General features: G+C 36.1%; 55 protein-coding genes (1 of these 55 only partly in view). 28 read left to right on the forward strand and 27 right to left on the reverse strand.

Translation table 11 applies throughout. The annotated features are described in order from the left end of the window. Positions 1 to 289 precede the first annotated feature (289 nt). The gene (locus MM213_RS09115; protein WP_241411565.1) at positions 290 to 2,803 is read right to left on the reverse strand and encodes a TonB-dependent receptor; all 2,514 of its coding nucleotides are present in this window, start codon (positions 2,801 to 2,803) and stop codon (positions 290 to 292) included. 362 nt (positions 2,804 to 3,165) lie between these two features. Between MM213_RS09115 and MM213_RS09120 the strand changes: the two genes are divergently transcribed. The 8 genes from MM213_RS09120 to MM213_RS09155 all read left to right on the forward strand — a co-directional run bounded on the left by MM213_RS09120 (position 3,166) and on the right by MM213_RS09155 (position 11,040). Then, positions 3,166 to 4,236 carry a sensor histidine kinase gene (locus MM213_RS09120; protein WP_241411567.1) on the forward strand — a complete coding sequence of 357 codons (1,071 nt, stop codon included), beginning with the start codon at positions 3,166 to 3,168 and terminating at the stop codon, positions 4,234 to 4,236. Next, entirely contained in the window at positions 4,233 to 4,967 is a 735-nt protein-coding gene (locus tag MM213_RS09125; protein WP_241411569.1) for a LytR/AlgR family response regulator transcription factor, read from the forward strand. The genes MM213_RS09120 and MM213_RS09125 overlap by 4 nt, the downstream gene beginning before the upstream one ends. Positions 4,968 to 5,451: 484 nt before the next feature. Beyond that, positions 5,452 to 5,928 carry a nucleoside deaminase gene (locus MM213_RS09130; RefSeq protein WP_241411801.1) on the forward strand — a complete coding sequence of 159 codons (477 nt, stop codon included), beginning with the start codon at positions 5,452 to 5,454 and terminating at the stop codon, positions 5,926 to 5,928. Between the two features lie 17 nt (positions 5,929 to 5,945). Continuing rightward, positions 5,946 to 6,479: a hypothetical protein gene (locus tag MM213_RS09135; RefSeq protein ID WP_241411571.1), complete on the forward strand. Its 534-nt coding sequence runs from the start codon at positions 5,946 to 5,948 to the stop codon at positions 6,477 to 6,479. Positions 6,480 to 6,615: 136 nt separating this feature from the next. Then, positions 6,616 to 7,878, forward strand: a complete 1,263-nt coding sequence (locus MM213_RS09140; protein WP_241411573.1) for an NAD(P)/FAD-dependent oxidoreductase — start codon at positions 6,616 to 6,618, stop codon at positions 7,876 to 7,878. Between the two features lie 3 nt (positions 7,879 to 7,881). Next, the gene (locus tag MM213_RS09145; RefSeq protein WP_241411575.1) at positions 7,882 to 8,355 is read left to right on the forward strand and encodes a DsrE family protein; all 474 of its coding nucleotides are present in this window, start codon (positions 7,882 to 7,884) and stop codon (positions 8,353 to 8,355) included. A gap of 63 nt (positions 8,356 to 8,418) precedes the next feature. Continuing rightward, positions 8,419 to 9,246: a ZIP family metal transporter gene (locus MM213_RS09150; protein WP_241411577.1), complete on the forward strand. Its 828-nt coding sequence runs from the start codon at positions 8,419 to 8,421 to the stop codon at positions 9,244 to 9,246. 24 nt (positions 9,247 to 9,270) lie between these two features. Then, positions 9,271 to 11,040 (forward strand): SLC13 family permease, encoded by a 1,770-nt coding sequence (locus MM213_RS09155; RefSeq protein ID WP_241411579.1) that lies wholly within the window; start codon positions 9,271 to 9,273, stop codon positions 11,038 to 11,040. Between the two features lie 372 nt (positions 11,041 to 11,412). On the opposite strand, the gene MM213_RS09160 is transcribed toward MM213_RS09155, so the two are convergent. Beyond that, on the reverse strand, positions 11,413 to 12,339 hold the full coding sequence (locus tag MM213_RS09160) for an AraC family transcriptional regulator (protein ID WP_241411581.1): 927 nt from the start codon (positions 12,337 to 12,339) through the stop codon (positions 11,413 to 11,415). Between the two features lie 340 nt (positions 12,340 to 12,679). Between MM213_RS09160 and MM213_RS09165 the strand changes: the two genes are divergently transcribed. Both MM213_RS09165 and MM213_RS09170 read left to right on the forward strand, forming a co-directional pair. Continuing rightward, on the forward strand, positions 12,680 to 14,206 hold the full coding sequence (locus tag MM213_RS09165) for an aldehyde dehydrogenase family protein (RefSeq protein WP_241411583.1): 1,527 nt from the start codon (positions 12,680 to 12,682) through the stop codon (positions 14,204 to 14,206). A gap of 285 nt (positions 14,207 to 14,491) precedes the next feature. Next, positions 14,492 to 14,908, forward strand: a complete 417-nt coding sequence (locus tag MM213_RS09170) for a DUF779 domain-containing protein (RefSeq protein WP_241411585.1) — start codon at positions 14,492 to 14,494, stop codon at positions 14,906 to 14,908. Positions 14,909 to 15,045: 137 nt separating this feature from the next. On the opposite strand, the gene MM213_RS09175 is transcribed toward MM213_RS09170, so the two are convergent. Beyond that, positions 15,046 to 15,273, reverse strand: coding sequence for a hypothetical protein (locus MM213_RS09175; protein WP_241411587.1), 228 nt, complete (start codon positions 15,271 to 15,273; stop codon positions 15,046 to 15,048). A gap of 103 nt (positions 15,274 to 15,376) precedes the next feature. Between MM213_RS09175 and MM213_RS09180 the strand changes: the two genes are divergently transcribed. Genes MM213_RS09180 through MM213_RS09190 form a run of 3 tightly spaced genes read left to right on the forward strand, consistent with a single transcriptional unit; the run spans position 15,377 to position 17,293 of the window. Further along, the gene (locus tag MM213_RS09180) at positions 15,377 to 15,802 is read left to right on the forward strand and encodes a nuclear transport factor 2 family protein (RefSeq protein ID WP_241411588.1); all 426 of its coding nucleotides are present in this window, start codon (positions 15,377 to 15,379) and stop codon (positions 15,800 to 15,802) included. Between the two features lie 3 nt (positions 15,803 to 15,805). Then, positions 15,806 to 16,534, forward strand: coding sequence for a VIT1/CCC1 transporter family protein (locus tag MM213_RS09185; RefSeq protein ID WP_241411590.1), 729 nt, complete (start codon positions 15,806 to 15,808; stop codon positions 16,532 to 16,534). After that, the gene (locus MM213_RS09190) at positions 16,535 to 17,293 is read left to right on the forward strand and encodes a DUF5995 family protein (protein ID WP_241411592.1); all 759 of its coding nucleotides are present in this window, start codon (positions 16,535 to 16,537) and stop codon (positions 17,291 to 17,293) included. 17 nt (positions 17,294 to 17,310) lie between these two features. Here MM213_RS09190 and MM213_RS09195 read toward each other — a convergent pair whose 3' ends face one another. Continuing rightward, complete coding sequence (locus MM213_RS09195; protein ID WP_241411593.1) at positions 17,311 to 18,324, reverse strand: DUF4407 domain-containing protein; 1,014 nt, start codon at positions 18,322 to 18,324, stop codon at positions 17,311 to 17,313. A gap of 274 nt (positions 18,325 to 18,598) precedes the next feature. Here MM213_RS09195 and MM213_RS09200 point away from each other — a divergent pair, with 274 nt between their 5' ends. From MM213_RS09200 to MM213_RS09215, 4 genes are read left to right on the forward strand one after another with little or no spacing between them, the layout of a single operon-like run. Next, positions 18,599 to 19,264 (forward strand): GDSL-type esterase/lipase family protein, encoded by a 666-nt coding sequence (locus tag MM213_RS09200; RefSeq protein ID WP_241411595.1) that lies wholly within the window; start codon positions 18,599 to 18,601, stop codon positions 19,262 to 19,264. Continuing rightward, complete coding sequence (locus tag MM213_RS09205) at positions 19,261 to 19,557, forward strand: thiamine-binding protein (protein ID WP_241411597.1); 297 nt, start codon at positions 19,261 to 19,263, stop codon at positions 19,555 to 19,557. Before MM213_RS09200 ends, MM213_RS09205 begins: the two co-directional genes overlap by 4 nt. Before the next feature lie 39 nt (positions 19,558 to 19,596). Then, positions 19,597 to 20,757, forward strand: a complete 1,161-nt coding sequence (locus MM213_RS09210) for a hypothetical protein (RefSeq protein WP_241411599.1) — start codon at positions 19,597 to 19,599, stop codon at positions 20,755 to 20,757. A 4-nt stretch (positions 20,758 to 20,761) separates the two neighbouring features. Then, positions 20,762 to 23,383: an OmpA family protein gene (locus MM213_RS09215; RefSeq protein WP_241411601.1), complete on the forward strand. Its 2,622-nt coding sequence runs from the start codon at positions 20,762 to 20,764 to the stop codon at positions 23,381 to 23,383. A 131-nt stretch (positions 23,384 to 23,514) separates the two neighbouring features. On the opposite strand, the gene MM213_RS09220 is transcribed toward MM213_RS09215, so the two are convergent. Beyond that, positions 23,515 to 24,429, reverse strand: a complete 915-nt coding sequence (locus tag MM213_RS09220) for a glutaminase (protein ID WP_241411603.1) — start codon at positions 24,427 to 24,429, stop codon at positions 23,515 to 23,517. 152 nt (positions 24,430 to 24,581) lie between these two features. Here MM213_RS09220 and MM213_RS09225 point away from each other — a divergent pair, with 152 nt between their 5' ends. From MM213_RS09225 to dnaA, 3 genes are all read left to right on the forward strand, one after another. Next, positions 24,582 to 25,334: a 5'-nucleotidase C-terminal domain-containing protein gene (locus tag MM213_RS09225; RefSeq protein WP_241411605.1), complete on the forward strand. Its 753-nt coding sequence runs from the start codon at positions 24,582 to 24,584 to the stop codon at positions 25,332 to 25,334. Position 25,335: 1 nt separating this feature from the next. Further along, the gene (locus tag MM213_RS09230) at positions 25,336 to 26,250 is read left to right on the forward strand and encodes a bifunctional metallophosphatase/5'-nucleotidase (RefSeq protein ID WP_241411803.1); all 915 of its coding nucleotides are present in this window, start codon (positions 25,336 to 25,338) and stop codon (positions 26,248 to 26,250) included. 116 nt (positions 26,251 to 26,366) lie between these two features. Next, positions 26,367 to 27,791: a chromosomal replication initiator protein DnaA gene (gene dnaA / locus MM213_RS09235; protein ID WP_241411607.1), complete on the forward strand. Its 1,425-nt coding sequence runs from the start codon at positions 26,367 to 26,369 to the stop codon at positions 27,789 to 27,791. Positions 27,792 to 27,795: 4 nt separating this feature from the next. Here dnaA and meaB read toward each other — a convergent pair whose 3' ends face one another. Further along, complete coding sequence (gene meaB, locus MM213_RS09240; RefSeq protein WP_241411609.1) at positions 27,796 to 28,806, reverse strand: methylmalonyl Co-A mutase-associated GTPase MeaB; 1,011 nt, start codon at positions 28,804 to 28,806, stop codon at positions 27,796 to 27,798. A 33-nt stretch (positions 28,807 to 28,839) separates the two neighbouring features. Continuing rightward, a complete protein-coding gene (locus MM213_RS09245; protein ID WP_241411611.1) occupies positions 28,840 to 29,244 on the reverse strand; it encodes a hypothetical protein in 405 nt (134 codons plus the stop codon). A 52-nt stretch (positions 29,245 to 29,296) separates the two neighbouring features. On the opposite strand from MM213_RS09245, the gene MM213_RS09250 reads away from it, so the two are divergent. From MM213_RS09250 to MM213_RS09260, 3 genes are read left to right on the forward strand one after another with little or no spacing between them, the layout of a single operon-like run. Further along, positions 29,297 to 29,839, forward strand: coding sequence for a CopD family protein (locus tag MM213_RS09250; RefSeq protein ID WP_241411613.1), 543 nt, complete (start codon positions 29,297 to 29,299; stop codon positions 29,837 to 29,839). A 13-nt stretch (positions 29,840 to 29,852) separates the two neighbouring features. Further along, the gene (locus tag MM213_RS09255) at positions 29,853 to 30,512 is read left to right on the forward strand and encodes an SCO family protein (protein WP_241411615.1); all 660 of its coding nucleotides are present in this window, start codon (positions 29,853 to 29,855) and stop codon (positions 30,510 to 30,512) included. Positions 30,513 to 30,514: 2 nt separating this feature from the next. After that, a complete protein-coding gene (locus MM213_RS09260; RefSeq protein ID WP_241411617.1) occupies positions 30,515 to 30,958 on the forward strand; it encodes a c-type cytochrome in 444 nt (147 codons plus the stop codon). A gap of 66 nt (positions 30,959 to 31,024) precedes the next feature. Here MM213_RS09260 and MM213_RS09265 read toward each other — a convergent pair whose 3' ends face one another. Both MM213_RS09265 and MM213_RS09270 read right to left on the reverse strand, forming a co-directional pair. After that, complete coding sequence (locus tag MM213_RS09265; RefSeq protein WP_241411619.1) at positions 31,025 to 31,456, reverse strand: hypothetical protein; 432 nt, start codon at positions 31,454 to 31,456, stop codon at positions 31,025 to 31,027. Positions 31,457 to 31,512: 56 nt separating this feature from the next. Then, entirely contained in the window at positions 31,513 to 32,007 is a 495-nt protein-coding gene (locus MM213_RS09270; RefSeq protein WP_241411620.1) for a MerC domain-containing protein, read from the reverse strand. 40 nt (positions 32,008 to 32,047) lie between these two features. Between MM213_RS09270 and MM213_RS09275 the strand changes: the two genes are divergently transcribed. After that, positions 32,048 to 32,806, forward strand: coding sequence for an aminotransferase class IV (locus MM213_RS09275; protein WP_369413894.1), 759 nt, complete (start codon positions 32,048 to 32,050; stop codon positions 32,804 to 32,806). A gap of 326 nt (positions 32,807 to 33,132) precedes the next feature. Here the strand turns inward: MM213_RS09275 and MM213_RS09280 are convergent, their stop codons facing one another. From MM213_RS09280 to MM213_RS09300, 5 genes are read right to left on the reverse strand one after another with little or no spacing between them, the layout of a single operon-like run. Further along, the gene (locus MM213_RS09280; protein ID WP_241411624.1) at positions 33,133 to 33,570 is read right to left on the reverse strand and encodes a hypothetical protein; all 438 of its coding nucleotides are present in this window, start codon (positions 33,568 to 33,570) and stop codon (positions 33,133 to 33,135) included. 44 nt (positions 33,571 to 33,614) lie between these two features. Further along, positions 33,615 to 34,838 carry an ABC transporter permease gene (locus tag MM213_RS09285; protein WP_241411626.1) on the reverse strand — a complete coding sequence of 408 codons (1,224 nt, stop codon included), beginning with the start codon at positions 34,836 to 34,838 and terminating at the stop codon, positions 33,615 to 33,617. Further along, on the reverse strand, positions 34,835 to 35,467 hold the full coding sequence (locus tag MM213_RS09290) for an ABC transporter ATP-binding protein (RefSeq protein ID WP_241411628.1): 633 nt from the start codon (positions 35,465 to 35,467) through the stop codon (positions 34,835 to 34,837). Before MM213_RS09290 ends, MM213_RS09285 begins: the two co-directional genes overlap by 4 nt. Before the next feature lie 2 nt (positions 35,468 to 35,469). Further along, the gene (locus MM213_RS09295; RefSeq protein ID WP_241411630.1) at positions 35,470 to 36,648 is read right to left on the reverse strand and encodes a hybrid sensor histidine kinase/response regulator; all 1,179 of its coding nucleotides are present in this window, start codon (positions 36,646 to 36,648) and stop codon (positions 35,470 to 35,472) included. Between the two features lie 52 nt (positions 36,649 to 36,700). After that, positions 36,701 to 40,135: a sensor histidine kinase gene (locus MM213_RS09300; RefSeq protein ID WP_241411632.1), complete on the reverse strand. Its 3,435-nt coding sequence runs from the start codon at positions 40,133 to 40,135 to the stop codon at positions 36,701 to 36,703. 130 nt (positions 40,136 to 40,265) lie between these two features. Between MM213_RS09300 and sucD the strand changes: the two genes are divergently transcribed. Then, on the forward strand, positions 40,266 to 41,147 hold the full coding sequence (sucD, locus tag MM213_RS09305) for a succinate--CoA ligase subunit alpha (protein WP_241411634.1): 882 nt from the start codon (positions 40,266 to 40,268) through the stop codon (positions 41,145 to 41,147). Between the two features lie 316 nt (positions 41,148 to 41,463). Next, complete coding sequence (gene nhaA, locus MM213_RS09310; RefSeq protein ID WP_241411636.1) at positions 41,464 to 42,819, forward strand: Na+/H+ antiporter NhaA; 1,356 nt, start codon at positions 41,464 to 41,466, stop codon at positions 42,817 to 42,819. A gap of 269 nt (positions 42,820 to 43,088) precedes the next feature. Here the strand turns inward: nhaA and MM213_RS09315 are convergent, their stop codons facing one another. Continuing rightward, positions 43,089 to 43,358 (reverse strand): hypothetical protein, encoded by a 270-nt coding sequence (locus MM213_RS09315; protein ID WP_241411638.1) that lies wholly within the window; start codon positions 43,356 to 43,358, stop codon positions 43,089 to 43,091. A 194-nt stretch (positions 43,359 to 43,552) separates the two neighbouring features. Between MM213_RS09315 and MM213_RS09320 the strand changes: the two genes are divergently transcribed. Further along, on the forward strand, positions 43,553 to 45,187 hold the full coding sequence (locus MM213_RS09320; protein WP_241411640.1) for an ABC-F family ATP-binding cassette domain-containing protein: 1,635 nt from the start codon (positions 43,553 to 43,555) through the stop codon (positions 45,185 to 45,187). A 311-nt stretch (positions 45,188 to 45,498) separates the two neighbouring features. Here MM213_RS09320 and MM213_RS09325 read toward each other — a convergent pair whose 3' ends face one another. From MM213_RS09325 to rpsT, 9 genes are all read right to left on the reverse strand, one after another. Then, positions 45,499 to 46,293: a zinc-dependent peptidase gene (locus MM213_RS09325; protein WP_241411642.1), complete on the reverse strand. Its 795-nt coding sequence runs from the start codon at positions 46,291 to 46,293 to the stop codon at positions 45,499 to 45,501. A gap of 364 nt (positions 46,294 to 46,657) precedes the next feature. Next, entirely contained in the window at positions 46,658 to 48,241 is a 1,584-nt protein-coding gene (locus tag MM213_RS09330) for a hypothetical protein (RefSeq protein ID WP_241411643.1), read from the reverse strand. A gap of 523 nt (positions 48,242 to 48,764) precedes the next feature. Further along, positions 48,765 to 50,330 (reverse strand): ribonuclease Y, encoded by a 1,566-nt coding sequence (gene rny / locus MM213_RS09335; RefSeq protein WP_241411645.1) that lies wholly within the window; start codon positions 50,328 to 50,330, stop codon positions 48,765 to 48,767. 67 nt (positions 50,331 to 50,397) lie between these two features. Next, a complete protein-coding gene (locus MM213_RS09340; protein ID WP_241276332.1) occupies positions 50,398 to 50,682 on the reverse strand; it encodes a cell division protein ZapA in 285 nt (94 codons plus the stop codon). A 1-nt stretch (position 50,683) separates the two neighbouring features. After that, the gene (locus tag MM213_RS09345; RefSeq protein WP_241411647.1) at positions 50,684 to 50,968 is read right to left on the reverse strand and encodes a hypothetical protein; all 285 of its coding nucleotides are present in this window, start codon (positions 50,966 to 50,968) and stop codon (positions 50,684 to 50,686) included. A 3-nt stretch (positions 50,969 to 50,971) separates the two neighbouring features. Continuing rightward, positions 50,972 to 53,383: a phenylalanine--tRNA ligase subunit beta gene (gene pheT, locus MM213_RS09350; protein WP_241411649.1), complete on the reverse strand. Its 2,412-nt coding sequence runs from the start codon at positions 53,381 to 53,383 to the stop codon at positions 50,972 to 50,974. A 115-nt stretch (positions 53,384 to 53,498) separates the two neighbouring features. Beyond that, positions 53,499 to 54,125, reverse strand: a complete 627-nt coding sequence (locus MM213_RS09355) for a DUF1684 domain-containing protein (RefSeq protein WP_241411651.1) — start codon at positions 54,123 to 54,125, stop codon at positions 53,499 to 53,501. A 4-nt stretch (positions 54,126 to 54,129) separates the two neighbouring features. Next, positions 54,130 to 54,825, reverse strand: coding sequence for a RadC family protein (gene radC / locus MM213_RS09360; protein ID WP_241411654.1), 696 nt, complete (start codon positions 54,823 to 54,825; stop codon positions 54,130 to 54,132). 244 nt (positions 54,826 to 55,069) lie between these two features. Continuing rightward, positions 55,070 to 55,324, reverse strand: a complete 255-nt coding sequence (gene rpsT / locus MM213_RS09365) for a 30S ribosomal protein S20 (RefSeq protein ID WP_241276327.1) — start codon at positions 55,322 to 55,324, stop codon at positions 55,070 to 55,072. Between the two features lie 210 nt (positions 55,325 to 55,534). On the opposite strand from rpsT, the gene MM213_RS09370 reads away from it, so the two are divergent. Continuing rightward, positions 55,535 to 56,554 (forward strand): zinc dependent phospholipase C family protein, encoded by a 1,020-nt coding sequence (locus tag MM213_RS09370; protein ID WP_241411656.1) that lies wholly within the window; start codon positions 55,535 to 55,537, stop codon positions 56,552 to 56,554. A 113-nt stretch (positions 56,555 to 56,667) separates the two neighbouring features. On the opposite strand, the gene MM213_RS09375 is transcribed toward MM213_RS09370, so the two are convergent. The 3 genes from MM213_RS09375 to MM213_RS09385 all read right to left on the reverse strand — a co-directional run. Beyond that, positions 56,668 to 56,928, reverse strand: coding sequence for a type II toxin-antitoxin system RelE/ParE family toxin (locus MM213_RS09375; RefSeq protein WP_369413895.1), 261 nt, complete (start codon positions 56,926 to 56,928; stop codon positions 56,668 to 56,670). A gap of 41 nt (positions 56,929 to 56,969) precedes the next feature. Then, positions 56,970 to 57,197: a hypothetical protein gene (locus MM213_RS09380; RefSeq protein ID WP_241411660.1), complete on the reverse strand. Its 228-nt coding sequence runs from the start codon at positions 57,195 to 57,197 to the stop codon at positions 56,970 to 56,972. Positions 57,198 to 57,271: 74 nt separating this feature from the next. Further along, positions 57,272 to 57,671, reverse strand: the 3' portion of a protein-coding gene (locus tag MM213_RS09385) for a pyridoxal phosphate-dependent aminotransferase (protein ID WP_241411661.1). Its footprint extends 905 nt past the window's final position; the window shows 400 of its 1,305 coding nt (coding positions 906-1,305); the start codon falls outside the window, past its right edge; the stop codon is at positions 57,272 to 57,274.

Consider the following 57,671-nt stretch of genomic DNA (forward strand, 5'->3'; position numbering starts at 1 on the left):
AGTAATATTTGTTAATAAGTGAATTGCGTTTTAATTGCCTACACTGGCGTGTACAATTGTGATTTATTATTTACGAATGATAGGTCATTGATTATTAAAAAAAAATTAAAATCTCTTTATAAATTAAAGTGCAACTTCTTGGGTAATCCAAAAATCAATACCTGATCATCTTTCATTTTTAGTGAAAAATGAAAATTATGCAAATTGAAAACTAGCAATATCTAACTCTTTGAAATAAAAAAAACCACTCGGTCTGAGTGGTTTTTTGAATCTATCGTAAACCTAATTCTTAATTGCTATTCATAACTGCACCAGCACCACTATCGCCACCTTCTTTCATATCGTCATTGGTAACTCCTCTTTTCTTCCTCCTGCTTCCTTCTACACTTAGCTTACCAATTCTGTAAGAGAAGTTAATCTTGAAATTCATATTCCTCAATCCGACTGTACTCTGCTGCATAATGGTAGGAGTTATCAATTCATTTCTGATCTGGAATTCTCTAGTAAAGAAATTCTCCATTCCAAATCCAATACTTCCCCTCTTTTCATTGAATTGCTTATTTAGATTCAAACCATACACACCAAATCCACCTGCTGAACCTTGAAGCTGTACTGCCCTACCTCTCGCAAATGTGAATGCTTGTATCTGCCAGTTTTTTGGCAATGTATAATTTCCAAACAATCTACCACTCACTACAAATCCTTCGTTTGATGCTGCAAACATTGGATCTTCCATGCCGTTTGTCAACATAGCATAGTAGGAATCTATACTTCCATTTAGCGAGAACTTACCCGAGATGTTGATATTAGAAAAAACACTCAAACCTACAGCTCTTTCATTCCCTATATTCTCAAATGTCGTGAAGATCACATCATTATCACTTACAGTCCTTACAGGCTGAATAGATCCTGTAGTATTTCTAAAATAAGAAGTGAAATTCAAAGAGCTACCTCCAATAAAAGTACTGTAAGCCAATTCATAATTATCAGTCAATTCTGGGTCCAACAATGGATTCCCTTGCGATTGCTGAAGTGGGTTAGCGGCTTCGATATTTGGATTCAAAAACTGCAATGATGGACGCTGAATCCTTCTGTTGTAAGCAGCTTTGATCATATTTCCATTGGCTAATTTTCTACCGATGTTCACACTAGGCACAAAGGTTCCATAAGACGGTATATCTGCAGGAAGTTCTGAATTCTTGAAATCAGCATTAATATTGGTATATTCATACCTTAAACCAGCTTTTACGGTATAATTCTCCAAAAAGCCTAAAGTATACGATGCATAACCTGCGGTCACATTTTGGTCATAATTGAATTCATTTGAGAAAGTAACATTATCCACTTGCTGAAACTCCCCATCAGACCCATCTGCTGTGAAATACGCAAATTCACTGATCGCTTTTCTTAAAATATTCTTTGCACCATATTCTAAAATCTGGTTTCCAGAATTACCTATAGGAGTTACGTAATCCAATTGGATCGTGAATTCCTCGTTGATTCCAAGATTTTCATTCTTTATCCTACTCGCAACCTCTGTAAAAGTACCATTGTATAAGCTGTTGACAAAGTCGTTGTTGTTATTGCTTCTACTGTACAATCCTGAGACACTGAATTCTTTTTGGGGAGTTTCAAAAGTCTTTGTGTAGTTGAAATTCACATCGACATTATTAGACAAGTTATCTACATTTACATCTCTCAAAAGTGAATTTTGCAATACATCTTCAATAATCGTCTCAGTCAACAAGCCATCTTGGCGATTTCTCATATTTCTAACTCCTACACTTACTGATGCCGTTAGGAAATTATACTTATTCAATTCATAATCCCAACCCAAATTATATCTACCAAAAAGCATGTTGTTTCTAGTATCAGCAGTTTGGTTGATGACCGTATTTTGCCCATCTGGGCCCATCAATGTTTGGGTGTTGTCAAAAGAACCCAAAATATTATATCCGCTTCTGCCAAAGCCACCAAGCGTCCAGCCCATTTTCCCTCTTTTCAAGCTGGCATTTAATCCCAGATTGGAACCTCTAAGACCTGCACTTGAATTGATATTTAAAGAAGCACCTTGAAGGTTATTCTTTTTGGTGATGATATTCAAGACCCCACCTGTACCTTCAGCGTCATATTTTGCAGATGGAGACGTAATCACCTCCACAGACTTGATTTCTTCAGCTGGGATTTGCTTTAGCGCATCTGCAATATTATTTGCAACAATGGCCGATTGCTTTCCATCTATCAAGACTAAAATATTTGTACTTCCTCTCATGGAAACATTCCCATCCAAATCAACCGAAAGCATTGGCACTCTTCTCAACACATCACTTGCATCACCCCCTACTGTGGTTTTATCATTCTCAGCATTATATATTGTACGATCCACTTTTTCTTCAATGAGCGATCTTTGACCTTGGACAGTCACTTCTTGAAGACCAATAGCCTCCCCTTTCAACTTGATATCACCAAGGTTCACGTTGGTATTTCCTGTGGTGATTTCGATAACCTGAGTTTTGAAAGGCTCAAAACCTAAATTACTCAACTGAAGAATATATTTCCCGTTTTTGAAACCTGTGACTATAAATTCACCATCTAAGTCTGCTACTGCACCAGTAGTGTTTTGCATACTTTCAGCATCCAAAAGTGCAGCGGCTGCATAAGGAATCGGCTCGCCCGTTTCTCCATCTAAAATTTTACCGGTGATTCTATAAACAGGCTTTTCTCCTGTAGTAGTTTGTGCCTGCAGACCTTCAAAAGGCGCTATGAAAACTAAAAATGCTAAAATTAAGAGTTGGTACTTCATTTTCTTGTTATAAATTGAATTTCAGATTCTTACTCATGAAAAAGAGAAATAACTTTTGAGACATTTATAAAGTCCAAATGACTTTACAATGTTTAAATTATTTTCTCGGCTGTAGTAAATACAGTTTCCGACAACAAAGGAACATTGAGTTAGAATCAAAAAAAAATCAAATAGACTGAAAGGTCTTTTTCATCGACCAACTTGAAATTTAACCTGATGAATGAAAATCCAAGAGTACGACAAAAGTTTTATCTTTTGTTTTTGGTATTTCAGCGTGAGAATCACACTGTTCATAGATCGAATTAGGTTAAATTCAGAATTTTATTTTTGTTTACTTCCGCAAAACACAATATTCTAAGAATATGCCCTTAAACGACAAACAAAAAATTTCAATTCTTATTCACTTTCTTGGGTGGGCATTGTTTGGATTTGTAATATTTGTACTCTCTCCGCTATCCGCAGGAGTAGAGAGACCTATTGAATATTGGATCAAACAAGCCATTAACTTCTCCATGCTTTTGAGTATTTTTTATCTCAATTACTTTTACTTTATCCCAAAAATCCTTTTCAAAAACAGGATCCCGCTTTTCTTGCTTATAAACCTTATAGCTGGATTAGTTTATGTTGTTGCTCTGATTGCTTATGATGATTATACCAATTTGCAAGAATTGATGCATCGCGCATTTAGGCCAGATATTACCTATGTCCCAAGACCAAGGAACTATTATTGGGACATTTCTCAGCTTTTGATATTCTTAATGGCGGTGGGGATTAGTACCAGTATTGCTTCGGTACAAAAGTGGCAAGCTGATGAGAAATTGAGACTTGAGCAAAATCAGCAGCAAATCAATTCTGAACTGAATTACCTAAAGGCACAGATCAACCCACATTTTTTCTTCAATACGCTGAACAACATTTATTCATTGACAAACATTGATGTAGAGAAAGCAAAAACAGCACTTTTGAAACTCAGCAGGATGATGAGGTATGTACTCTATGAAACAGAAAAGACCCATACTTTATTAACCAAAGAGCTTGACTTTATACGTGATTTTATAGAATTGATGAAATTAAGAGTTTCTTCAAAAGTAAAACTGGAAATCCTAATTCCAGAAAAAATCGAAGAAGCAGTCATCGCTCCAATGCTCCTCTTGCCGTTCATCGAAAATTGCTTCAAACACGGCATAAGCTCTCAGCAAGAAAGTACTATTTTCATAGCTTTGGAATACGGCCAAAAGGAATTGATATTGACTACAAAAAACAAAATATTCAAATCCGGTGAAAATTCGCCAGAGTCAAAAGCTAGTGGAATAGGGTTACAAAACACAAAAAGAAGGTTAGATTTACTATATGATCAAAAATATGATCTTCAAATAGAAAACAATAACGAAGAAAACAACTATCAGGTAGTCCTAAAAATCAATCTGCGATGAAAATACCTTGTATAGCCATAGATGACGAACCATTAGCTTTGGATTTGGTGGAAAAATTCATCAAACAAACTTCATTTTTAGACCTTAAGGCTACTTTTGACAATGCAATAGAAGCTTTGACTTACATCAACAAAAATGAAATTGACTTGATTTTTTTGGATATCCAAATGCCAGATCTTTCGGGAATGGAGCTTGCCCGAATTATCGATGGCAAAAAAGGGGAAAATAAACCCCGCATTGTTTTTACCACCGCTTACAATCAATTTGCCATTGAAGGTTATAAAGTCGATGCATTAGACTATTTACTAAAACCTTTCAGTTATGAAGATTTCTTAAAATCAACTACCAAAGCTTATCAATACTTCGAAAATAAAATCGAGGTAGAAAAATCAACCTCGCCATCAAAAGCGGATTACATTTTTCTAAAAGTAGAGTACCAATTGGTGAAAGTTATGCTCAAAGACATCGCTTATGTAGAAGCCTACAAAGATTACGTCAAAGTACATCTGAGCGAAAAACCAAACCCTTTACTATCATTGACAAGCCTCAAGAGCATGGAAGAATTGTTGCCCTCAGAAAAATTTATGCGAATTCATAGATCCTTCATTATTGCGTTAGATCATATTGAATCTATTTCCAGGAACACGGTACAAATTGGGAACGCCACATTGACAATAAGCGAAAATTACAAAGATGGCTTTATGCAATTCTTGAACAAGTGGATTGCATAAAAAGGAACAAGGATATAGGAACTTTGCCACTAACTAAAAAAGCCTGATTTAGCTTAGATCGGATAATAACTGCTATTAGATACTCTTGGATATTGAAGATAAGTAAGCATTCAACCATGGAATTAAAACTATTGGCAAAGAAGCTAATGATCATAAAAAGAAATATGAATATCAGCAATACTATCAGTATTTGAATATTTCAAAATACATTAATGCGAACAATTGTCAACAACTTGTACTCCACAGTGTGGTCATCAGACCACAATTGATTGAAAGTTATTCCAAACAATAATATAAATGGCTGCTATAAAGAAAGGGGATAATCGCAAAATATATCACAAAAAACAGTAGATACAAAAACAAAATTTTATTCCATTTAATTTGAATTTACATTCAAAAAATGAAAAAATGGCTAAACTTTTTGAACAAAAGACCGTTATTTTGTCGTAGAATATTTTTCCAAAAAAAAATAACTCAAATTTCTATGACGGAACAACAAAGGATTTTTATGAAAATGGCTATAGATTTATCTCAAAGCGGGATGGATTCAGGCAAAGGCGGTCCTTTTGGCTGTATTATTGTGCATAATGGTAAGGTTGTAGGAAAAGGCTCAAATTCAGTCTCATCCACCAATGACCCTACAGCCCACGCAGAAGTGGTTGCTATCAGGGATGCCTGTCAAAACTTAGATAGCTTCCAACTTGAAGATTGTGAAATATACACTTCCTGCGAACCTTGTCCAATGTGCCTTGGTGCTATTTATTGGGCTCGTCCCAAAGCTGTGTTCTATGCCAACTCCAAAGAAGATGCAGCGAAAGCAGGTTTTGATGATCAATTCATATATGATGAATTGGATAAACCCATGGATAACCGAAAAATTAAATTCAAGCAATTTATGAAAGAGGACGCCAATGTAGTGTTCCAAAATTGGATTGAAAAAGAAAATAAAACTCTATATTAAACTAAAAAAAATTAAACATGAAAAAGCTATTGATTACAGTATTGAGTGCTTCATTACTAATCGCATGCAGCCAAGAAAAATCAGTTGAAGAGCGATACATTTATCAAGATGATAAAATCATTGATGTCGACACAGGTGATGAGTACTTATTAGAAGAGACGGATGAAGAGTTTGTATTAGTGCACAAAGATGGTTCTAAAGAAACTGTCGCAATAGATGAAACACCTTTTTTCGGAACAGCACTTACAGATGATTATGTCAGTGACTGGAAAAGTAAAATGGAAGAAAGACAGGAAAACCTTTTGATTGAGAAGAAAAATCAGCTTAAAGAAAAAAGAAAAGATAGATATTCTGAGCTTTCAGATGATGAGTTATTAGAGAAATTCCAAAAAAGCCATAAAGAAGGAGTGGATATGACTATGCAAATGGACATGATCGCAGAATTGGTTGAAAGAGGAAGAATATCAAATGAAGAAGCTCCTGAATTATTAGAGATTGAACCTGAACTTTTGAATCTTGAAATAGATATAGAAGCTCCAAGCGAACTTTGATTTAAAAAGTGAAATTTAAAAAAGAGTCAATTGCTGTGCAATTGACTCTTTTTTGCTTTATGTGACAAACATCACTAGAACCGATCCAGATTCTATCTAAGTTTAGTTATATAAAAATCACTAAACCCAAGAATCCATGAATCATTTTCAAGTAATCATCATTGGCGGAGGTACGGCAGGAATTACAGTAGCTGCTCAGCTTAGGAAAAAAGATAAGAAAATACAAATTGCTATCATTGAACCTAGCGAAAAGCATTACTATCAACCAGCATGGACACTCGTCGGAGCTGGTGCTTATGAATATAATGATACTGTAAGAGATGAGAAAAAATACATCCCGAAAGATGTCAAGTGGATAGTAGATTATGCAAAAGACATAAATCCTGACAACAATTCTTTGAATACCTTAAGTTCTGGAGAGTATACTTACGATTATTTAGTGATTGCACCAGGCTTGGTGATGGCTCCCGAATTACTACCCGGCCTGGAAGAAGCTTTAGAAAAAGACAATGTATGCAGTAATTATATTGACCCAAAAAAAACTTGGAATATTCTACAAAACTTTAAAGGGGGAAATGCAATTTTCACGCAACCAACCACACCAATAAAATGTGGCGGCGCCCCTCAAAAAATAATGTATTTGGCAGAAGAGTATTTCAGAAAATCAGGATTAAGAGAAAAAACTAATGTGATTTTCGCAACTCCAGGGACTGTGATTTTCGGAGTACCGGAATTCGCAAAAACTTTAAATAAAATAATTATAGATAGAGACATCATATTCAAAACATACTATGCCCCTATAAAAATCGACGGAGAGAAACAAGAAATCACATTTAATTATATAAACAGTGATCTACAAGAATGTGCACGAAACCTCAAGCCTTCTATTGGAGAAGAACTGTTTGGAAGTACTGAAATCAAGTTAAAATATGACATGCTTCATATTGCTCCCCCGCAAAGAGCTCCCGAATTTATCCGCAACTCAAAGGTTTCGATTCCTGAAGGCCCAAACAAAGGATGGATAGATGTTGACATCAATACCCTTCAACATTTGAGATATAAAAACATTTTCTCTCTTGGTGATGTAGCAGCATTACCTACAGCAAAGACAGGTGCTGCTATCAGAAAACAAGCTCCCGTAGTAAGTAGCAATCTCTATAGCCTAATTAAGACAGGCGAATTGGACAAAAAGTCTTATGAAGGATATTCTTCTTGCCCTTTGGTCACAGGATATAGTAAGATGGTTCTTGCTGAATTCAAATATAATAATGTAAGAGATAGTGACCCCATCATAAGTAAGGTAATTGATACAACAAAAGAACAATACAGCATGTGGCTTCTCAAAAAGTACGGTTTGCCATTTATGTATTGGGAAATGATGCTGAAAGGAAGAGCTTAAATTATGCTAGAAGAGATTACAATAAAAACTTACCAAGTAACACATAAACACCAAATGAAAAAATCCCTGTTGATCATTATATTTTCTGTTTTCTTATCAAACCTCTCAAGCGCACAAGTCATTTCAGAAAAACAACATAAAATCTTATTCCAATTGACAAATGCGAATGAATCTATTAATGAGAAATTCTTAAAACAATTGAATAATGTATTGGAGGCAGCGCCCAATTCAAAAATTGAAGTTGTGACTCATGGAATGGGAATAGATTTACTAAAAGAAGAAAGTAATCCATTGGAAGCAGAAATTAGAGCGTTAACTGAAAAAGGAGTCGAATTTGTTATTTGTGAAAACAGTCTAAAGCAGCGTAATCTAAAAAAGTCAAGCTTTCTTAATATTGCTAAATATACTCCCTCTGCAATTATCGAAATAATTCTTAAGCAAGAAGAAGGCTGGACCTATATCAAAGCTGGGCCTTAACTACTATTTTTTATTTTACAGAATATTTGAAAAAGTTAGATACTTTTGTATAAATCTATACTTATGTTAGAGTTATTAGAAGTATATGCCACAAAACTTGGTCCAGTCAAATCTGCATTCTTAGCTACAACTTTCACATGGCTAGTTACAGCCTTGGGAGCTTCTTTGGTGTTTTTTTTCAAGGAAATCAAGCGATCTGTTTTTGATACGCTCCTTGGCTTCACAGGCGGTGTCATGATCGCAGCTAGTTTTTGGTCCTTATTGGCACCAAGCATTAAGCATTCGGAAAATATTTTCCCAAATTACCCATGGATTCCCGCAGCAGTTGGTTTTTTGCTAGGGGGATTGTTCATTTTTGCTTTAGATAAATTTATGCCCCATTTACACATCAACTTCAACAAGAGTGAATCTGAGGGAGTTGCGACGAAATGGCATAAATCGACCCTACTTTTGCTAGCCATCACCTTGCATAATATACCTGAGGGGCTTGCTGTAGGCATACTTTTTGGAGCTGCATCCATGGGAATGGAAGGCGCAAGTATATCTGCAGCTATCGCCCTCGCGATAGGTATTGGGATTCAAAATTTCCCTGAAGGGATGGCTGTCTCCATGCCTTTGAGGAGACAAGGTGTCAGCAGAAGAAAAAGCTTCTGGTACGGGCAACTTTCTGCTGTAGTAGAGCCTGTAGCTGGAGTAATAGGTGCCGTAGCAGTTATTTATATGCAAAACATCCTTCCTTATGCGCTTTCTTTTGCTGCTGGAGCTATGATATTCGTGGTAGTGGAAGAAGTAATCCCAGAAACACAAAGAGATAAATACACTGATTTGGCAGTTTTAGGTTTCATGGCTGGCTTTACAGTCATGATGATACTAGATGTTGCATTGGGATAAAACTACCCTTACTTAGAATCAAAAATGGAAAAAGAAATAGTATTTGGTATTCTAGTTCTTGCAATTTTTCTTTTTTCATGGGGCAAACTTCGTCATGATCTAGTTGCTATCATTTGCTTATTGCTATTGGTTATCACCGGATTGATTCCTGCTGATGAGTCTTTCAATGGCTTTGCACACCCTGCCGTCATCACAGTCGCTATGATACTGGTTGTCAGTCATGGACTGGCAAAATCCGGCTTGATAGAATGGTTGGCCAAATTGCTAATGGAAAAAAACTTCCCTTTCACAGTCCAATTGGCAATACTATGCGGTATGGTCTGTATCGCATCAGCTTTTATGAATAATGTGGGTGCTTTGGCGATGACAATGCCATTGGCGATACATATAGCCAATAAAAATGGCGAGTCTCCATCATCCTATTTGATGCCTATCTCTTTTGCATCCCTCCTGGGAGGGATGACCACTTTGATAGGAACACCTCCAAATATTATCATTTCAACATTTATGGCGGAGCAAAGTGGGGAAAAATTTTCCATGTTTGATTTTGCACCAGTTGGGGTAGGACTTGCTATTGTAGGATTGCTTTTTATAGTTTTGATTGGCTGGAGACTTGTACCAAAGCGAGCTTCAAATGAAGATGAAAAAAACAAATTCAAAATCGATGATTACATCACCGAAGTACAGATAGTCGAAGACTCCAAATTGATAGATGAGCCCCACAGGTCAATTCATCAATTCACCAAAGGAAATATTCAAGTTCTTAATATTATTCGAGGTGGTCAGATGACGTATGCACCTGGCAGAAATTTTGTCTTTAGGGAAAATGACGTGATTACTATACAAGGTGATCCCGATGATATCAAGTCATTCATAGATGATTCCAAAACCTCATTGGTTGGAAAAGAAAAAGAAACCGGTGAAGATGTCAAGCCCGAAAACATTACACTGGTAGAGGCAGTAGTAATGTCAAATGCAAACATCATCAATACTACAGCTGCACAACTTTACCTAAGCTATCGGTATGGAATAAATCTATTGGCTATCTCCCGACAAAACCAAAAAATAAGTAAGCGTATAGATCATGTAAAGTTCCAAGTGGGCGACGTACTTTTGGTACAAGGTGACCAAGATAAAGTGGACGAGGCAATAGAAAGAATGGGGTGCTTACCACTTGCTGACAGGAAGCTCAATTTAGGCCAACCAAAAAAAATACTTTTATCTGTTGGGATTTTCACCTTATCGTTGGCTTTGATCATATCTGGCCTGCTACCTGTACAAATAGCCTTCACCATAGCAGCACTGTTAATGGTGATCTTTAAAATCTTTCCAATCAGGGAACTTTACAAATCTATAGACTGGCCAGTAATAATTTTATTGGGTGCGCTACTTCCGCTCGGAACTGCCCTCGAAACATCAGGTGGCGCCAGCTGGATAGCTGAGCAGCTATTGACCTTCAAAGACTCGATGCCTGCATGGACAATTTTAGCTTTGGTTTTGATTATTACCATGTTTCTTTCAGACGTTATCAACAATGCAGCAACAGTAGTACTGATGGCGCCAATTGCACTAAATATAGCATCTGGAATGCAAGTCAACATAGAGCCATTTTTGATGGCGGTAGCTGTTGGAGGTTCATGCGCATTTCTTACACCAATTGGCCACCAAAGCAATACTTTAGTGATGGGACCTGGAGGATATAAATTCACAGACTACTTAAGATTAGGAGCTCCTTTGGAAATCATCCTTATTTTGGTAGGCATCCCATTAATCCTACTTTTTTGGCCTTTATGATCTCCTAGGGTCAAATTTTCACCCAAAAATCATTATTCAGTTGGCTCAGAGGCCATTTTTTTGGTTTTTGAAAGCTTAAAAAATATTGAAAACAACAAAAAATCAAAAAGTGGTTTAAAATTAAACCACTTTTATTATTTTTTACATAAAATTTAAAAAATCAGGTTTATTTTTTAACCATAAAAAAAGGAGTCTCTGTAGAAGACTCCTTGAGTGGGTTTATTTGTAACTGACCTCAGCCATATTTCGTTTGGTAAATCCTTAACATTTATAGTTTTTTCACTACCAAATTTTTATAAACATAACAAAAACATAACAAATGGCAAAAAACTTCTACAATATTTTTTTGATAATTATCAAAGACCAATGAATCTACTGTATTTGAATAGAATTTTGAAAAACCTTGGGAGTAGTTCCAAATTCTGCTTTAAAAGCACGAATAAAATAGGTTATATTATTAAACCCTGCCATAAAACAAACTTCTTGGATCTGATAGTTTGCCATTCGAAGATAGTTTTTTGCCAAATTCAGACGCTCCTTAAGAATATACTCCATTGGAGAAATTCCCAGTTCATTTTTAAATGATCTCGAAAAATGCGCTTTACTCATGCATGCTTTAGCACTAAGTGTTTCCAGCGTGAGATTTTCTCTGATATTCTTTTTCATATAATCAACTACATGTGCCAATCTATTGTTAGAAGCCAACTGTTTATATGTTTTTTCAAGCATTTCCCTAGCTTGAGTTTGAGTGAGACGAATGAGTAACTCCTTCAATGCCAAGGTTGCTATTACATCTTTTTCCTTTGACCTTTCTTTTACACCAATTCTGATAAACCTGTTGATGATCTCCGAAAGATCCTGTGTATTGATCAGGTGAAAGTTAGACAAATCCAAACCCCAATCCTCAGAAAGCATTTTATCAGGAAATCTTTCATTGAGCAAGTTAAATGTGTTTTCAATCATCTCCTGAGAAATAGATAATGCTATACATTGCGTAGGATTATCGAACTTAGCTTCAGGAAAATCAATTTTCATCAACTCATTTGGTGGTACAATCACTGATTCCCCAGGCAAATAATCAAACCCAGCCTTATCGAAAAGATGCATTACCTTCTTGCCCTTCAGCATCGTGGTCAAAACCAAATCACCGAATACCAAATTGACATCTCTTGCTTCTTGATGTGTTTCAAAAATATTCAGCTCACAATTATCTAAAGTGTAAGTAGTTCGGTTTTCTACAAGAGTCTTTAGATCTCTATCAGATCTCCAGGGTACTCCAGCTATAAATTGCCTCGACATTGATTTATTGGGTTTTAGGTTATTGGGTATTTTTTAAAGTTATCAAATATGATAGTCATTAAAAAGCAAAATAATCAGAATTTTAAACTACTGACTTGTGCTTTTCCCCTCAAAACTAAACAAGAAGATTGTATTTCAAGTAAGGATGAATTTGATTCAATCTAAATTGGAAATCCTTCTGATAGTATCTAAAAAAACAATGCTTGCTGATTTGACAAAGCAAATCCAACCATTATTCTTTTTAAATGAAATGTCATTTCAGGTTGATCTTCTGAGATGATAGGTTGATTTTTTATTGGAATATTTGAAGAACTTTGAAAAACCCAAAATAAAAAATTATATGTCAACACTAACATTATCTCAATCAAAGCCTGTGGACAGGCCAAAAATCAAAGAAAAATACGATCATTTTATTGGAGGAAAGTGGGTTGCACCGTCCTCAGGTGAATATTTTGACAACATCTCTCCTATTGACGGAAAACCATTTGCAAAAGCTGCAAGAGGCAACAAGGCTGATGTTGATTTGGCTCTGGATGCAGCACATGCTGCTTTCCCTTCATGGTCCAAAACTTCCCCCGCCCAACGCAGTAAGCTTCTGAACAAAGTAGCTGATATCATAGAAGAAAACTTGGAAATGCTAGCTAGAGTAGAAACTATCGACAATGGTAAAGCATTACGAGAAACAAGGGCAGCTGATCTACCTTTGGTTATAGATCATTTTAGATATTTTGCTGGAGTAATCCGTGCAGATGAAAGCTCGATTTCGGAGCATGACGAACATACTGTAAGCATAGCATTGCATGAGCCATTGGGAGTAGTCGGGCAAATCATACCTTGGAACTTCCCTCTGCTAATGGCCACTTGGAAGATCGCACCTGCTTTGGCGGCTGGATGTTGTACTGTCGTAAAACCAGCAGAACAAACCCCAACAAGCATCATGGTGCTGATGGAACTGATTGCTGATGTTCTTCCTCCAGGAGTTTTGAATGTCGTCACAGGTTTTGGTCCAGAAGCAGGTAAACCACTTGCCTCTTCACCAAGAATTGCCAAAGTTTCATTTACTGGTGAGACTACAACAGGGAGATTGATTATGCAATATGCATCTGAAAACCTCATCCCTGTCACCATGGAACTTGGCGGTAAATCTCCGAATATTTTCATGAAATCTGTAGCCGATGCGGATGATGAGTTTTTCGACAAAGCTGTAGAAGGCGCGGTGATGTTTGCTTTGAATCAGGGAGAAATATGTACTTGTCCTTCCAGAATATTGGTTCATGAAGATATTTACGATGTATTTATGGAAAAAGTAATAGAGCGAACCAAAGCCATAAAAATGGGACACCCACTAGCTGAAGACACGATGATGGGAGCTCAAGCATCTAATGATCAATATGAAAAAATTCTTTCTTACATGGATATTGGAAAGCAAGAAGGAGCTGAGGTTCTCTGCGGCGGTGACAAAGCAAGCTTAAACTCAGGTTTGGAAACAGGATACTATATTCAACCAACAATCTTCAAAGGGAATAACAAAATGAGGATTTTCCAAGAAGAAATCTTTGGGCCGGTAGTATCTGTCACGACTTTCAAAACTACAGAAGAAGCAATAGAAATCGCAAACGACACCATGTATGGTCTTGGTGCTGGTTTGTGGTCAAGAGATGCACATGAACTGTATCAAGTACCGAGAGCTATTCAAGCAGGACGTGTCTGGGTAAATTGCTACCACAACTACCCTGCTCATGCGCCATTTGGTGGATATAAAAAATCTGGATTCGGAAGAGAAAACCACCTTATGATGCTTGATCATTATCGTCAGACCAAGAACATGTTGATTTCTTATGATAAGAATAAGCTTGGATTCTTTTAGGAAATCCTAAAATCCGTCAATCTTTCAGGTTTTATCAAAAGCCAAAGTTTTCAAGAAATGCGAGAGCGAAACCTGGAAGGTTAATCCTACAAACCAAAAGACAATGTAGGATAATCCGGAATTTAGGCACGAAGAAAATCTTTGAGGTCTTCAAAAGACAGCAAAGATTTTCCATTCCATATCAAGCATATTAGAAAATTGAAATTTTGCTAGACTTTAGAAACCTTCGAGGTCTGAAAAAGACCTCAAAGGTTTCTATTTTACAACCATGACAACCATATACAAATGTCTGATAACAAATATGTTCCTAGAGTACTCATTTCCGACGCAGCAAAAGAGACTATCGATACTTTGAAAAAAAGATTTGGGACAGACCTGATGTTCCACCAAAGTGGCGGTTGCTGTGACGGATCTTCTCCTATGTGCTTCGAAAAAGGAGATTTCAAAGTTGGTGCAAGTGATATATGGCTTGGCAGTGTCTATGGCTGTGATTTTTTTATGAATCAAGATCAATTTGAATATTGGAAACACACACAACTTACCCTAGACATTACAGCTGGTAGAGGAAGTAGCTTTTCAATAGAAATTCCAATGGGCATCAGGTTTATGATTCGATCTAGGCTTTTTACCACAGAAGAATTAGAAAATCTTATCCCTACCAAAACTGGAGAGGAAATACTTGAAGAAAATGAGTTAAAATGATTTTTCACCTTAATTCCTAAGCCTTTTTCGGCAAAAGCTATTGTTTTCAGTCGATTAGTAAAAGTGCAAAAACAATAATGATATAAGAATTACTAATAGTTACTTCCCAGAAAACTAAGAGCCACTAAAACATCACCTTAATCCATTTTTTGTGCATTTTCTCTTTTCTCCTGCTTCCATACATTATAATAAGCCAAAGCAATTGAGATTATCAGCCTTGTAAGCCACACTCTGAGGGTAGTAATGTAGGTTTTCCATACCACAAATTCAGTACCTCTAAAAAGTACTTCTATCACATAATCAATCAGGATGATCCCAAAAAATATCAAGAGGGTTCCTATAATTATTTTTTTTGCTTTTTCCATAATGTTATTATTTGCTGGATTTATTAGAATAAGACGTATTCCAAATTACAGCATTTTATTTTTCACATGGTAAAAAACCTGCATTTTTCATTAATTTAAAAGTATGAAAGCAACACTAATACTTATCGCATTCTTATCATTCGGTTTTTTTGCTTGTGCTCAATCAAAATCTGATAAAGAACTCATTACAGAGGCAGTTCATAATTACTTTGAAGGGATGATTGAGAGAGATCGGCACAAGCTTGATATGGCTTTTGATCCAAACGCAAGACTTATTGGATATAGGGGAAGTGTCTTCACTATTACGAATTATGAAGATTGGGCTACTGGAACTTCAAAAGGACAAGCTAGAGACCCTGAGCAATACAAAAATGAAATAAAGCAAATTGAGATAAAGGGCTATACAGCTATAGCAAAAACAGAATTATTTTGGCCGGGGATATACTATTTTGATTTTCTTACCTTGATCAAAATTGATAAACAATGGAAAATTGTACACAAAACATGGTACGAAGAAACTGTAGAATAAATTATGAAGGAGACAAAATTACATCAGGAGATTTCATTTATTGGCAACATCCAAGTATATCTGAGGGAGTTCGTTTATGGCGGCATTGATGGTGCGGTGACAACTTTTGCAGTGGTGGCTGGTGCTGTCGGTGCCAACCTTGACCCTTCGATCATTATCATCCTTGGGTTTGCCAACTTACTGGCAGATGGTTTTTCTATGTCTGTTGGGGCATTTCTTTCTTCCAAATCAGATCAAGAAAATTACGACAAACACAAGGCCATTGAATATTGGGAAGTGGACAACTTACCCCAAAAAGAACGAGAAGAGATCGAAGAAATATACCGAAACAAAGGGTTTGAAGGTGAATTGTTACAAAAAGTAGTGGATGTAATTACATCAGACAAAGACCGCTGGGTGAACGAAATGATGAAAGACGAGCTCAATATGATGGAAGAAACCAAAAGCCCATTCAAGATTGGTTTGGCAACCTTGATTTCATTCATAGTGGTTGGTTTTATCCCTTTGATGATCTATGTATATGATTACTTTCAGGAAACAAGTTTTGATGTATTCCTATGGACGAGTATATTTACAGGAATTGCCTTTGCCACAGTAGGTTGGCTCAAAAGCTTTGTCAATCAGACAAATATTTTCAAAAGTATTGGAGAAACATTGGCTTTAGGTTTTCTAGCTGCTTTGGTTGCATATTATGTAGGTGATTTTTTGGAATCTTTAATAATGAATAGCTAGATGAAAACGATAGATGATGTAATAGCACGAATGGATGAAATTGTAGCAGAATGTGCCGCAAAAGAATCCCGCCTAGGTTACTTTGCCATTCTCTACAGACAAGTCACGATCCGGGTCAAAGAAGGTATTTTAAAGGGTGAATTTGAAGACAATCCAAGAATGGAAAAGCTTGACGTGATCTTTGCAAAGAGATTTATCGATGCTTACGAAGCTTATCAAAACGGGAAGAGTCTGACTGATTGTTGGAAAATCAGTTTTGATGCTGCCAAAAACTCAAAACACATTGTCCTCCAACACTTGCTTTTAGGCATCAATGCACATATCAATTTGGATTTGGGTATCGCTGCTGTGGAAACTGTGGGTGAGAAAGATTTGATCAGTATCCAAAATGATTTTGTTATTATCAACAACGTGCTTTCAGAGTTGGTAGATGGTGTGAAAAACAATATTGGAGCCATTTCTCCACTATTCAAATTACTCATTCGCTTTGCCAAAGGAAGGGACGAGATTTTAGTGAATTTCAGTATCAAACTTGCGAGAGAAGGCGCTTGGAGATTTGCAAATGAGTACTTTTCGCATCAAGATAGACATTCATGCATAGCCCTGAGAGATCAGGTGATCGCAGGGTTAGCAGAAGGCATGGTGAACCCCGGGACGAGGCTTAGCAGGATCATAGCGATTATCAGTTTGAGCGAATGGAGATCAGTGAGCAAAACCATGAACAGACTTGATCAAGTAGCCCAAAATGCAGTTTCTTGAATCTTTTGACTTTTCTTTCACCCAGAAAAAGCCCTTTGTCGCCACTCGCTTTGCTTTACCAATTTTACAGTTTGCTCATTTGCATATACCTCCACACCCTTTTCTGCCAAATCCAATAAATCGTCATAAGGACCTCGGAGCGAAATCAATTTGACAAAAATCGGAGCTGTTTCTACCGCTACGAAAAGCAAAATAATCATCAAGTTTGCCATTTTCATCGCTTGACTTTCTTGTGTCAAAACTGACAATGCATCAATTCTTGCAGCCATCCCATCAAAACCATCAATATTTGGCTGAATCTTAGTGAATTCAGCTTCCCTCAAAGCTACATATCTCTGAATCTCTTGTTCTAACAAATCGATTTTTTCTTGGTACGTTTGATTCAATAAATCCAAATTTTGCTGTGCAGCATCGAGTTGTTGTTCTTTCTTCTTCGCATTTGAACCCAAACCAATGATACCACTAGTCCCGTCAGTTTTTGTCCCAAACCTTTCGTAGTCGTATTCTTGCTGCAATCTATCTCGATAACCCACAGCATTTCGCAGTTCGGATCTCAAGCTGTCTTTTTGTCCTTCAAGCGCATCGATTTCTGTAAATCCATTCTTCAAGGACTCTTTGCTTTGGGCGATCATTTCGGATTTTTTTTCATCCAGCTTCCTATTGATTTCTCTTTCAAAAATCTTCAATTCCAATGGTTTGGAAATAACCAAAGCCAAAATAATAGCCATTATCAATCTAGGGATTGCCATTTTCCATTCAGACCAAGATTTTGCTCTTTTACGCATGCTAGACACAATAAATCTATCAAGATTGAAGATCATCAAACCCCAAATAATCCCAAATCCTATTGCATACCAAATCGATTGAAAAACAGTCATCAAAGCGTAGCCTGCTGAGATGGTTGCAAGCAAACCAGTAAAGAAAATTGTACCTCCAATTCCAAAGTATTTATTCCCATCTGTTGGGGCTTTTTTCAACAAATTGAAATTGGCTCCGCTACAAAACCAAAAGAATTGAGTGACTTTTTTCATAAATGTGTTTCTAAAATAAGAGAATTATATATTCAAAAAACGAACTAAACCAGTTCAAAAATATCCGAATAGCTTTCATAGGGTAAAAAATGTGTCATAAACCCACTATTTAGCTTTGAAAGCTGTAATTTATGTGATAAATAAATTATTCAACACGGATACCACCTAAATAATGAGTACCTTATAGTGGGATAAATTTTCAAAAACGAACACTTAGAGTTCATTATTGAAACAATAATCATCCAAAATCACCAGCAAAAACCAACTATTAAAAATGAAAATCAAAAACAATGTCAAGTGTTTATCTCTTGTACTTTTCCTTTTCCTAGGTTTCTATCCGAATTGTCAAGCACAAAATAGGCCTTTTGAAAATGAAATTAAACACATAATTGAAAAGTATCCTGAAAATGCTTTTGAAAAAGGAGGCATTGTGTTTACAGGCAGTTCAAGTATTCGACTTTGGGAAAATTTGGTAGAGGATATTCCAAACAATAAAATTATAAATACTGGATTTGGCGGATCACAGACACATGAACTGCTACTTTATATTGAAGAGACGATACTTCGCTATTCGCCTTCCAAGGTATTTATATATGTAGGGGAAAATGATATTCAAGAAGGAAAAGCTGTTAAACAAATTTTGCAAGAATATAAAGAGCTTTACAAGAAAATCATTTCCCATAACCCTAAGACTGAATTGTTTTTCATCAGTGCCAAACCAAGCCCTAGCAGATGGGAAAAGCAGAAGCAATTCGAACAATTGAATGAAAAAACATTAGCCTTAAGCCAGCAGTTAGGAAATATGACTTTTATCAATGTTTGGGACGAAATGCTAGACGACAATGGGAGTCCCAAAGCAAGTCTATTTGTTCAAGACAAGTTACATATGAACGAAAAAGGATATGCCATTTGGGCAAACAAAATAACACCACACCTATGAAAAAAAATATTGTTAATCTCGGAATTCAAATCATACCAAAAAGCAAATCCATTGACAGTTATGAACTCGTAGATAAAGCTATTGAAGTGATCCAAAATTCGGGTATCCCTCATGTAGTCACTCCATTCGAAACCGTAATGGAAGGTGAGCAAGATGAATTAATGAAAATCGCCAAAAATGCTCAAGAAGCTGTTTTTAACGCTGGAGCTGAAGAGGTTTTGGTTTATTACAGAATTCAAATCAGAAAAAACGAAGATGTTTTAATCTCAGACAAAATTGAAAAGTACAAGTAAATTTAAACTTTCAACCTAATTTTTAAATCAAATATAGTTATGAAAAAAATATTTATAATCTTATTAGTATTTGCGGTTTGCAGCCATTCTTTTGCACAAATCAAATCCGTAGAATATGATGTAGTATCAAATCAAGTAAACTCAGGTGTACCACTACCTGCTGAAGAGCCTTTCTATATTAGAGGAACATTGCCAAGGAATATTGAATTTGTGAAAGTCAAGATAAATAGACCTGGCAGAAACGAAAACCAAACGGAAGAATATAGCTGGAAGACTGCTTTTGATTTTCAAATCAATCAATATGAAATCTATGTCGGAAATCCTCTAAAAAGTAATACAGATTATAATCTTGAATTTTATTTTTATGAAAGGGCAGAGGAATCCCAAATGGACGCTGTGAAAAATGCTCTTCACAAAAACCTTGAATCCTACATCAATGCCAATCTTGAAGTAGCCTCTGGAGGAATAAAATCATACAATAATGATCAAGTAATGATGTCTCAGATGAATCAAATCGTCGAGAATGGACTGATCGACTATAGACTTTTTTTGGGGAGGGATTTTCCTGGATTTAGTGATTTGGTAAGGCAAAAGTTAGCACAAAAAAACAAACTAAAACTCAGGAGAGCTCGATTCAATATCCTTGGAAATAAGGATGGTGAAAATGAAAAAGCTGTCTATGCTGATCAATATGTAAATGAATTAATAGCAACTGTTCAGAATGAACTGGATCAATTTCTTTCAAGAAGTTTAATGTCTTTGGTAGATATCAGAGAAGTAAATGCTTACCCAACAGAAAAGAAACCAAATACACTCCCGCTGAACTTTGGGTATGGCGCATTTGCTGTAAAAAGGAGTTTTGGCTCTACAGAATACTTTAATGGCCCAAATATTGGATTATCTCTTCCTCTTGGCAATAGAACTTTTCGAAAATTCTTAGGAAACGCTTCGTTTTCTACTGGAGTATTTATCCAAAATTTTGAATCTGAAAATGGCACCAAAATCTCAGGACCATTGGTCAACCTTCCTATCTATGCAGGATTGGGATATAAATTATTCAATGTCATGAGATTCAACGCTGGAGCAGTAATGATCAACATGGATGATACAAATTCAGGCAGTAAAACAAATTACATCCAACCTTATGCAGGTTTAAGCCTTGAATTCAACTTATGGGTTGGGCTAAACAACAGGAGGTAATCTGATGAAAAAGCTAATATTCACAATATTCGTATGTACACTCTCAATATCAACTCTTTTTGGTCAGCAAAAAGAGTTTGATTGGAGGTTGGGAGTAAGTGGCGGCTATTCTAATTATTATGGAGATCTAACTCCACACAGAATAAGAGGCCTATCCAATACCGATGCAATCCATCATCTCTTTTACTTTAATGATAATTACTTCGATCAATACTCGTTCAAAATCTCATTAGAAAAAAGCTTGAGCCCTACAGTCGGCTTGCAGTTTAGCTACGGTCAATATCAGTATTCAATGAGTGATCGATACATCCAAAGAAACGGAGAGCTTTTGACTACATCTAGGAACTTCGACCGGGCATTGAATTTCCAAAACAAAACAAGAGATATGGGTGTGTCATTTGTTTTCAAAACAGATAATGACAAATTCCTTTCTTCCAAATCTCTCCTAGCACCCTACTTCACTTTAGGATTTGGGTTTTTGGATTTTGACATCAGTGGAGATCTACTTGATGATGACGGAAATCAATACAATTACCTCAATCCAAACACCGTAAATAATGGTATTTACGAAACGGAACTAAGTTCCATTAGAACCGAATTGGAAAATGGCTATGACTTAGGTACGTTTTATGCAAACTTTGGTCTTGGAATTAGATTGCGACTAGGAAATAGATTTGAAGTATTTGCCCAAAGTGATTTTATCCATTCATTTTCAGATTATTTGGATGATGTCAGCGGGACTTATAGAACAACTTACGATAATAGTTTCCAAGCATATGCAGCCAAACCAGGTCCCAATGTAGTGGATCCAACCGAGCCCAACAGAGGCAAAAATAACGGGTTAAATGATTGGGTGATTTACCATGGAGTAGGTATTAAGTTTAATTTTGGAGCAAGTAAAACATCTTTCCGTGCACCAAGAATAAGTACTTCATATCCTACTTATAGTCAAAACCAGATCATATCTCCCAAGAAAAAAGAAGCTTTGAAATCGGATACTACAGCTATTGAAGAACCTCAAAAGTCTGATTCTGTCCAAGCTGAAAAACTAGGTAATACTTATAACTATTATACCAATATTCAAATGGTAGATCAAGGCTGGAGAGATAGTCTCGATTACAAAACAAAAGTATTGACTTGGGATCAACAGATTGCGAACAGACGTGAACAGATTTTGAATGGGAGAATTGAAGAAAAATCTCTTCTTGAAATTCAACAAAAAATGACTGGTTATCAAGCTTTATTAGCCAATGACACCATACTGAATGCTTCAGAAAAAGATTCTCTTCAAAGAGCGACTGAGAAAAGTTTATTTGGTGTGAGATATAGTCTCGATAGTATTCAAAATCGCAAAGTGCAATACGAAGCAGAAATTGACAGTATTTCCAAGCTTAAAAGTGATTACCAAATTCAGTCTCAAGTAAGATCATTTTTACCATACAATTACGATTTGCCATTTGATCAAGCTGATACTACTTTAATAGACAAAGATTCATTAGGTAATACCTACGCTATCCAAAACCAAATGCTTGGAGAGCTTGCTGAAGATAAAAGTACAAATACAACATTTGCTAAACGAGACTCAATTGCAACATTTGGTGATACAAACAGTCGGCTAATCACTCAGGTTACTAGGCAGAATCAGGAACCTGATTCTGCCATTCAATTATCCCCTGAAAGAGATCTGGAAAATCAAAAAAAAAAATCAGACCAAACTGATAGAATCCAAGAATTGGAGGCTGAATCTAGGAAGCTGAAAGCAGAAAGAGATAGCCTAAATGCCTTACCAAGAGAGGTGATTTATATGGGTAGCAGAGGTATTTCCCCTACTAATTTAACAACCCAAAAATCAGAGCCAGAAAGAATAACTACCAATAACCAAACTGTAATCAGAGAAAGGGTAAGACAAGAACCCGCCCCAAGAAGAAGGCGAGATAGAGAAGGTGGGGGATTTTGGAAGACAATAGCAGCATTCTTTGGTGGTGCGGCAGTAGGAAATGCTGCTGCTTCAAACAATCAGGAACCTTCCGGTTCGGGCAATGCTGAAAATGAAATCAAATCACTTGACCTTGAAGAAATAGACAGAGTGAATAGAGCTGCTACCACATGGAGTTTTATTGCACTTGGAATTGATCAAGCGGAACTTAGTAGATTAGCCAGAATTTCTGCAGAAGAAAAATCAGCAATGGCAAAAACTATAACTTCCCAAAATAAAACAGCAGAAAGAATTCCTGAGACTATAACAGTAAGAGATACTGTCTTTATTGAAAATGATCCAGTGATAAAGCTTTTAAAATCTAAAGAAATCATTTACTTTAAAATAAACCAGAGAATACCCGAAATGGAAGAGATCCAAAAACTCGAAAGTCTGATTGAGTTTGTGAAGAATAATGAAGGGTACAATCTTTTGCTAACAGGCTATGCTGACAATACAGGAAATGTTGCGTACAACTTGAAACTGGCCGATGAAAGAATGAAAGCTGTCGCTGAAATTATTGAAGAGAAATATGAAATCAACTCTTCAAGAATAACTTTTGAATCTGGTGGACAAGTGATCAGAGGGGCACAAAAATACAGCAACGAAATGGATCGTAAAGTAGAAGTCCGTATTGAAGCAGCAAACTAAAAATGAGCTCTTCTCAGAAGTACTGATCACCAAAATTTCTGAAAAAGTCTTCTAAGAGCCATTTTTAAAAAGGACAAGAAGGTAAGAGGTAATTGGAAAAATTCCAATCACCTCCTACCTTTATTTTTTTTCTAAAACAAAGAAAAGGACAATTTGTCGGTCAGCAGCTCCAATGCTTTGACTGATTTTACTGAATTACCTTTTTCATTCAGTTCAGGACTCCATACAGCCACACTAAACTTATGAGGCATCACAGCTGCAACCCCTCCTCCTACTCCACTTTTCCCAGGCAATCCTACTCTGAACGCAAATTCTCCTGATTCATCATAGAATCCACAGGTCAACATCAACGCATTGATTCTTCTTGCGTGACTTTCAGAAACTATTTCTCGATTTGCAAAAATTGAATATCCATCATTTGCCAAAAAGGAAAAAGATTTTGCCAGATCTACACAAGACATTTCCATTGCACAATGTGAAAAATAAACATCTAGAACTTCCGCTATTTCATTGTCAAAGTTTTTGTATGCTTTAAGAAAGTATGCCATTGCAGTATTTCTTTCGCCATGGTTTTTTTCTGAATTTTTGACTTGATGGTCAATGTTCACACAGTTTTGACCTGAGATTTCATTGATGAAATCTGATATTTGCTTGATAGGTTCTTCAAATTTGCTACACAAGGCATCAGTAATCACCAAAGCTCCTGCATTGATAAACGGATTTCTAGGAATTCCCTTTTCAAACTCAAGCTGGGCTATAGAATTGAAAGGATTGCCACTTGGCTCTACATTTACCCTAGACCATAGTTTGGATTTGAAAACATGAAAGACCATCGTTAGTGTATGCACTTTGCTGATACTTTGAATAGAAAAGGGTACTTCACAATCTCCGACCCCATAAACTTTCCCATTCAAATCCACCAAAGCTATTCCAAATCTATCAGGATCTACATGTGCTAGCTCTGGAATATAATCCGCTACTTTTCCCCGAGGATTTTCCTCCAAGACCTCATTATATACTTCTTCTATTACTTTTTGATAGTCCATCCCTAAAGTTGTCCTTTATTTTAGTTAGAAAAAAGGATTACATCGAGTTTGTGTAATGAAAAATAAGATCATCTAAAAAGTCATTAGGGTATAAACAATTAAAACTTTTATCTTTGGGATAATCATAATTTGCAGCTTAAAGGATAATTCCAATGAACAAAATATCACTGACAAAGCAATTGTTTTTTGCCAGCATGATCTCTTTACTTTTTCTAAATTGTAGCCCGCAGCTAGGGTTTCAGTTTCAGGGTAATTATAAAGCTGCTGATGAAACAATCAACCAAGAAGAAAACTTCGTTCAATTTGTTTCTCCTTACAAAGAAGCTATGGAAGAGAAAATGGGGACTGTTATTGGTATCTCGGACAAGGCTTTGACGAAAGAAGGCAGGGAAAATTTGTTAGGGAATTTTGTTACTGATATACAAAAAGAATATGCGGAAAAAAAATTCGGACTTACAATTGATATCTCTATCATCAACAATGGCGGAATGAGAAACGAATTGCCAATTGGACAAATTTCTTTGGGTAATCTTTATGAACTTTCTCCTTTTGACAATTACCTTGTTATCTTAGAATTACAATCCAGTGATGTCATAAAACTAGCTGAATTCATGACAGAAAGAAAAAACATGTCTGTGAGTGGTATGAGAATACTTGGGCAAGACAATCAGCTAAAAGAATTTTCTGTAAATGGAAAACCCGTAGAGACAGGAAAAACCTATCTTTTAGCTATTAATGATTACTTAGCCAATGGTGGTGACAATATGGATTTTTTGATCGGATTACCCCTCAAAGAAAACTCAAATATATTGCTAAGGGACATGTTGATCGAAATGATTCAGGGAAAAACAAGTGAAGGAAAAAACCTCAATGCTGAAATCGAAGGCAGACAAATTTACAGATAAGATGCAAAGAAGATCGTTTCTTAAAAAGAGTATATTGACAGGCTTAGGTTTAAGTCTTGGTGATTCTGTGATGGCTTTATCCAGCCTACATCCTAATTCAAAAAGCATCACAATCATTCACACCAATGACATGCATTCTAGGATAGAACCTTTTCCAAATGATGGAGGTAGAAATGCAAATCAAGGAGGAATGACAAAACTAGCATCACTTGTCAAAAAAGTAAGGTCTGATTCTGACAATGTTCTCTTGTTGGATTCCGGAGATTTTTTCCAGGGAACACCGTATTTCAATCTTTATGGAGGGGAATTAGAGCTCAAACTTATGAGCCAAATGGGTTATGATGCGAGCACATTAGGAAATCACGAGTTTGACAATGGCTTGGAAGGAATCAAAAAGCAAATAGAACACGCTAATTTTAATATTTTATCCTCAAATTATGAATTCACAGATACTATTCTGAAAGACGCCTTCCTTCCGTACAAGATCTTTAACAAAAGTGGAATAAAAATTGGAGTGTTTGCGTTAGGTATTTCTTTGGACGGATTAGTGGGATCCAAAAATTATGGGAAGACCAAGTATTTGGACCCTGTAGCTATTGCTGAAGAAATGGTAGAGGAACTGAAGCGTAAAAAATGTAATTTGATTGTCTGCCTATCCCATTTGGGTTATTCATATCGATCGGAAAAAATCGATGACCTCAAATTGGCAAGTCAAATTTCAGGAATAGATTTAATTTTGGGTGGACATACCCATACTTTCTTAGATGAGCCTACGCTGGTAAAAAATGCTGAGGGTCATACAACAATTGTAAATCAAGTAGGCACGGGAGCTCTTAGATTAGGGAAATTAGATTTTGAATTTTCAAACAGTAACAAAATAACCTATACAAGTTCCAGAAATCTAACAATTTATTAGAAAATCAAGCTGAATTTGATTTTTTATTTAAATTAATTTTCCCCAAATTTGATGCCCTTCAATTAAGGCAAGGAGTTTATTCAATCTTTTCAAAATACAGTATTTCAATAAAATAAATGAGTTCAGAGGCTAATGCAGTATGGAAGGAATGCTTACGTGTGATCGAGCAACACGTGAGTGAACAAAGTTTCTCTACTTGGTTCAAACCCATCAATCCTGTAAGATTAGAAGGAAGTAGCCTTACGATTCAGGTCCCGAGTCAATTTTTTTACGAGTGGCTGGAAGACAATTATGTAGAAGTCCTCAAACTAGCAATCAAAACTACCTTAGGTCAAAATGGACGGCTTGAATATGCCGTAGTGGTGGACAGGGGCAATTCCCAAAATCAACCATATATGGTAAGCTATCCTCAAGGAAATGCAGCTGCCAACAATCCCAAAAAACCAAAGCCACTAGAAGAAAGTAAAAGTCCATTTGAAATGCAGTCATTGAATAGTGACATGCTACTTCAATCAAACCTTAACCCAAATTACTCCTTCAACTCCTACATTGAGGGAGATTGTAATAGACTTGCTAGGTCCGCAGGATTTGCAGTTGCTACCAAGCCAGGCATCACCTCTTTCAATCCATTGATGGTATATGGAGGAGTAGGTCTTGGCAAAACTCACTTGGTGCAAGCTATAGGAAACGAAATCAAAAATGGTCCGGAAGAGAAGTTTGTACTATATGTATCATCTGAAAAGTTCGTAAACCAGTTTATGGATTCCATCAAAGATGGTAATGTAAAAAGCTTTACAAACTTCTATATGCAAGTAGATGTCCTAATTATTGACGACATTCAGTTTTTGGCAGGAAAAGATAGAACCCAGGAGATGTTTTTCCATATTTTCAATCACCTGCACCAAAACAAAAAACAAATAATCATGACTTCCGACTGTCCTCCTAGAGATCTAAAAGGATTGGAAGAACGTTTGCTTTCCAGATTCAAATGGGGCCTGACAGCAGATTTGCAAATGCCTGATTTTGAAACAAGAGTTGCGATCATCAGAAGAAAAATGCAATCTGAAGGTATCTATATACCTGATGATGTAATAGAATATTTAGCTTATACTGTAGATACCAATGTAAGGGAACTCGAAGGTGTCATGATCTCCCTAATTGCCCATGCATCGCTCAACAGAGTAGAGATAGATCTTACTTTGGCAAAACAGATCATGAAAAACATTGTCAAAGATATAGAAACAGAGGTAGGGATAGACTTTATCCAAAAAACAGTTTCTGATTATTTTGACATAAAACTTGATGATCTAAAAGCGAAAACCAGAAAAAAAGAAATCGTAACTGCCAGACAAGTGGCAATGTATTTCTCTAAAGAATTTACAAATCATTCTTTGAAATCTATTGGGTACCACTTTGGTGGTAGAGATCACAGTACCGTGATTCACGCTGTACAGACGGTGAATGATTTGATGGAAACAGATACAGCTTTCAGAAATTCTGTCAACGAATTAAAAAAGAAATTCAAAATGCGTTCTTACTAAAGAGCTACTTATCATCCATTTTGATTTGATGGATAAAAATCTCAACCAATTCTCTGGCTTTTTTGATAGCTGATACATTTCCTGATTTGATGTCAGTCAAAGAATCATTGATGCTTTTTTCTATTGTAGGATTTTGGTAAAAAGAGGATTCAAGAAGGTATTTAATGTGGTCATTCATCCAATTTAACCTTTGATCAGCTCTGTTTTTTTCGAAATATCCATTGTTGATCATCTTTTCCTTGTAAGATTGTATCATCTCCCAGATGGATTGTAATCCATCACCATTCAATCCTGAGCAAGTCATAACTTTTGGAAGCCATGTGTTTTCTTTTATTGGGAACAAATGCAAGGCATTGGCATATTCTCTTTTGGCTCTTTTGGCGGCTTCTATGTTTTCACCATCAGCTTTATTGATTATCAAAGCATCACACATCTCAATGATCCCTTTCTTGATCCCCTGCAATTCATCACCAGCACCAGCAAGCATGAGTAATAGGAAGAAGTCAACCATACCTTTGACAGCAATCTCTGACTGCCCTACCCCTACTGTCTCTATAAATACAACATCAAACCCAGCAGCTTCACAAAGCAACATTGCTTCCCTAGTCCTAGCACTGACACCTCCCAAAGCTGTACCCGAAGGACTTGGTCGGATATAGGCTCTCTTGTCCATAGATAGTGTCTCCATCCTTGTTTTGTCACCAAGAATACTTCCCCTTCCCGACTGACTACTTGGATCTACCGCCAACACAGCCAACTTCAAGCCTTCTTCAACCACCAAGTGTCCAAAACGCTCGATAAACGTACTTTTCCCAACACCAGGCACTCCCGTAATTCCTATTCGAATAGATTTTCCAGTATATGGCAAAACCGCTGACATCACCTGCTCAGCAATCAATTGATCTGAAGGCAGCGCACTCTCTACCAAAGTGATCGCCTGACTCAAAGTCACCCGATCTCCAGACAACACCCCATCAATATACTCTTGCTCAGAAAGTCTTTTTCTTTTTTTCAAAATCCGAATCTTTTAACTTTATGAATATGATTGTTACCTAAATGGAAATTTTACAAATTTCACATCTCCCATACTTGATTTTTCATATTTAGCGATGCAGTGTTTGTAATACTTCTGGTCAAAATATGGCTCCTCAGGAAAAGTAGTCTTAGGACTATTCTCCTTTGAATCAAAAAAGAAAACTTTCGTATTCCCATATTTGGTATGAGGCATAAATGAGCCATAATCTTCCAAAATATTCCAAAGCGTATCTGCCACATATACTGAATAAACCCGAATGACAGGCCCTGTGTTGTTTTCATTTCGGTAAAATGCCATTTCTTCAAATTCCAAGTCAAGATCATTTACTCCAGGTTGTGTAAAAGACTCCTTGCCTATCCAAATAATCAGAAAAACAACAATCAAAATGATTACATAAAACAAATATCTAGTTGGCATGTTCTTAAGGATGTTTAGATTTAAAGCCTTAATTTAGCAGAAAAAAAGTACAATGGCCTTCGAATATATCAAAGCTCTTCATATCATTTTCATAGTTACATGGTTTGCAGGCTTATTCTATATCGTCAGACTGTTTATTTATCAAGCTGAAGCTTGGCAAAAACCAGAAAACGAAAGGAAAATACTAGTACCACAACTCAATTTAATGGCCAATCGCTTGTGGTATATCATCACTTGGCCTTCTGCCATACTCACACTTGTATTTGGTTTCTGGGTTTTATCTTACCGCTGGGGATATTTGCAACAAGGGTTTATGCATGCCAAATTAGGTTTTGTTTTCCTTTTGTACATATATCACTTTTATTGTCAAAAGATCTATACTGATTTGCAAAATGGCAATTCCAAGTTGACCTCGACACAATTGAGGATCTGGAACGAAGTAGCTACCGTTTTGCTCTTTGCAATAGTGTTCCTAATTGTATTAAAAAGTCTGATCAGTGTAGTATGGGGCATCGTTGGAATATTTGTCTTGGGTATTACGATGATGTTGGGGATTAAATTTTACAAGAAAATTAGAGAGAAAAATCAAGGTTAAAAAAAACAATGTTATGTTGAAAAAATTCAAAAGCATCCTTTTGCTTACATCGATACTATATATTTCTTTTGGCTGTAATTCAAAAGAAACTGATTCGAACGAACCACTTCCAATCTTAGGTAACTGGCACGTAAATGAATTTGAAATGGAAGGGAAAACAGTAATAGATACTGTGCGACATAAAATCGCTGACTTTTCTTTCACAAATCAAGAAGGCAAACAGGTCACGAATTACAGTACCAATGGGAAGGTTTATGTGGCAGATTTCTTTTTCACCACCTGCCCGACGATATGTCCAATTATGAAAACGCAAATGCTTAGGGTTTATGAAAAATTCAAAGACAATCCTGATTTCATGATTTTGAGCCATACATTGGATCCAGAGCATGATACGGAAGAATTATTGAAAGAATTTGCTTCAAGAATTGGCGTTGAAGATGACAAAACTTGGCATTTCCTCACTGGCGATCAAGAGAAGATTTTTGAAATTGGCCAAACAAGCTATCTAACCACTGCAATGGAAGATAAAAATGAACCTGGAGGAATCCTTCATTCTGGTGCATTTGTATTGGTGGATCAAAATGGAAATATCAGAGGCGTATATGACGGCACAAAAGAAGATCAAGTCGATAGAATGATTAAAGATATCCCAAAAATATTACCTAATAACTAAAAGTGAAAAACCTTACTATCATTCCTCTTATACTCATATTCATTTTGTCCTGTGCTCCTGAAAAAGATAAACTTGATAGAGGATTGTCTGATATCAAGGATGCAAAAGTCTTACAATACGCTATTGAGGGGAAAATCCTTTACGAGAACTATTGTGGTAACTGCCATCAAAATAATGGTACAGGTCTTGGCAAACTAATCCCTCCACTAAAAGGGTCAGATTATATAGGAAATAATCCTAAAAGGACTGCTCGAATCATAAAATATGGACTGGCAGGACCTATAGTGGTCAATGGTGTGACTTACAATCAACCCATGCCAGCAAATCCAAATTTAACAAATATGGAGATTGCCCATATCGTTACATATATTTTCAATATATGGGGAAATGAAGAAGGGGTCATTGATGGTAAAAAGGTAGCTGAATATTTAAATTCCGATGAATGATCATAATACCCATCTATCGAATAACTAACCTTCAAAAAAATGTTATAGTAAAATCAAGAGAAAAGCTTACTCATTTTGCAATTCATTTTTAGCTCTTGCCATGCTATTATTTATATCATCATTTACTTTTGTGACCATGATTTTTTGTTCATTCAGATATGAATTTAGCTCTTCATCTGTCATACCTTCATTTGAGCTTTTGAACTGTCTCATCCAAACAAACATTCCATCAAAAGCATCATCCAGATCTTTGGCAAGAAGTCTCAATTCAAGTATTTTCTCTGAATTTGCTACAGTATCTTCCTCTTCAAGCGAATTTGCTTTGGAATCGATTTTTTTTCTAAGTGACTTAAGCTCCCCCATATGAGGCATTACCTCATCATGTATGGTTATTACTTCATCACGTAGCATTTGATTTTGATCCACTTTATCACTTCCACATGAAATTGTGGTGAAAACAAGACAAGCAAATAGAATAAATTTCAAAAATAATCTCATAATTCTTTGTCATAAAATCAATAACAAAGTAATATGAAATTTACTTAAAAAAGAAATTACTCAACAATAACCTTACAATTTCTATGATATTTCCAATTAATAATATGAATAATCACTAAAAAAACCGAGGCTACCAATGAAACATAAATCATCCAACTGTAAACATCATGTAAAAGCACACCTACTGAAAAGATAGAAACTGCTACCCAAAGTGCTATTTTTATAACTTTGGATTGCGTATTTTTAACCGCGTTTATGACTGCCCAGACTGCAAGAAAAACGAACAAAAAGTCCATCCAATGCCAATGAATATGCGCATGATCGTGATCATGATGATGTTCTTCGGTATTGAATACAAAACCCATAGAAATCAAAACAGGGAATGCCAGACAGTGAATCAAGCACATAACCGAGGCCGATATACCCATGATATCGGCAGATTGCGCGGATATTCTTTTTATAATTTGCAACATAATTGCAAATATACATATTAAACTAAACAACAACCATAAAACAAAAATAAATTTTATGAAATCATTTTGCTTTGCCAAAAACGAAATAATCGATTCTAATTTGGCCCAAATACACCCAATGGACATTACGTTAATCAGAGGTTATGGGATTTTTGATTTTTTTAGAACTTCAAATTATATCCCTTTATTTTTGTCTGACTACTTAGATAGATTTATCAGATCCGCTGAAAAAACACACCTCAAACTGAAATATACCAAAACTGAACTGAGGGAAATCATACTTGATTTGATACAAAAAAATGACCTTCAAAATGGAGGTGTGAGGATGCTACTCACTGGTGGGGTTTCTGCAAACCACTTCTCGCCTGCTGATGGAGACCTATTTATTTTTTGTGAAGAATTACTTTTTCCGGAAAAAGAAAAATACGAAAAAGGAGTAAAACTACTCAGTGCAGAACATGTAAGAATGATCGCCGACATCAAAACCACCAACTATGCCTTTCCAGTATGGTTGAGCCCTTCTTGGAAGGAAAATGGTGCGGAGGATGTCATTTATCATTTTAATGGTGTGGTTTCTGAAAGTTCAAGAAGTAATATTTTCATGGTAAAAAATGGAAGCATCAGCACACCCAACAACCATATTTTGCATGGCATCACAAGAAAGAGAGTTTTAGAATTAGCTCCTGAATGCAATATAAGGTCTATTACTTTTGAAGAATTGCTTGACGCAGATGAATTATTCATCACGAGCACTACAAAGAAAATCCTACCTATTACCGTAATTGACAAGCAAAAGATTGGGGATGGAAAAGTAGGAGAAATCACCAAAAAATTGATGGCTGATTTTGTGGATATGGAGGTAAAACACACTTCTTGAAATATGAGTATTCGTACTATTGCACATTAGGTAAGAAATAGCTTTGTAAGCTACGGAACTCGTTAACAGTCCACAATCATCCGACCATAGCTAATTGAAATGAACTTCAAATGTTATTATAAATTGCTATTGGCGTAAATACGGATAGTCATATCTGAAAAAATAGTCATCGTTTAAACTTCAAGTTTGATTTAGAAATGATTGTTGCTACAATGTTAAACTTCCTAGAATCAGATATTCTTGAAACAATTCAGATAAAACATAAAAGGTCAGCGAAGAATTTCGCTGACCTTTTATGTTTTAAATCAATTCAAATGAACCTGATATTAATCCAAGAGCACTGCATCAACAAGAATGTACATTAATTTCTCTGGATCTTTGTCGTTCAATGTCAATTTACCTCTTACCTTCACTCTTTTTGAGGTGTATTTTATGGGGCTTTTCAGCATTACTTCCATTACAGTCTCGGGGCCACCTGATCCACAGAAAAAACATTCTGCTAAAGGTAAAGATGATAGAATAATATGCTCAGGCTTAAACATTCCCTCAAAAGGTATGATATATCCATCTGCCTCCACCACTTTGCCTTCTATACCTTTGATCTTGGAACTGAATACTGGGATGTACAATTCCCCAAAATCATCTTCTCCAATCTTATATGTCACTTCAGACAAGTCTCTCCACACATTGGGCGAAGACTGCGCCCAAGCTATTGAAGTACTGAAAAGCAAAGTCAATACTAATAATGTTTGTTTTAATTTCATTCTCTTTTGTTCTCTTTGGGTTGACAAATTTATACTATTTTCATCTAAGACTTTGTAAGTTGCTTCGCAATATCTGTTTGATATGCAGTCCAGGCAGGAATCAATGAAGCAACAAAACCTACAATCACTGCAAAGGCAACAATCCACAATTCTTCTTGCAAGAATACTGCCGCACTCAATCCACTGATGGCACCTTGTTCATTTTGCATTACCAACACAGCCAAGAAACCGTGCCCAATAACAATCCCCAAAACAGCTCCCAACAATGTCAATATAATTCCTTCCAAGACGATGTGCAAAAATAATTGAATACTTGAGGCCCCTAAAGTCCTCATCACTGCAAGGTCATATTTTCTTTCTTTCAGGGAATTGAACAAGGCAATAAATATCCCTAGACCCGCAATGATAATAATTGCAATTGCCAGACCTTGAATCAATTTAACTCCTACCCCGAGAAGCTCAAACAACCTTGAGATCTCAAATGATGGAGAAGCTGCTTGTAATGCGCTTTTACTATTGATAAACCTAGGTAACTGAACAGCTGCTATCGGGTTTCTGTACTGCAAAAGCAAAGAGGTAACTTCCCTATCCTCATCTGTCTCCGGAAAGCCAGAGATGCTTACATCTGCTTCAAACTTATCATGGTCATGACCTTCGTCATGCGAATACCATACGGATTCTATACTTGTCAAAATTAGTTTATCCAAAACGTTGTCTTTTTGAGACAAAATGCCTGAGACAATATATGGATGCTCATCATGCTCATGGCTACTACTCCCTATACCATGAGAACCAATAAAGGAATCCCCTACTTTCAAATTCAGTTTCTTAGCGACCTCAAAACCCAAAACTACTTCAAAAGGCTTTATCCATTCTTTTCCTGCATCAAAACCGGCATTGTATAACTGTAAATAGTCATGGTTAGTACCTACAATTCTATATCCTTGATAGTTATCCCCCATTCCCAATGGAATGATCTTTTTAACCAGTCTGTTTTTTTCTAGCGCTTTAGCATCTTTCATATCGATGTTCCCTGTTGGGTAATCAATATGGTAAACACTAGAAAGAATTAGTTGAAGAGGGCTTCCTTTAGCTCCCACGACCAAATCTATTCCTTCAGCATCCTTTGTCATCTTATTCTCAAACTGATCTTGGATCAAAATCAGAACAGTGATAATCGATAACCCAAGTGCCAACAAAAGAATATTCAAGCCTGTATTCAATGGCTTTGCAATCAAATATTTCCAGCTTAATTTCAACATATTCATGATAGACCTCCCATGATTAAATGGTTCGAAATATGATCTTTCACTCGCTGATCATGTGTAACAATGATCAAAGCAGCACTATACTTTTTCGCTTGCTCTTGGAGTAGTTTTATGACAGCCTGAGCATTCTCGTCATCAAGACTTGCGGTAGGCTCATCAGCCAGAATCAGTTTCGGATGATTGGCTAAAGCTCTTGCTATAGATACCCTTTGAGCTTCACCTTCGCTCAAAGTATTAACCTTTGATTTTCTCTTGTCCAATATCCCGAGTTCTTTCAGCAAATTCAGATTTTGATCCTCTTTTCTTCCAACAAAGTAATTGGCCAATTTAAGATTTTCTTCAACTGTCAATGGTGCTAGAATATGTGGTTTTTGAAATACGATCCCTATATTTTTACCTCTAAACTTATCGAGTTCAGCTCCTTTGAGAAGGTTGATTTTTGTGTCATTTAGGATGATTTCTCCTGATTGTGGTTTAAGAAGTCCGCCAAGTATATTTAGTATGGTGGTCTTTCCACTTCCTGATTTACCCAAGATCAAAAGCTCATCTCCAGCAGACATAGAAATGTCCGGAATCTGAAACTTTAAGTCTGGGCTATATTGAAATTGAATATTTCTTACTGATAGCATACTTATTTATTTACAGGAATTGAGACAAAAAACGATGTCCCTTTTCCAGGTTCACTAGTGAAATTAATCTCTCCTTTTAGTACATCCACACATTTTTTGACGATTGATAGACCCAATCCAGACCCTTCTATGATCCCTACATTTTTTGCCCTGAAAAACCTATCAAACATTTGATCTTGTTCCTCTTTTGGAATACCTATACCATGATCTCGCACCTCAGATTTTATCAATCCATTTTCTCCCCAAATTGAAAACTCCACTTCCTGACCATCTTTGGAATATTTGACTGCATTGGAAAGTAGGTTTTCAAAAATTTGATATAATAGCTCTACATCTGAAGTAATTGTTTTTGGTATTTCCCCAACTTGAAGGTTAATTTTCACTTTGTTCTCAGAACTAGCTTTTACCACATCTATTACTTCATTGATAAAGGCAGCGGTAAACATTTTTTTCGGATTATAATCTATCTTATTTGCATCTGCTTTACCAAAGAAAAGTACAGAAGTCAAAAGGTTATTTAAACTTCTAACGGAGTTTTCTATTTTCTTTGCGTGTTTACCTATTTTTTGTTTGAATGGATGGTCTTTTTCTGCATAGATTTGCAAGAGCTGTGCTGAACTAAGGATTGATGTCAATGGTGTTTTGAATCCATGGGAAACATTCAGTACGATCCTTGATTTTAATTCGCCAATCTCCCTTTCTTTTTCCAACGCACGTATCAATTCTTTGTTTGCATTGTGAAGGTCTGCTGTTCTCTGTTTTACTTTTTCTTCTAGCTCATTGTTGAGTTTTTGAAGTTCCTTTTCCTTTCTGTCTTTGAAAATTGCCAACTCGATCACCATATTCAGTTCTCGGATATTAAATGGCTTAATGACATAGGCACTAGGGTTAGTTCCTACCACTTTGGTAAGTGTTTCAGAATCGGAACTTGCACTCAAATAAACAACTGGGATATCATATTTTTCATTGATAATCTCAGTTGTTTTGATCCCATCAAGCTCACCTGAAAGATTGATATCCATCATGACAATATCAGCTTGATGTTCTTCCAGAATCTCTAAGGCTTTTTCACCAGAATCTGAAATCCCTATAATTCGATGATTATTTTTCTCAAGTGCCTTTTTTAACAAGAGAGCTGACACATGATCATCTTCAGTAATTAATATCCTTAATGGAAACATGGGCGTTTTTTAATAATGGCTGCAAATTACGAGTTTAAATCATTTACTAAAATCAAATGTTGCCCAAAGGTAAAATGACTTTTACATAGGTACCATTTCCTTTCAAACTTTCAATTTTAATTTCACCATTAAGTATATCTATAAGATTTTTCGTTATGGTCAAACCAAGGCCTGTACCTTCATATTTTCTACCATAACCCTCACTTTCTTGTTCGAAAGGTCTAAATAGTTTTTTCATAAAATCTTCTGTCATCCCTATTCCATTATCCGAAACTTCAAACACTAAGCTAGAATTGACTTTTCCGACTTTTATAGATATTAGACCTTCATCGGTATATTTGATAGCGTTTCCAACTAGATTGTTAATAATAATTCCAAAATATCGTTGGTCAATAATTCCTATAAATGGTTTTGTTTCAAATTTTGTAGACAATAGAAGCCCTTTTTTAATTGCCAAAGTTTTGAGTGGCAATAATACCTTTCCTACAAAATCATTTACATTAGTCTCCTGATATACTACTTCAAATTTATTGGCTTCAATTTTTGCCATATCCAAAATACTATTGATCGTACTTAATAGTCTTTCTCCTGATTCATAAATGATATCAAGCTGAGAAACCAATTCGGCATCATCCCCCCATTGTTCAATGATGTTCTCTGTACTTCCCAATATTCCATTCAATGGTGTTCTGACTTCATGGCTCATGTTTGACAAGATATTTGACTTCAATTTGTTGGCTTCTTCTGCTTTTACTTTTGCTGACTCTAAGCCTTTCTCGTAGTCTTTTTTATCCGTAACATCCCTGAAAACTGAAAGCATAATGGGTTTTTCATCAAATTCGGTGTTCAATCGGGTTATATACATCTCGATATACCTTAAGCCGTTTTTCAATGGCATCTCCATTTCAAAAGTAGCTCCCTCTCCAAGGTTACTATCCAAAACACTTATTACTTTTTGTTTTTGATCATGATAGTAATTTGGGTCTGAATATAAATCTTTAATATTGGACCCACTTAAATCTTCTATATCAAATCCTACCAACTTTGCGAAACTTGGATTCACTTCCAATATCTTCCCTCCTTCTATAGAAAGCATCAATCCATCAGCAGAGCTATTCCATACATTTTTAAATTGGTTTTCTGATACTACCGCTTGTTTTGTTTTCTCATCTATAGTTTGCTTTAAGATACTTTGCTTTCTCCACTGATTCATAAACGCATTTAATAAAAAACCTATTCCAAAAAACAGAAGTAAGATAAAAATCACAAACCAAGTTTGAAGATAAATTGGCTTAAGAATCGTAAATGGCTGACTTGAAATGATATCACCATCATAAATACCTCTTAAACTTGCTTCCATTTTGAATACATAATCACCCGGAGGCAAATTATTGAATACCAAAACATTTGATCTAGGGTTTACAATTTCTTGCCATGAATCATGATATCCTTCAAGTTTGTACCTTACAGTCAGATTGGAGTTTTGTAGAAAACTAACAGCCCTATATTTCACCTCTATTGAGTTGTTTTCAAATTGGATTTTATTGGAACTTGGAAAGGGAATTCCTTTATTAAGGAGGTTTAATTCCAAAATCTCCGTAATCGGCTGCAAAATCTTTCTATCATCTTCATCAGGATAATAAATAGATAAACCACGTTGCGTTCCAATGAATATCTCACCATTATCACCATCGATCAAAGCCCCTCGATTGATCTCAGAACCCACCAATCCACTTTTTTCATCATACTTTACTATTCCAGACTTACCTATGAGGTAAACCCCTTGGTCTGTCCCTGCCCAAATATTTTGATCTTTATCGACATGTAATGCATAAACAGGCCTTGTTATCTTTTGACCATTTAGCTCAAGTTCTTTGACTTCACCATCTTTATAAATTTTCAGCCCATTTTCTGTACCCAAATATATCTCATCATTTAATTCCAAATAATCAAAGCCAATTACATTTATAAACTGGGAAGTCTCTAGGATAACATTTTGTAAAAAAGTATTTCCTCCTTGCATAAATATCATTCGCCCATCTTTCAACAGACCTACTTTTCTTAGAAAGACTTCATCTTGATTAAAACTTCCTAGAATTAAATTAGTGATATCATTCGAAAAATGACCTGATAGTTTGTTATTAATATTTGAAAGATAAATTTTATCTCTACTTACGATAATCAAACTGTCGCCAATTGCTCGGACTGCAGTCACAAACTTCCCAACAGGACTTTCTTCAAAACCCAAGGAATTTGTCTTTTCATCATATCTTCCCACCCCAGCAAGGTTAGATGAAAACCAAATTATTCCATTTTTATCTCTTGAAAAATTAGTAATCCTGTTTCTAGGTTGACTTGCATGGACTTTGTCATGCAGGAGTGTCTGCAAACTGCTACCATCAAGTAACTGTAAACCATTATTGTAGCCAATCAAATACTTATTCTCTTTTAATCTAATCAAAGCTGTCACTTCATCATCCAAAAGTATACGTGAATCAAAATTCAAAAACCTGATTGAGTTGATATTCACTAACCCTCTGTGCGTCCCGATCCAAATAATCCCTTCCCTATCCACAAAAGCTGAATAAATACTTATGGATTTAATTGCATCAGCAGCGCTAATTTCCTGAATTTGATTTAGTGCAGGTGAATATTTATACAGCTGGGAATTGAAAAAATAATAGATCTTCCCTTGTGAAATTTGCAAATCGGCATAGTCAACTGCACTATATATATCATTTATAAATCCTTGATGGATGATTTCGTCTACTTCTAAAAATCCCACACCTGACGCAAGAAAACCTTTCCCTAAATAGTAGTACTTATTGTGCTCCTCAGAATAGGAAATATGAGTGATCTTCGAAGGCAATTCAAGTCCCTTATATTCTATCTCAGTAACAGTAACCCCGTCCATAAAAAAAGTAGCTAACTCAAAAAAGAGATACGTTTTACCATCTTTTTCATAAATTGACCTTAACCATCCTTCGCTATAAAAATTATGCTCTATACGAATCCAAGATTTTGAATCACCTACAGAGTAATAGGCTTCATTTGCAAAAAAAAGAAAAACTTTTTTATCCTTTCCTTTACCTGTCACAGCAAACTCAAGGTATGTTAAACCTTCTTTTTCACTCAAAGCTTCAGGCAAGACCTTTTCCTGCCATAATCCGTCTTTAAAATAAAAAGCTTTAGCATCCTTAATCTGATTTGCTACCCAGACATACCCATCTTCATCTTTAAACAATTTCACCTTATTTGTCAACTGACTGGAAATCTCGTCAGGAATAGTATAAGTAAATATCCCATCAGAGTAAAAAACACCATCATTGGTATTGAACCACATCAAACCTTTATCGTCTTGAATAACACCACTTACATTATCAGTGGGTAATTCAACACCTTTGATCTGTCTATTAAACTGAAATGATTGTGATAAGACAAAACCGTAAGTAAGAAAGCAAGTAATAAATAAGATGATTTTTCTCATAATAGCCTTAAAGCACCCTCTAAATTATAAAAAGTTAACCACAGTGTAAATTAAATTGATATTGTTTCCAAATTCTTTTTATGTAAGGGCATATTCCTTTATTTTTGTGACAAACTTTAAAAATCGCAACATGAGTGTATTAGTCAATAAAAATTCAAAAGTGATTGTGCAAGGGTTTACGGGATCTGAAGGATCTTTCCATGCACAGCAAATGATAGAGTATGGAACCAACGTCGTTGGAGGAGTAACTCCAGGGAAAGGCGGTTCTACACACTTAGAGAAGCCTGTTTTCAATTCCGTTGAAGATGCTGTAGCTAAGACTGGTGCAGACACTTCAATCATTTTCGTACCACCGGCATTTGCTGCTGATGCGATCATGGAAGCTGCTGATGCCGGCATCAAAGTAATCATTGCAATCACCGAAGGAATTCCAGTGGCTGATATGATGAAAGCAAAACCATATATTAAAGAAAGAGGAGCAACCCTGATTGGCCCTAACTGTCCTGGTGTAATCACTCCAGGAGAAGCCAAAGTAGGTATCATGCCTGGTTTTGTGTTCAAAAAAGGTAGAATCGGTATTGTTTCCAAATCTGGCACTTTGACTTATGAAGCTGCTGATCAAGTAGCAAAAGCTGGACTAGGTGTATCTACAGCTATCGGTATCGGTGGTGACCCTATAATTGGAACATCTACTAAAGATGCTGTTCAACTATTAATGGAAGACCCTGAGACTGATGCTATTGTAATGATTGGTGAAATCGGAGGGAATTATGAAGCTGATGCTGCAAGATGGATCAGAGAAACTGGCAACAAAAAGCCTGTGGTAGGTTTTATCGCTGGACAAACTGCGCCTCCTGGTAGAAGAATGGGACATGCTGGCGCGATCGTAGGTGGTGCTGATGATACCGCTGAAGCAAAAATGAGAATTATGAGAGAAAATGGAATACATGTAGCTGAATCACCAGCTGAGATTGGTGCCGTAATGGCTAAGGCTCTTGGTGTAGAAGCTTAATTATGATTTCCATAAAAACAATTAATAGATTATTTTTATAGTCTATAATCAAATCGCTCTGAATATCCTCAGAGCGATTTTTTTTTGCTGTAAACTGTTCTGTTTTCTTCATTTTTTACCATTTAAAGCAATTATTTAGGTTATTCTTGGGTATTGCTAGAAACAAAATTTTTTATCTACTAAAATTTGAATGGTATCAAAATCATAGCTGAATTATCAATATACCACTCCATTCAGGCCAACCTTTTTAGTGTTTAGTACCGTATAGTTTTTTTCAAATGATTATCTCATTGTTTCATATCTAAAAAAATATAAGATGACTATTGAAAACTTAAAATTCGATAAACTAAGTCCTTTTGTGCAGTTTATAAGAAAAAGTACATTTGGTTCATTTTTACTCTTTTTTTCAGCCGGATTGGCATTGCTACTTGCCAACTCGCCAGCAAATGTACATATACAATGGTTTTTGAACCAAAAAATAGGGTTTACTATAAGTGGATTCTCTTTAGAAAAGCCTCTCTTACTATGGATCAACGATGGATTGATGTCTATATTCTTCTTTGTCGTAGGTTTGGAACTAAAAAGAGAAATCCTAGCTGGCGAACTCTCCGTACCAAAAAATGTACTCATGCCAATCGTAGGTGCTATTGGTGGAATGCTTCTACCCGCCTTGATTTATATCATTTTCAATATTGGCGGTTCGGCTGAGGCTTTGAGAGGATGGGGAATTCCTATGGCTACTGATATAGCTTTTGCTCTTGGAGTACTTTACTTGCTTGGACCCAAAGTACCTATTCAACTAAAAGTCTTTCTAACTGCTTTAGCTATTATTGACGACTTGGGGGCTGTATTGATTGTCGCTATATTTTACACTTCTGAAATTTCAACCCAAAACCTATTTATTGCGGGACTAATATTGAGCTTTATGTTTCTACTTAGTAAGCTGGGTGTAAGAAGGGTTTTGATTTTTTCTATTTTAGGAATTGGAGGAGTTTGGTTAGCCACTTTACTATCTGGCGTACATGCTACTATAGCTGCTGTTCTTGTTGCTTTTGTAATTCCAGCTGACAGACGGATCAACAAAGCAAAATATATAGAATCTATTAACTCACTAACTGAGAAATTTAAAAAAGCAAAAATGTCAAAAAATGATGAATATCTCCTTTCTAGCGAAGAGGAGAACATCATCGGAGAAATAAAAAGAATCTCAAAGGCTTCCATTTCCCCAATGCAAAGATTAGAAAGAAGCATGCATGGACTGGTAGCTTACTTAGTAATGCCAATTTTTGCACTTGCCAACGCTGGGGTAATAATCGACAATAATTGGATTGAAATGATAAGTAGTCCTATTGCTTTAGGTGTTGGAGTAGGATTGGTATTGGGTAAAATTCTAGGGATTTATGGGTTATCAACCTTAGGAATTAAACTTGGCTGGTTCAGTATGCCAAATGGTCTCAACAATTCAATGCTTTTGGGAATATCATTCTTGGCAGCAATTGGTTTCACAATGTCATTATTCATCAACTCACTTGCATTTTCTAACCCGATGTATCTTGAACAAGCAAAAATGGGGGTTCTGCTGGCTTCATTTATCTCAGGAACACTAGGCTACTTTATTTTGAAAAAATCAATAAAATCTGATATGAATATCAGCCATGACCCAAAGATGTAAATCTTTCACTTGTCATAATGCTTATAATCATCAACAGACCTCAGCTGATTGAAATGTACTTCATACATTAATTTAAATGGCTACTATTGTTATCTATGACAATCATAATAATTCACTATTTATCAGTACACAATTTGATTTAAAAACCAACATTATACTTGGCTACTGGCAAGAAAAAGAATGAAAAATACAATCTGAAAAATTAATAATTAAAAAAATAAGCCCGATTTTATTAGAATCAGGGCTTATTTTTATATTGATATCGAAAACTACTCTTCAATTTTATCTAATCCATGTTTCTGCTCAAACTGATTTCTTTTGATTTCGAAACGTTCTACCTCAGTATTTATCAAATCCAAGGAGTCATTGTATCTGCTAAAAAGATCACCCATGTTTTTTTCCATTTCAGAAAAGTTGAATTCCATGGCATCCATTTGAAGCTTAGAAGATTTTTCAATCATGGCTACTTGGCTGTTTTTCAGATCTTCCATCATCCTCAACGCCCTGTCCATTTTCTCTAATTTTTCTCTGTTATCCATAATGTTTTATTAATTGTTTGATAAGTACAGTGCAAAGACCGTTCCGAAGCATTGTTTTTCTATTTTTAAACATAAAATGAAAGAACTCTCCAAATTTTTTAAGATAAGCAAAACTTATGGAGCCAACTAATCTTAAAATCTTTCAATTTTTAAATCATCAATTCCTTACATTTGCATCTTCAAATTCGAATTTCATGATTTCAGTAGATAATATAGCGGTATTACATGGCGGATCAGCATTGTTTAGCGATGTTTCTTTCTCCATCAACGAGAATGACAAAATAGCCCTGATGGGTAAAAATGGAGCTGGCAAATCCACCATGCTCAAGATCATAGCTGGAGCAACCAAACCTACTAAAGGTGGCGTTTCTGCCCCAAAAGATGCAGTGATTGCCTACCTTCCCCAGCATTTGCTCACTTCTGATGATTGCACTGTGATGGAAGAAACCTCCAAAGCTTTTGCCTCATACCTGGATATGAAGACAGAAATTGATAGACTGAATGAGGAACTCACCGTTAGGACTGATTACGATTCGGAAGAATATTACAAGATCATCGAACAAGTCTCTGAATTGAGTGAAAAGTTTTATGCTATAGAAGAAGTCAATTATGAAGCTGAAGTAGAGAAAGTACTTTTGGGATTAGGATTTGAAAGGGCTGATTTCACAAGATCAACCAAGGAATTCTCCGGCGGATGGAGAATGAGAATTGAACTTGCTAAGATCCTTTTGCAGAAACCAGACTTGATACTTTTGGATGAACCTACCAACCATTTGGATATCGAGTCCATTCAGTGGCTAGAGGATTTTCTGACGGAAAAAGCAAAAGCAGTGGTGGTAATTTCTCACGATAGGGCATTTGTGGACAATATCACCAACAGAACCATTGAGGTGACTATGGGAAGAATCTATGACTACAAAGCCAAGTATTCCCATTATCTCGAACTGAGAAAGGAGCGAAGAGAACAGCAGCAGAAGCAATTCGACGAGCAACAGAAATTTATTGCTGAGACAACTCAATTCATAGAAAGATTTAAGGGCACTTACTCCAAGACTTTGCAAGTGCAGTCTCGTGTGAAGATGTTGGAGAAGTTGGATATAGTAGAAGTGGATGAAGTTGACTCATCTGCTTTGAAATTGCGCTTCCCTCCATCCCCAAGGTCTGGAAAATACCCAGTCATCGTAGAAGAGCTCACTAAATCCTATGGCGATCATGTAGTCTTCAAAGATGCAAGTATGACCATCGAACAAGGTCAGAAAGTTTCTTTCGTAGGGAAAAATGGGGAAGGAAAATCTACTATGATCAAAGCGATCATGGGAGAAATAGACTTTGAAGGAAAATGTGAATTGGGCCACAATGCCATGATCGGTTACTTTGCCCAAAATCAAGCTTCTCTATTGGATGAAAGCCTGACGATTTTCGATACGATCGACCAAATCGCAGTAGGAGAAATCAGGGGGAAAATAAAGGATCTCTTGGGAGCATTTATGTTCAAAGGCGATGATATCAACAAAAAGGTAAAAGTGCTTTCCGGAGGAGAAAAAACCAGATTGGCAATGATCAAACTTTTGTTAGAACCTGTCAATCTCTTGATTCTCGATGAACCTACCAATCATTTGGATATGAAAACCAAAGACATCATCAAGGATGCGCTAAAAGCTTTTGATGGAACTTTGATAGTTGTTTCCCACGACAGGGATTTCTTGGATGGATTGGTGACTAAAGTTTTCGAATTTGGCAACAAGCGTGTAAAAGAACACTTCGAGGATATCAATGGATTCCTGAGAAATAAGAAATTAGAGAATTTAAGGGAAGTGGAGAGGAAGTAAGGTTAATATTATCTATTAGGCAGGCAAATCCAAAAACCTTTCAGGTTTTATTGATAATCAACTATTTGTAAGTTGAAAGTATCTGAAACCTGGAAGGTTTTTACTCTCTACAAACCAACCTACTACAATAATATATTGCGGACTTTGGGGTAAAGTGGAAGAATACTTTGTGAAAAATTTGAAATAAACATCGAACCCATGGCTTGTATCCTCACCAGGCATTATTTTCCCATGTGACCTCCATGGCTTGTGTCCTCTCCAGCCATTTTAAATACTATAATTAAATTTTACAATTTGGTTGTTGGTACCATTCAAGAATTTGCTCCCTGACTATTCTTAGTGAGCACTAAAGGGTCCTGTCTTAGCAAGTACACCAATGATTGATAGAGTCTTTCATTATAACTTTTGAACTTCGATGATTTCTCAAAAAAAGCTTCCAAGGCAACTGCAAAAAACTCGTGTTCATTGACTCCTGCCGATGACCGAAACAAGGAAGACTCTTGACTCCTTATTTTTTGAATTTCTGATTTTGCCAATTCTGAATATTTTCCCCAAAGTATTGGATTGAAAAAGTTGCTTTCCCTATTGTAATGGATTTGGTTTTCAAGTTTCATAGCATGGGCTATTTCATGAATTCCGAGATTTACCCCATCATCATTTTTGATAAAGCCCCTTACAAAGTTCTCCCATGACAATACAATAACTCCCAATTTTGGATTCACTTCCCCCTGATGGTATTGCTTGTTGATCGTCGAATAATAAGAATCCTGATAAATCAAGATTCGTCTAAAGTGTTTTAGAGTCATTCCCTGAAACCCAAAAGTCACTTTCACGGCAGTCGCAGAAATCAACAGCTTCATCTCTTGCGTTACAGCTTTCAATTCGCCCCTTGGCAGAAACTCTTTCTCCGCAATAAACCATTCTACTTTTTCGACAAATTCCTTCTTGTGGATATCTGAAAGTCCTGCATAATAAGGAAACAGATTGGACAAAATATTTATATCTTGAGGAGAGAGCTTTTGCTTGGCAATCCTTACTTTGAAATTCTTGTAACTTGAATAAAACAACTCACCAATACCGAAGAATAAATGCGTAAGTACAAACATTAAAAGGAGCTGTTAGGTGGATTAGTAATTTTTACTAAAATAGAAAAAGTAAACTGACTAAAAAAGATGTTATTTGATTTTAAACCTTGGCTGTGTCTCCAAAAGCCATTTACATTATACATCTTTTTATCGACAAAAGTGTTCTGTGAGGACACAGAACATGTTGTTAAAAAAAAGAGAATGGTCTGTGGGGACACTGACCATGGTATTGGAATCTAAACTTGCAATACAAGTTATTGGTTATTTGTAGATCAATAATGAAAAAGCCCCCAAAATGATTTTAGGCGCTTTTTTGATTTTTCAAGGGATTAAGAAATAAATATCTAATTTCTTTATTTTTTTCTAATAAATTAAAGAAAGAGTATTATTTCACTACTAAACCAACTTTCACACTTCCTGTATCATATTTATGTACAATTACAGAATTTGTATTAGTCGAAACCTCTTGCAAAACTGGATCATAAAAATACATCTTAATTGATCCTAAATAATCTGACTCTACACTTCTTAAAACGTTAATTTCAATAGGCTTAGTAATAGTTGTTGGAGACTCGATATTTCCAGCTACACCAATCGTTGAATTAACTTCTTCTTTGAGTCCAAGACTTATTTTTTTATTCCCAACAAAATTAGTCTCATGGGCAAAAGACATTTCAAAAGTTTCTTTATACATTAATTCTTCCCCTTCATCGTCTTCATATATTTTCAAATACCTTGTCAGTGGTCCATTTTTTATATCCCATTTACCTATATTAACTGGATTGGGTAAAACAACTAATTTAGAAGTAAACTTACTAGGGTCAATCTTATAAGTATGCTTACTCTTCCTAAACCATGTAGAGTGCCTGTAAGAATGATCTATATTGAAGTCCCATATCTGATCTGGTCTGAGCGGAGCAAAAACAATTATTGGCGCACCTGAAGAAGTATATACTTCAAACCTAAAATCATATGATCCTTTAGACCACATTCTGTCTATTAATTCCGCTGAAGTATATCCATTTCTGGATTTTCTAGTGACTCCTGAGTTTACAATAAATGGATCTCTATTATAGATTTGTGAATCTCTTTGACCAGAAATATCATAATATACTTTGGGATCAATTTCCAAAAACTGAATATACTCATTCACAGAATGATTCAAACTACCTGTCATATTTTGAGGAGTAATTCCATAATAGATAAAGTCCCTTTGGAAACCTTTTTGGCTGATACTTCCGTCATCCTTATTAAAATGAGTGAAAGCATTAATTGCTTTCTGCCCAACTTCATTAATCCCTACAATTAATTCTTCATCACTTGAATGTGAATTGGTACCTTCAAATGCAGGTGATCTAAAAATTACTCTTCCTCTACTCCTAGCGTTATGGCTATTTTCAGGAATGATCACCCTGCTGTTTTCATTTACCACAAACACATGAAAGTTTGGAACTTCTCCCTTCTCAAAACTCAATTCTTCAACCCCATTGAAGAAAAGTGCATTTTCTGACTTCTTGGAAACGATAACCGGGATTTCTGTATCATCGGTATCCAGATTTTCTGGTAGTATATCAAAAAATTCGATTCTTGACACATAGATGTTCAACAACGGGATGCTCCTTTCTATTTTTTCAAGCTCCTCCACAGAAGAATAAGAAATCAGAATATCACGGAGAGTCTCATTTCCAATCGTCTCATCTTTCACTAGGTAATACAACACATCATAATTCTTATCGAATTGCTTGAGAGACTCTTGCTTAAGAAATTCACGAACTTCTTTTCTCTCATACACTGCTTTCGATAAAATACTGGCAAACTTTGTCATATTCTCCTCTTTGATCGAGGCATTCAATGACTTTTTCACTTTCCCATTCTCTTGGAAATCATTTTCCGTACATGCACTGAGAAACAAACCCATAATTAGGCCAAAGGTTAGACAAACCTTTAATGATAGTAATCTTGCTTTCATAGCGAATAAATTGATAGTTAAAACAAATTAATAGTTAAAATAAAATTTTTGTCCTATTTCATATTGAAAAAGCAACTCTTCTATTTTTGAAGGTGCAAAGGTAGATATTTTTAAAAAACATTACACTTTTCATTTAGAAAACACTCAATTTATACTTTAAAATATTGATTTTCAATTATATAAAACACAATCGCCAGCAATAAACCAAAATTTATAAAAAAGGCTGATGGAAAATGCTTTTAAAGTACTAATCATAACAAAAGTGATTTTTGAGATACAGAACACATGGTGGATTGTTTTCCATATCTCTTAGACGTCGGGAGAAAGTGTGTGTGTGTGTGTGTGTGTTCTGAGAAGACACAAAGTGTGCTCTGTGAAGACACAGAGCACGGTTGAAGGGTTGGAAAAAAATTATTAGAAAATGGTCTGTGAGGACACTGACCATGTGACAAAAAAACGGCCTGTGAATACACAGGCCGTAGATTAATTTTATTACAGTTGACTATTGACAGTCGACCGTTGACTATTTAGCATAACTCACAGATCTCATTTCCCTGATTACGGTGATTTTGATCTGTCCTGGATACTGCATCTCTTTTTCGATTTTTTGGGAAATATCAAAAGACAATTGACTTGCCGTTTGGTCACTCACATTGTCAGCATCTACCAATACGCGTAATTCTCGACCTGCTTGCATCGCAAAGCATTTGTTTACTCCATCAAAGCTCAATGCCAAATCTTCAAGATCTTTCAATCTCTTGATATAGCTATCCATGATTTCCCTTCTTGCACCTGGTCTAGAACCAGAAATCGCATCTGAAGCCTGTACGATCGGTGAAATCATAGACGTCATTTCGATTTCATCATGGTGAGCTCCTATAGCATTACATACTTCTGGATGCTCCTTGTATTTCTTCGCCAACTCCATACCCAAGATCGCATGTGGAAGCTCTGCTTCCTCTGGGTAGACTTTTCCGATATCATGTAGCAAACCTGCTCTTTTCGCCATTTTGGCGTTCAATCCCATCTCTGCTGCCATGGTCGCACATAGCTTGGCTACTTCTTTTGAATGTTGAAGCAAATTCTGTCCGTAAGATGAACGGAATCTCATCCTTCCTACCATCCTGATCAACTCCGGATGAAGGCCATGAATCCCTAACTCAATACAAGTTCTTTCACCAATCTCTACAATCTCTTCTTCGATATTTTTTTCTGTCTTGGCAACTACTTCTTCGATTCTCGCAGGGTGGATTCTTCCATCCTGTACCAATCTGTGAAGCGAAAGTCTCGCTACTTCCCTTCTTACTGGATCAAATCCAGATATGATGATTGCTTCTGGTGTATCATCTACTACAATCTCTACTCCTGTAGCTGCTTCGAGGGCACGGATATTTCTACCTTCCCTACCGATGATCTTTCCTTTGATATCATCACTTTCGATATTGAATACTGACACGCAGTTTTCGATTGCATGCTCAGTAGCCGTTCTTTGTATCGTATCCAATACAATCTTCTTGGCTTGCTTGGTTGCAGAAAGTTTTGCTTGGTCAAGGATATCCTTGATATGTGATGAAGCTTTGGTGTTGGCTTCGTCCTTGAGCATTTCTACAAGCTGCTCTCTTGCTTCTTCTTTGGTCAAGTTGGCAATTTTCTCCAAATCAGCGATTCGTTGGCTAGTCACTCGGTCTAGTTCATCTTTTTTCACCTGAACCGAATGCATTTGGGCATTTAGGTTTTCCTTCTTGCTTTCGAGTTCAGCTTCTTTGCGCTTAACTTGTTCCAGCTCTTTGGAAAGCACCTGCTCTTTTTGTTTGAGCTTGTTTTCGTTGGTGATGATGATGGCCTTCTTCTTATTAGCCTCTTCTTCAAACTCAGATTTTAGCTTGAGGTATTTTTCTTTGGCTTCGAGAATTCTGTCCTTTTTCAAAGACTCTGCATTCATTTCCGCTTCACGCAGAATGATTTTGGCTTTCTCTTTTGCATCCTCTTCTATTTTTTTGTTGTTGCCTTTTAGAAAAAAGCCTACAACCAAGGCGCCAATCCCAAGTCCTATCAGACCTGCAATGATAATGTATATTGATTCTCCCATAGGTGTATTAATCTATAAATACCTTATAGGAAAGCAAAAAGTACGCGGAGTGAGTGATAAGCAATAATTACAGAAGATTAGTCAGATCTTTATTTATTTTGGTTAAAGTTTCTTTGATCAATTCACTATCATCAGAATTGATCTTGTCCTGCTCCATGGATTCCACCATACAATCAAAGGCTACCATAGCCAATAGATCTTGTTTGTCATCCAATCCAAATTCTTCTCTATATCTTTTTATTTTATCATTAATCAATTTTCCTGCGTGTCTGATTTTCGCCTCATCCTCTACTTTTACTTTCATTGGATACTCTCGATCTCCAATTTTGATTTTCACAGAAAGTGTTTCCATATCATTCAGACAAATAGGCAATTATATTATCGATTTCCTTTATATAATTATTAATCCTTTCTCTCAACTCGGCAGACTCAATGTTTTCCACTGGTATGCTGTTTACAAGTTTAGTAATTTTAATTTGATTTTTAAAATCCTCCAACGCCGCATCCCTTTCTTTTAGGCTTGACCTCAAGAAATCAACCTCATGCTTTAGCATCAGATTTTGTTCTTCTACCTGCTCAAGTTTTTTACCAACTTGAGAGGTGAGCTTTTCTAATCGTTGGAGTTCTTCGTGAATCATTTTCTATTTTCTGATAAATGCTCCGACTTCATTCTCAAAGCCTTGTATCAAACGGCTCATTGTTTTATCAATAACTTTATCTGTCAGCGTATTCTCTGTATCTTGAAGATAAAAGCTCAATGCATAAGCCTTTTTACTAGCATCAATTTTATCTCCTTGGTAAACGTCAAATACACCAATTTTTTGCAATAACTTCCCTCCGGCCTTTAATGCAACTTTTTTGATTTCATCAAATGTAATCTTTTTATCAATCACAAGCGACAAATCCCTTCGTACTTCTGGGAATTTTGATATTTCCCCATACTTTTTTAATCCTTTAGACTTTTTAGCCAATAAGTCCCAGTTTAACTCAGCAAATAGGACTGATTGCTTTACTTCAGCAAGTCTGGTGATACTTCCATCAAGCAAGCCAACAGTACCCAACACTTTTGCCCCCAAATTTATTTGCAAAGCATAATCGAAAGGTGATTCATGGACAATCTCAACCGTAGTATTATCTATGTTCAGCTTTTCCAAAATCAACTCTACAACTGCATACAAATCTGGAAACTGAACTTCCTTCGATGGTTCAAGCCAGCTTTCTGCTGTCTTTTCCCCTGTCAAGAAAATCGAAAGTCTCTTTTCTTCACGGTAACTTTCCCCTTCTTTGAAATAAACTGATCCAAACTCAAATAACTTTAAGTCCTTTTGCCTTCTGTTGATATTGTGAGACAAAACTTCCAAGCCAGTGAAAAGAAGACTCTGCCTCATAACGCCTAAGTCCTCGCTCAGTTTATTCAGAATCACGACATTGTTTTCTGATTGAAGATAAGCAGATTTCTCAACGTAAATTGGTTTTGTGAGGGAATTTGTAATGATCTCAAAGTATCCAAGACCAGAGAGAACTTCACTAAGTCTATACTGTAGCTTGTTCAAATCTTTGCTTGGATGCTCGGCAAGAAAATCTGCATTCAGATTCTCTGACAATGCGACATTTTCAAATCCATAAATCCTCAACACCTCTTCAATCACATCAGCTTCCCTAGTCACATCAACTCTATAAGGCTTCACTATTGCTGTAAATCCCTCTTCGCTTTCATTGACTACTTGGATATCCAAGCCATTCAAAATCGACTTCACGGTTTCTTTCGGGATATGCTTGCCAATCAGCCTATCAATGTGTTTGTAGAGAACAGCAATTTCAAAATCAGCTATTGGATTAGGATAGAGGTCAAGGATCTCAGAAGAAATTTCTCCTCCAGCCAGTTCTTTGATCAAGAGCGCTGCCCTTTTGAGTGCATAGATTGGCATGTTTGGATCTGTACCCCTTTCAAACCTAAAAGAAGCATCAGTTTTCAAACCATGAAATTGGCTCCCTTTTCTGATAATATCAGGTGAGAAATAGGCGCTCTCCAGGAAAATTTTTGTAGTTTGATCTGACACGCCAGATCCTTTTCCTCCAAAAACACCCGCTATGCACAAACCTTTTTCAGCATCACATATCATCAACTCTTCTCCAGACAATTTTCTTTCTTTGTCATCCAAAGTCACAAAAGGAGTTCCTTTGTCTAGCTTCTTCACATTGATCTTACCTCCGCTAATATAGTCGGCATCAAATGCATGAAGAGGTTGCCCTAGGTCGTGTAGGATAAAATTAGTGATATCTACAATGTTGTTGATCGGCTCCAAATCCAAAGCTTTCAAATAATTTTGCAACCAAGCGGGTGAAGGACCTACTTTCAAATCGGAAATTGTAAGTCCTGCATATCTTGGGCAATCATTCGGATTTTCTATAGAAACAGGGATAGTTAAGCTTGTATTATCTACTTTGAAATCTTCTACTGATGGCAAGCAAACTTCTCTATTCAATAATGCTTTGAGGTCTCTTGCTACACCTAAATGAGATGCAGCATCAGCTCTATTGGGTGTCAATCCAATCTCCAAAACATCGCCTTTTTCTACTTTGAAATACTCAGAAGCTGAAGTTCCATTTGGTAAATCTGTGTCTAAAACCATGATCCCAGCATGACTTTCACCAAGTCCGATTTCATCCTCAGCACAGATCATTCCTTGGGATACCTCCCCTCTGATTTTTGCTTTTTTGATTTGAAAAGGTTCACCAGTCCCAGGGTAAAGTGTACATCCTTCTGTAGCTACAACCACTTTTTGTCCTGCAGCGACATTAGGCGCACCACATACGATAGGAACTATTTCTGAGCCTATATCAACAGTTGTAATACTTAATTTATCTGCATTAGGATGTCTTTCACATGTCAATACTTCTCCAATGACCACACCTTCCAGACCTCCCTTGATAGATTCGAAAAGCTCAACACCCTCGACCTCCAAGCCTGATCCAGTCAATAAGGATGCTATCTCCTCCGAGGATTGATCTAGTACGATAAAATCTTTTAATCTATTTATGGAAATTTTCATGAATTCAATGTTGTTTCAGAATAAGGCACAAATTTAAGAGAAATGGAATAGGCAAGAAGGTAAAAGAGGCTATTTTTTTATTTTTCTTAAGAAAAGTCAAAAATGCTCTGAAAAATCAATCTTTCTTTACAGAATAATCTTTTTCTCCTGCCTCAATAGCTATTTCCATCAAGTTCTCTTTCGGAGGAAGTGGGCACGCAAAATCAGGATTATAGGCACAGTAAGGATTATAGGCTAGATTAAAATCTATGGAAATACTGTTTTTGCCATCTTGACGTAAATTGAGATATCTTCCTCCACCATATGTATCTCCCCCGCTAGTAGCATCCGCAAAAGCCAAAAAGAAATTTCTTTTGTCTACTTCATTAAAAGACTGGAGAAGGAGTAATTTTTGTGGAGATCCTTTTAAGTCAAACTCTAGATAGGAGTGTTTTATATATTTTTCAATAGAACCATCGGTCATGGGTAACTCCATTACTTTCCTATCTTCTACAGCAACCATCTTTGCCCGAATTTTAAAAGCAGGATCAATTTCGTAAAAGCTCAAATTGCCCAACGCAGCTTTCTGTTCTTTACTTAGTGGAGAATCTTCATTGTATTTCAAAAACTTAAACTGCTTATCTCTTTCACTCTCCACCCTTTCTAAATAAGCGTCTGGATCATCCGAACTCGTCAACGTATATGCAACTGCTGCCATGACAACCAATGCTACGACTGTCAATAAAATATTCTTAGTACTCATGTTTTTAAATTATTCCTTCATCTGCGAAGCTAAAATAGCCACAATCTGCGAATATAACATGATCGATTACGGTTACATCAAGATTTTCTCCCGCTTTCACTAATTTTTCTGTCAATCTTTTGTCTTGCTCAGAAGGTTTGAGATTGCCAGAAGGATGATTATGTACCAAAATTATCGAATTAGCCATTACTTCCAATGCATATTTAAATATCACTTTTGGGTCAACAACAGTCGAATTTGAACCTCCACGACTAACGAGTTGTTTTTTGAGGAGATTATTGTTTCTATCCAAAATAATAATGTAGAAAGACTCAACTGTCTCATCCATAAGATCCGGTTTCATCAAATCATAGGCATCAGAAGAGGAAGTGATTCGAAGTCGTTTTTGGGGATCTCTGTTTTTTCTTCTTCTACCAAGCTCCAAAGCACTTACAATGGAAATTGCTTTTGCCTCTCCGATCCCTTTGAAGCGTTGCAAGTCTTTGACTGACATTTTTGCCAAAGCACTCAGGTCATAATTCACAGATGCCAAGATATATCTGGAAAGATCTACAGCACTTAAAGATTTGGTACCAGAACCTATCAGGATTGCTATCAGTTCGGCGTCTGACAAAGCTGACCTGCCTTTTAAAAGCAATTTTTCTCGTGGTCTGTCTTCTTCTGCCAATGCAGAGATCTTGATTGATTGGTAATCTTCCATAAAAGTGTAAAGTTTAAAAGTCTGCTAACTCTAAATAAATAAAACATCGTAAACCGACACTCTTCCATCATATTGTTGAAAAGATTTTGACCATTTGAAGATTAGCCATTAGTCTAAACAAAAAATCTTATCTACCTTCCGGAAGAAAATAGGATATACAGAAAATAAAAATAACATTTTTAATGAAACAAAAAAAGCCTTAATCTTTCGATTAAAGCTTTGATATATTTTGTTCAGCTTAATTTTAAGCCAAAGAATTGACTAATCTAGTCAATTTTGATTTTTTGTTCGAAGCGTTGTTCTTATGAATGATATTTTTCTTAGCCAATTTATCAATCATAGATGTAACTTTCTTCAAAAGCTCCTGAGCTTCTACTTTATCAGTAGTCAATTTCAATCTTTTGATAAAAGTCCTTGTTGTCTTGGCCTGATATCTGTTTCTCAAACGTTTGGCTTCGTTTGCACGAATTCTTTTAATTGCCGATTTGTGATTTGCCATATCTTAGTTTACTTAATTTCTTTAACAATCCCCTTAGTCCTAAACGGAGTGCAAAGTTAATGGATTAATTTTTAAACGCAAAAGGATTTCTTCGCTAAACCTAGTAAAGTTGAGAAATCAGGTGAATTTTATTTCTAATACCGCCTTAGAGCTACAAATGTAGCATTAATTTTTGTTATCTGAATTCTGATTTTTTTATTATTTTTGAATATGCGTAAATTTTTAGCTTTCATATTTATACTTTTCTTCTTGAGCACTGACATCATTGCTTGGGGATTTTTTGCCCACAAGCGTATCAATAGGCTCGCTGTCTTTTCGTTGCCTCCCGAAATGATTGGCTTCTTCAAATCAAACATTCAATTCATCACCGAAAATGCTGTAAATCCTGACAGAAGACGCTATGCAGTCAAAGGAGAAGCAGAGAAGCATTTCTTGGATGCTGACGTTTATGGTGACAGTGCTGTTTACACTTTGCCAAGATACTGGAATCAAGCCGTAGAGAAATTTGGTGAAGAAGAATTGCGAAAACATGGAATCGGACCATGGAACGCTTACAATACCAAAAACCAATTGACGGAGGCTTTCAAAAGAAAAGACCAAAAAGCAATCCTTAGACTGGCAGCTGATTTGGGCCATTACATTGGTGACATCAATGTCCCTTTGCATACTACGAGGAATTACAATGGGCAACTAACAAATCAATATGGAATTCATGGTTTTTGGGAAAGTAGGGTACCTGAGTTGCTTTCTGATGACTTTGATTTTTTTGTTGGACAAGCTGAATATATCCCCAATACACAACTTGAAGCTTGGGATGCAATTATTGGAGCGCATTTAGCCTTGGATTCTGTTTTGAATTTTGAGAAAATCCTGACACAAAGATTTCCAGAGGACAAAAAATACAGTTTCGAGGAAAGAGGAGGCATCAACACCAAAGTATATTCAAAGGAATTCACAAAAGCATACAACGACATGCTTTCTGGTCAAATAGAAAGACAGATGAAGAAATCAATAAAGATGATCGCTGACTTCTGGTATAGTGCATGGATTGACGCTGGACAGCCTGACCTAAACGCACTTCTTAAAAATCCAGTAGAGGATTTGGAGGAAAAATTCGCTCCTCCTTCCTCAACAATCGAAGTAAGAGAGCATGAAGGTATTTCATATAATGAATCTCCAGAAGATTTTCGGGAATCATTTTACCGTGCGATGTGGAGAACGGGGAATTAGGGAAAAACAGAAAATAAAATGATGAAAGCATGGGATTGATCACATCCTTAACATCCAATTGTTTAAACTACTTTCCAATAAAATATACCATCGGACTTTAAACGAAAAACAATTTATCCCTTCATTTTTTCAGGTGCTTGTCTAGTATCAAAAAAATCTGTCATGTACACTTTTTCAGACTCAATACGGTAAATTATTTTGAAATCCCCCTCCACTAATCTTCTATGTCCTTTTCCCAAATGTTCCAAATATTCTTCAAACTGGCCTTTTTCTGGATTATCAATCAAACTATCAGCCTTATCTAACAACTCCACCCCTATTTCTTGAGCTTTTCCCAACGGAATCTTTTGGGATTTCATCAAAAACTGAATGATTTCTTTTAAACTTTAAAAAGACTGTTCAGTATAAATAACTTTCATATACCTAAGCTGTTCTCAAGCTTTTTCTCTACTTCTTCCCTTGTATAAACTTCACCTTCTCTAATATTTTTTTCAGCATTTAATGCTCTTGAAGTTAACTTTTCTTTCAGAATAGGTTCTAAACTTGACTTGGTCAACAAATTTTTTATTAGCTCTAAAACATGATGGTCATTTTCTTTCTCGATCAGAGATCTTATTTCTTCTTTTATATTTATTGCTCCCATAACAGTTTAAAGTTAATGATTTTTCGTTAAAGCATCCATTTTCAGTCTCAATGACATCATTATTTTTTCAACTTTTAAGACCCCAAATAAGCCCTAATAGCTTCACCTAATTTATTGAATGTGTCTCTAAAAGTATCTTCGTTCTCTTCAAGCAAAGTCACTCTAAACCCTCTCAAATCCGAACAAAATGAACTGATCGGCACAACACAAATCCCCGTTGATGCCAATAGAAAATAGACAAATCGCTTATCCAAAGGCATATTTTCTTCCCCAAGCCATGTTTCCAATAAGGTTTTTATTTCTGTGTTTTCCACCTCCAGCTTTTGCGAAGCATTCAAATAGCTTTCATCAAATACGATCGTATTGTAGAATGCACCTTTGGTCGGGTTGAACTTGATTCCGTCGATTCCAGAGAGAATATCCTCCATAATCTGACTTCTCTTGCCTATCTTCAAATTAGCTTCATGCCTATAG

This window comes from Belliella alkalica (assembly GCF_022549785.1).
Lineage (GTDB): Bacteria > Bacteroidota > Bacteroidia > Cytophagales > Cyclobacteriaceae > Belliella > Belliella alkalica.

Coding starts and splice junctions, on each gene's coding strand:
- MM213_RS09115 (WP_241411565.1), bottom strand. CDS start 2,803: ATGAAGTACCAACTCTTAATTTTAGCATTTTTAGTTTTCATAGCGCCT.
- MM213_RS09120 (WP_241411567.1), top strand. CDS start 3,166: ATGCCCTTAAACGACAAACAAAAAATTTCAATTCTTATTCACTTTCTT.
- MM213_RS09125 (WP_241411569.1), top strand. CDS start 4,233: ATGAAAATACCTTGTATAGCCATAGATGACGAACCATTAGCTTTGGAT.
- MM213_RS09130 (WP_241411801.1), top strand. CDS start 5,452: ATGACGGAACAACAAAGGATTTTTATGAAAATGGCTATAGATTTATCT.
- MM213_RS09135 (WP_241411571.1), top strand. CDS start 5,946: ATGAAAAAGCTATTGATTACAGTATTGAGTGCTTCATTACTAATCGCA.
- MM213_RS09140 (WP_241411573.1), top strand. CDS start 6,616: ATGAATCATTTTCAAGTAATCATCATTGGCGGAGGTACGGCAGGAATT.
- MM213_RS09145 (WP_241411575.1), top strand. CDS start 7,882: ATGCTAGAAGAGATTACAATAAAAACTTACCAAGTAACACATAAACAC.
- MM213_RS09150 (WP_241411577.1), top strand. CDS start 8,419: ATGTTAGAGTTATTAGAAGTATATGCCACAAAACTTGGTCCAGTCAAA.
- MM213_RS09155 (WP_241411579.1), top strand. CDS start 9,271: ATGGAAAAAGAAATAGTATTTGGTATTCTAGTTCTTGCAATTTTTCTT.
- MM213_RS09160 (WP_241411581.1), bottom strand. CDS start 12,339: ATGTCGAGGCAATTTATAGCTGGAGTACCCTGGAGATCTGATAGAGAT.
- MM213_RS09165 (WP_241411583.1), top strand. CDS start 12,680: ATGTCAACACTAACATTATCTCAATCAAAGCCTGTGGACAGGCCAAAA.
- MM213_RS09170 (WP_241411585.1), top strand. CDS start 14,492: ATGTCTGATAACAAATATGTTCCTAGAGTACTCATTTCCGACGCAGCA.
- MM213_RS09175 (WP_241411587.1), bottom strand. CDS start 15,273: ATGGAAAAAGCAAAAAAAATAATTATAGGAACCCTCTTGATATTTTTT.
- MM213_RS09180 (WP_241411588.1), top strand. CDS start 15,377: ATGAAAGCAACACTAATACTTATCGCATTCTTATCATTCGGTTTTTTT.
- MM213_RS09185 (WP_241411590.1), top strand. CDS start 15,806: ATGAAGGAGACAAAATTACATCAGGAGATTTCATTTATTGGCAACATC.
- MM213_RS09190 (WP_241411592.1), top strand. CDS start 16,535: ATGAAAACGATAGATGATGTAATAGCACGAATGGATGAAATTGTAGCA.
- MM213_RS09195 (WP_241411593.1), bottom strand. CDS start 18,324: ATGAAAAAAGTCACTCAATTCTTTTGGTTTTGTAGCGGAGCCAATTTC.
- MM213_RS09200 (WP_241411595.1), top strand. CDS start 18,599: ATGAAAATCAAAAACAATGTCAAGTGTTTATCTCTTGTACTTTTCCTT.
- MM213_RS09205 (WP_241411597.1), top strand. CDS start 19,261: ATGAAAAAAAATATTGTTAATCTCGGAATTCAAATCATACCAAAAAGC.
- MM213_RS09210 (WP_241411599.1), top strand. CDS start 19,597: ATGAAAAAAATATTTATAATCTTATTAGTATTTGCGGTTTGCAGCCAT.
- MM213_RS09215 (WP_241411601.1), top strand. CDS start 20,762: ATGAAAAAGCTAATATTCACAATATTCGTATGTACACTCTCAATATCA.
- MM213_RS09220 (WP_241411603.1), bottom strand. CDS start 24,429: ATGGACTATCAAAAAGTAATAGAAGAAGTATATAATGAGGTCTTGGAG.
- MM213_RS09225 (WP_241411605.1), top strand. CDS start 24,582: ATGAACAAAATATCACTGACAAAGCAATTGTTTTTTGCCAGCATGATC.
- MM213_RS09230 (WP_241411803.1), top strand. CDS start 25,336: ATGCAAAGAAGATCGTTTCTTAAAAAGAGTATATTGACAGGCTTAGGT.
- dnaA (WP_241411607.1), top strand. CDS start 26,367: ATGAGTTCAGAGGCTAATGCAGTATGGAAGGAATGCTTACGTGTGATC.
- MM213_RS09245 (WP_241411611.1), bottom strand. CDS start 29,244: ATGCCAACTAGATATTTGTTTTATGTAATCATTTTGATTGTTGTTTTT.
- MM213_RS09250 (WP_241411613.1), top strand. CDS start 29,297: ATGGCCTTCGAATATATCAAAGCTCTTCATATCATTTTCATAGTTACA.
- MM213_RS09255 (WP_241411615.1), top strand. CDS start 29,853: ATGTTGAAAAAATTCAAAAGCATCCTTTTGCTTACATCGATACTATAT.
- MM213_RS09265 (WP_241411619.1), bottom strand. CDS start 31,456: ATGAGATTATTTTTGAAATTTATTCTATTTGCTTGTCTTGTTTTCACC.
- MM213_RS09275 (WP_369413894.1), top strand. CDS start 32,048: ATGGACATTACGTTAATCAGAGGTTATGGGATTTTTGATTTTTTTAGA.
- MM213_RS09280 (WP_241411624.1), bottom strand. CDS start 33,570: ATGAAATTAAAACAAACATTATTAGTATTGACTTTGCTTTTCAGTACT.
- MM213_RS09285 (WP_241411626.1), bottom strand. CDS start 34,838: ATGAATATGTTGAAATTAAGCTGGAAATATTTGATTGCAAAGCCATTG.
- MM213_RS09290 (WP_241411628.1), bottom strand. CDS start 35,467: ATGCTATCAGTAAGAAATATTCAATTTCAATATAGCCCAGACTTAAAG.
- MM213_RS09295 (WP_241411630.1), bottom strand. CDS start 36,648: ATGTTTCCATTAAGGATATTAATTACTGAAGATGATCATGTGTCAGCT.
- MM213_RS09300 (WP_241411632.1), bottom strand. CDS start 40,135: ATGAGAAAAATCATCTTATTTATTACTTGCTTTCTTACTTACGGTTTT.
- sucD (WP_241411634.1), top strand. CDS start 40,266: ATGAGTGTATTAGTCAATAAAAATTCAAAAGTGATTGTGCAAGGGTTT.
- nhaA (WP_241411636.1), top strand. CDS start 41,464: ATGACTATTGAAAACTTAAAATTCGATAAACTAAGTCCTTTTGTGCAG.
- MM213_RS09315 (WP_241411638.1), bottom strand. CDS start 43,358: ATGGATAACAGAGAAAAATTAGAGAAAATGGACAGGGCGTTGAGGATG.
- MM213_RS09320 (WP_241411640.1), top strand. CDS start 43,553: ATGATTTCAGTAGATAATATAGCGGTATTACATGGCGGATCAGCATTG.
- MM213_RS09325 (WP_241411642.1), bottom strand. CDS start 46,293: ATGTTTGTACTTACGCATTTATTCTTCGGTATTGGTGAGTTGTTTTAT.
- MM213_RS09330 (WP_241411643.1), bottom strand. CDS start 48,241: ATGAAAGCAAGATTACTATCATTAAAGGTTTGTCTAACCTTTGGCCTA.
- rny (WP_241411645.1), bottom strand. CDS start 50,330: ATGGGAGAATCAATATACATTATCATTGCAGGTCTGATAGGACTTGGG.
- MM213_RS09340 (WP_241276332.1), bottom strand. CDS start 50,682: ATGGAAACACTTTCTGTGAAAATCAAAATTGGAGATCGAGAGTATCCA.
- MM213_RS09345 (WP_241411647.1), bottom strand. CDS start 50,968: ATGATTCACGAAGAACTCCAACGATTAGAAAAGCTCACCTCTCAAGTT.
- pheT (WP_241411649.1), bottom strand. CDS start 53,383: ATGAAAATTTCCATAAATAGATTAAAAGATTTTATCGTACTAGATCAA.
- MM213_RS09355 (WP_241411651.1), bottom strand. CDS start 54,125: ATGAGTACTAAGAATATTTTATTGACAGTCGTAGCATTGGTTGTCATG.
- radC (WP_241411654.1), bottom strand. CDS start 54,825: ATGGAAGATTACCAATCAATCAAGATCTCTGCATTGGCAGAAGAAGAC.
- rpsT (WP_241276327.1), bottom strand. CDS start 55,324: ATGGCAAATCACAAATCGGCAATTAAAAGAATTCGTGCAAACGAAGCC.
- MM213_RS09370 (WP_241411656.1), top strand. CDS start 55,535: ATGCGTAAATTTTTAGCTTTCATATTTATACTTTTCTTCTTGAGCACT.
- MM213_RS09380 (WP_241411660.1), bottom strand. CDS start 57,197: ATGGGAGCAATAAATATAAAAGAAGAAATAAGATCTCTGATCGAGAAA.